Source organism: Promicromonospora iranensis (assembly GCF_028994805.1).
In the GTDB taxonomy this organism is placed as follows: domain Bacteria; phylum Actinomycetota; class Actinomycetes; order Actinomycetales; family Cellulomonadaceae; genus Promicromonospora; species Promicromonospora iranensis.
In genome coordinates this window covers 115,344-164,210 of sequence record NZ_JAJQQP010000016.1, presented here as the reverse complement: position 1 = coordinate 164,210, position 48,867 = coordinate 115,344, and the positions used below count along the sequence as shown (strand labels likewise).

50 protein-coding genes (1 of these 50 cut by a window edge) are annotated in these 48,867 nt (G+C 67.7%); 19 read left to right on the top strand and 31 right to left on the bottom strand.

All coding sequences use genetic code 11. From position 1 onward, the window contains the following. Positions 1 to 118 precede the first annotated feature (118 nt). The 16 genes from LUM46_RS23960 to LUM46_RS23885 form a co-directional block, all read right to left on the bottom strand. Positions 119 to 655: an AAA family ATPase gene (locus LUM46_RS23960; protein WP_274997585.1), complete on the bottom strand. Its 537-nt coding sequence runs from the start codon at positions 653 to 655 to the stop codon at positions 119 to 121. Positions 656 to 786: 131 nt separating this feature from the next. Next, positions 787 to 1,467 carry a phosphotransferase gene (locus LUM46_RS23955; protein ID WP_274997584.1) on the bottom strand — a complete coding sequence of 227 codons (681 nt, stop codon included), beginning with the start codon at positions 1,465 to 1,467 and terminating at the stop codon, positions 787 to 789. Then, the gene (locus LUM46_RS23950; RefSeq protein ID WP_274997583.1) at positions 1,464 to 2,288 is read right to left on the bottom strand and encodes a class I SAM-dependent methyltransferase; all 825 of its coding nucleotides are present in this window, start codon (positions 2,286 to 2,288) and stop codon (positions 1,464 to 1,466) included. Before LUM46_RS23950 ends, LUM46_RS23955 begins: the two co-directional genes overlap by 4 nt. A gap of 66 nt (positions 2,289 to 2,354) precedes the next feature. Beyond that, positions 2,355 to 3,374, bottom strand: a complete 1,020-nt coding sequence (locus LUM46_RS23945; RefSeq protein WP_274997582.1) for a CgeB family protein — start codon at positions 3,372 to 3,374, stop codon at positions 2,355 to 2,357. After that, a complete protein-coding gene (locus tag LUM46_RS23940; protein ID WP_274997581.1) occupies positions 3,371 to 5,086 on the bottom strand; it encodes a carbamoyltransferase family protein in 1,716 nt (571 codons plus the stop codon). The genes LUM46_RS23945 and LUM46_RS23940 overlap by 4 nt, the downstream gene beginning before the upstream one ends. After that, positions 5,083 to 6,051, bottom strand: coding sequence for a thymidylate synthase (locus LUM46_RS23935; protein WP_274997580.1), 969 nt, complete (start codon positions 6,049 to 6,051; stop codon positions 5,083 to 5,085). Before LUM46_RS23935 ends, LUM46_RS23940 begins: the two co-directional genes overlap by 4 nt. Continuing rightward, positions 6,048 to 7,094 carry an NAD-dependent epimerase/dehydratase family protein gene (locus LUM46_RS23930; RefSeq protein ID WP_274997579.1) on the bottom strand — a complete coding sequence of 349 codons (1,047 nt, stop codon included), beginning with the start codon at positions 7,092 to 7,094 and terminating at the stop codon, positions 6,048 to 6,050. The genes LUM46_RS23935 and LUM46_RS23930 overlap by 4 nt, the downstream gene beginning before the upstream one ends. A 39-nt stretch (positions 7,095 to 7,133) precedes the next feature. Then, complete coding sequence (locus tag LUM46_RS23925) at positions 7,134 to 8,024, bottom strand: hypothetical protein (RefSeq protein ID WP_274997578.1); 891 nt, start codon at positions 8,022 to 8,024, stop codon at positions 7,134 to 7,136. 239 nt (positions 8,025 to 8,263) lie between these two features. After that, positions 8,264 to 9,637, bottom strand: a complete 1,374-nt coding sequence (locus tag LUM46_RS23920; RefSeq protein WP_274997577.1) for a glycoside hydrolase family protein — start codon at positions 9,635 to 9,637, stop codon at positions 8,264 to 8,266. A gap of 64 nt (positions 9,638 to 9,701) precedes the next feature. Continuing rightward, positions 9,702 to 10,097: a hypothetical protein gene (locus LUM46_RS23915; protein ID WP_274997576.1), complete on the bottom strand. Its 396-nt coding sequence runs from the start codon at positions 10,095 to 10,097 to the stop codon at positions 9,702 to 9,704. Beyond that, the gene (locus LUM46_RS23910; protein ID WP_274997575.1) at positions 10,094 to 11,368 is read right to left on the bottom strand and encodes a cytochrome P450 family protein; all 1,275 of its coding nucleotides are present in this window, start codon (positions 11,366 to 11,368) and stop codon (positions 10,094 to 10,096) included. Before LUM46_RS23910 ends, LUM46_RS23915 begins: the two co-directional genes overlap by 4 nt. Positions 11,369 to 11,498: 130 nt before the next feature. Then, positions 11,499 to 12,752 carry a cytochrome P450 gene (locus tag LUM46_RS23905; RefSeq protein WP_274997574.1) on the bottom strand — a complete coding sequence of 418 codons (1,254 nt, stop codon included), beginning with the start codon at positions 12,750 to 12,752 and terminating at the stop codon, positions 11,499 to 11,501. A gap of 55 nt (positions 12,753 to 12,807) precedes the next feature. Beyond that, positions 12,808 to 13,638, bottom strand: coding sequence for an HAD family hydrolase (locus tag LUM46_RS23900; protein ID WP_274997573.1), 831 nt, complete (start codon positions 13,636 to 13,638; stop codon positions 12,808 to 12,810). 26 nt (positions 13,639 to 13,664) lie between these two features. Beyond that, complete coding sequence (locus LUM46_RS23895) at positions 13,665 to 14,003, bottom strand: hypothetical protein (RefSeq protein WP_274997572.1); 339 nt, start codon at positions 14,001 to 14,003, stop codon at positions 13,665 to 13,667. Between the two features lie 29 nt (positions 14,004 to 14,032). Further along, complete coding sequence (locus LUM46_RS23890) at positions 14,033 to 14,371, bottom strand: hypothetical protein (protein ID WP_274997571.1); 339 nt, start codon at positions 14,369 to 14,371, stop codon at positions 14,033 to 14,035. Next, entirely contained in the window at positions 14,368 to 14,670 is a 303-nt protein-coding gene (locus LUM46_RS23885; protein ID WP_274997570.1) for a hypothetical protein, read from the bottom strand. Before LUM46_RS23885 ends, LUM46_RS23890 begins: the two co-directional genes overlap by 4 nt. Positions 14,671 to 14,917: 247 nt before the next feature. Between LUM46_RS23885 and LUM46_RS23880 the strand changes: the two genes are divergently transcribed. From LUM46_RS23880 to LUM46_RS23860, 5 genes are read left to right on the top strand one after another with little or no spacing between them, the layout of a single operon-like run. Further along, positions 14,918 to 15,166 (top strand): hypothetical protein, encoded by a 249-nt coding sequence (locus LUM46_RS23880; RefSeq protein WP_274997569.1) that lies wholly within the window; start codon positions 14,918 to 14,920, stop codon positions 15,164 to 15,166. Beyond that, positions 15,163 to 15,546 carry a type II toxin-antitoxin system PemK/MazF family toxin gene (locus LUM46_RS23875; protein ID WP_274997568.1) on the top strand — a complete coding sequence of 128 codons (384 nt, stop codon included), beginning with the start codon at positions 15,163 to 15,165 and terminating at the stop codon, positions 15,544 to 15,546. Before LUM46_RS23880 ends, LUM46_RS23875 begins: the two co-directional genes overlap by 4 nt. Next, positions 15,546 to 17,111: an NsdA family TPR-like regulatory protein gene (locus tag LUM46_RS23870; protein WP_274997567.1), complete on the top strand. Its 1,566-nt coding sequence runs from the start codon at positions 15,546 to 15,548 to the stop codon at positions 17,109 to 17,111. Before LUM46_RS23875 ends, LUM46_RS23870 begins: the two co-directional genes overlap by 1 nt. Continuing rightward, positions 17,108 to 18,007 carry a phosphotransferase family protein gene (locus LUM46_RS23865; protein ID WP_274997566.1) on the top strand — a complete coding sequence of 300 codons (900 nt, stop codon included), beginning with the start codon at positions 17,108 to 17,110 and terminating at the stop codon, positions 18,005 to 18,007. The genes LUM46_RS23870 and LUM46_RS23865 overlap by 4 nt, the downstream gene beginning before the upstream one ends. A 9-nt stretch (positions 18,008 to 18,016) precedes the next feature. Then, the gene (locus LUM46_RS23860) at positions 18,017 to 19,327 is read left to right on the top strand and encodes an NsdA family TPR-like regulatory protein (protein WP_274997565.1); all 1,311 of its coding nucleotides are present in this window, start codon (positions 18,017 to 18,019) and stop codon (positions 19,325 to 19,327) included. Here LUM46_RS23860 and LUM46_RS23855 read toward each other — a convergent pair. Continuing rightward, positions 19,311 to 20,132, bottom strand: coding sequence for an alpha/beta hydrolase (locus LUM46_RS23855; RefSeq protein WP_274997564.1), 822 nt, complete (start codon positions 20,130 to 20,132; stop codon positions 19,311 to 19,313). The two genes, LUM46_RS23860 and LUM46_RS23855, sit on opposite strands and share 17 nt — an antisense overlap. Positions 20,133 to 20,375: 243 nt before the next feature. Then, positions 20,376 to 20,684, bottom strand: a complete 309-nt coding sequence (locus LUM46_RS23850) for a hypothetical protein (protein ID WP_274997563.1) — start codon at positions 20,682 to 20,684, stop codon at positions 20,376 to 20,378. 90 nt (positions 20,685 to 20,774) lie between these two features. Between LUM46_RS23850 and LUM46_RS23845 the strand changes: the two genes are divergently transcribed. Next, positions 20,775 to 21,170, top strand: coding sequence for a hypothetical protein (locus tag LUM46_RS23845; protein WP_274997562.1), 396 nt, complete (start codon positions 20,775 to 20,777; stop codon positions 21,168 to 21,170). Between the two features lie 443 nt (positions 21,171 to 21,613). After that, positions 21,614 to 21,937, top strand: coding sequence for a hypothetical protein (locus LUM46_RS23840; protein ID WP_274997561.1), 324 nt, complete (start codon positions 21,614 to 21,616; stop codon positions 21,935 to 21,937). Positions 21,938 to 21,950: 13 nt separating this feature from the next. Here the strand turns inward: LUM46_RS23840 and LUM46_RS23835 are convergent, their stop codons facing one another. Beyond that, on the bottom strand, positions 21,951 to 22,142 hold the full coding sequence (locus LUM46_RS23835; protein WP_274997560.1) for a hypothetical protein: 192 nt from the start codon (positions 22,140 to 22,142) through the stop codon (positions 21,951 to 21,953). 158 nt (positions 22,143 to 22,300) lie between these two features. On the opposite strand from LUM46_RS23835, the gene LUM46_RS23830 reads away from it, so the two are divergent. Together LUM46_RS23830 and LUM46_RS23825 are read left to right on the top strand one after the other, a co-directional pair. After that, entirely contained in the window at positions 22,301 to 23,053 is a 753-nt protein-coding gene (locus LUM46_RS23830) for a DNA-methyltransferase (protein ID WP_310242939.1), read from the top strand. Between the two features lie 721 nt (positions 23,054 to 23,774). Further along, positions 23,775 to 23,948 (top strand): hypothetical protein, encoded by a 174-nt coding sequence (locus tag LUM46_RS23825; protein WP_274997559.1) that lies wholly within the window; start codon positions 23,775 to 23,777, stop codon positions 23,946 to 23,948. An 80-nt stretch (positions 23,949 to 24,028) separates the two neighbouring features. Here LUM46_RS23825 and LUM46_RS23820 read toward each other — a convergent pair whose 3' ends face one another. The 3 genes from LUM46_RS23820 to LUM46_RS23810 form a co-directional block, all read right to left on the bottom strand. Next, positions 24,029 to 24,670, bottom strand: coding sequence for a hypothetical protein (locus LUM46_RS23820; RefSeq protein WP_274997558.1), 642 nt, complete (start codon positions 24,668 to 24,670; stop codon positions 24,029 to 24,031). Between the two features lie 281 nt (positions 24,671 to 24,951). After that, on the bottom strand, positions 24,952 to 27,474 hold the full coding sequence (locus tag LUM46_RS23815; protein ID WP_274997557.1) for a tyrosine-type recombinase/integrase: 2,523 nt from the start codon (positions 27,472 to 27,474) through the stop codon (positions 24,952 to 24,954). After that, positions 27,471 to 28,643 carry a tyrosine-type recombinase/integrase gene (locus LUM46_RS23810; protein ID WP_274997556.1) on the bottom strand — a complete coding sequence of 391 codons (1,173 nt, stop codon included), beginning with the start codon at positions 28,641 to 28,643 and terminating at the stop codon, positions 27,471 to 27,473. The genes LUM46_RS23815 and LUM46_RS23810 overlap by 4 nt, the downstream gene beginning before the upstream one ends. A 79-nt stretch (positions 28,644 to 28,722) precedes the next feature. Here LUM46_RS23810 and LUM46_RS23805 point away from each other — a divergent pair, with 79 nt between their 5' ends. Beyond that, on the top strand, positions 28,723 to 29,607 hold the full coding sequence (locus LUM46_RS23805; RefSeq protein WP_274997555.1) for an ATP-dependent DNA ligase: 885 nt from the start codon (positions 28,723 to 28,725) through the stop codon (positions 29,605 to 29,607). A gap of 31 nt (positions 29,608 to 29,638) precedes the next feature. On the opposite strand, the gene LUM46_RS23800 is transcribed toward LUM46_RS23805, so the two are convergent. The 4 genes from LUM46_RS23800 to LUM46_RS23785 all read right to left on the bottom strand — a co-directional run bounded on the left by LUM46_RS23800 (position 29,639) and on the right by LUM46_RS23785 (position 33,106). Then, positions 29,639 to 30,349, bottom strand: a complete 711-nt coding sequence (locus LUM46_RS23800) for an SOS response-associated peptidase (RefSeq protein ID WP_274997554.1) — start codon at positions 30,347 to 30,349, stop codon at positions 29,639 to 29,641. A gap of 149 nt (positions 30,350 to 30,498) precedes the next feature. Further along, positions 30,499 to 31,377 carry a DUF5710 domain-containing protein gene (locus LUM46_RS23795; RefSeq protein ID WP_274997553.1) on the bottom strand — a complete coding sequence of 293 codons (879 nt, stop codon included), beginning with the start codon at positions 31,375 to 31,377 and terminating at the stop codon, positions 30,499 to 30,501. Positions 31,378 to 31,609: 232 nt separating this feature from the next. Further along, positions 31,610 to 31,972, bottom strand: coding sequence for a hypothetical protein (locus LUM46_RS23790; RefSeq protein ID WP_274997552.1), 363 nt, complete (start codon positions 31,970 to 31,972; stop codon positions 31,610 to 31,612). 879 nt (positions 31,973 to 32,851) lie between these two features. Next, complete coding sequence (locus LUM46_RS23785) at positions 32,852 to 33,106, bottom strand: hypothetical protein (RefSeq protein WP_274997551.1); 255 nt, start codon at positions 33,104 to 33,106, stop codon at positions 32,852 to 32,854. A gap of 435 nt (positions 33,107 to 33,541) precedes the next feature. Here LUM46_RS23785 and LUM46_RS23780 point away from each other — a divergent pair, with 435 nt between their 5' ends. Next, positions 33,542 to 33,781, top strand: coding sequence for a hypothetical protein (locus LUM46_RS23780; RefSeq protein ID WP_274997550.1), 240 nt, complete (start codon positions 33,542 to 33,544; stop codon positions 33,779 to 33,781). Between the two features lie 37 nt (positions 33,782 to 33,818). Here LUM46_RS23780 and LUM46_RS23775 read toward each other — a convergent pair whose 3' ends face one another. Continuing rightward, the gene (locus LUM46_RS23775; RefSeq protein WP_274997549.1) at positions 33,819 to 35,192 is read right to left on the bottom strand and encodes an IS4 family transposase; all 1,374 of its coding nucleotides are present in this window, start codon (positions 35,190 to 35,192) and stop codon (positions 33,819 to 33,821) included. Between the two features lie 235 nt (positions 35,193 to 35,427). Here LUM46_RS23775 and LUM46_RS23770 point away from each other — a divergent pair, with 235 nt between their 5' ends. After that, positions 35,428 to 36,357: a hypothetical protein gene (locus tag LUM46_RS23770; RefSeq protein ID WP_274997548.1), complete on the top strand. Its 930-nt coding sequence runs from the start codon at positions 35,428 to 35,430 to the stop codon at positions 36,355 to 36,357. Positions 36,358 to 37,353: 996 nt separating this feature from the next. Here LUM46_RS23770 and LUM46_RS23765 read toward each other — a convergent pair. Next, on the bottom strand, positions 37,354 to 37,761 hold the full coding sequence (locus LUM46_RS23765; RefSeq protein ID WP_274997547.1) for a hypothetical protein: 408 nt from the start codon (positions 37,759 to 37,761) through the stop codon (positions 37,354 to 37,356). A 366-nt stretch (positions 37,762 to 38,127) separates the two neighbouring features. Between LUM46_RS23765 and LUM46_RS23760 the strand changes: the two genes are divergently transcribed. After that, entirely contained in the window at positions 38,128 to 40,476 is a 2,349-nt protein-coding gene (locus LUM46_RS23760) for an MSCRAMM family protein (RefSeq protein WP_274997546.1), read from the top strand. Between the two features lie 186 nt (positions 40,477 to 40,662). Here the strand turns inward: LUM46_RS23760 and LUM46_RS23755 are convergent, their stop codons facing one another. After that, positions 40,663 to 40,965, bottom strand: a complete 303-nt coding sequence (locus LUM46_RS23755; RefSeq protein WP_274997545.1) for a thioredoxin family protein — start codon at positions 40,963 to 40,965, stop codon at positions 40,663 to 40,665. A gap of 528 nt (positions 40,966 to 41,493) precedes the next feature. Here LUM46_RS23755 and LUM46_RS23750 point away from each other — a divergent pair. Beyond that, positions 41,494 to 42,195: a hypothetical protein gene (locus tag LUM46_RS23750; RefSeq protein ID WP_274997544.1), complete on the top strand. Its 702-nt coding sequence runs from the start codon at positions 41,494 to 41,496 to the stop codon at positions 42,193 to 42,195. A 537-nt stretch (positions 42,196 to 42,732) separates the two neighbouring features. Beyond that, positions 42,733 to 43,026 (top strand): tudor domain-containing protein, encoded by a 294-nt coding sequence (locus LUM46_RS23745; RefSeq protein ID WP_274997543.1) that lies wholly within the window; start codon positions 42,733 to 42,735, stop codon positions 43,024 to 43,026. 41 nt (positions 43,027 to 43,067) lie between these two features. On the opposite strand, the gene LUM46_RS23740 is transcribed toward LUM46_RS23745, so the two are convergent. After that, the gene (locus tag LUM46_RS23740) at positions 43,068 to 43,925 is read right to left on the bottom strand and encodes an HAD family hydrolase (protein WP_274997542.1); all 858 of its coding nucleotides are present in this window, start codon (positions 43,923 to 43,925) and stop codon (positions 43,068 to 43,070) included. A 600-nt stretch (positions 43,926 to 44,525) separates the two neighbouring features. Between LUM46_RS23740 and LUM46_RS23735 the strand changes: the two genes are divergently transcribed. The 3 genes from LUM46_RS23735 to LUM46_RS23725 all read left to right on the top strand — a co-directional run bounded on the left by LUM46_RS23735 (position 44,526) and on the right by LUM46_RS23725 (position 46,740). Further along, positions 44,526 to 44,984, top strand: coding sequence for a methylglyoxal synthase (locus tag LUM46_RS23735; RefSeq protein WP_274997541.1), 459 nt, complete (start codon positions 44,526 to 44,528; stop codon positions 44,982 to 44,984). Positions 44,985 to 45,729: 745 nt separating this feature from the next. Continuing rightward, positions 45,730 to 46,227, top strand: a complete 498-nt coding sequence (locus LUM46_RS23730; protein WP_274997540.1) for a hypothetical protein — start codon at positions 45,730 to 45,732, stop codon at positions 46,225 to 46,227. A gap of 249 nt (positions 46,228 to 46,476) precedes the next feature. Continuing rightward, positions 46,477 to 46,740 (top strand): hypothetical protein, encoded by a 264-nt coding sequence (locus LUM46_RS23725; protein WP_274997539.1) that lies wholly within the window; start codon positions 46,477 to 46,479, stop codon positions 46,738 to 46,740. Positions 46,741 to 46,894: 154 nt separating this feature from the next. Here LUM46_RS23725 and LUM46_RS23720 read toward each other — a convergent pair whose 3' ends face one another. Continuing rightward, positions 46,895 to 47,788 carry an ATP-grasp domain-containing protein gene (locus LUM46_RS23720; RefSeq protein ID WP_274997538.1) on the bottom strand — a complete coding sequence of 298 codons (894 nt, stop codon included), beginning with the start codon at positions 47,786 to 47,788 and terminating at the stop codon, positions 46,895 to 46,897. Between the two features lie 921 nt (positions 47,789 to 48,709). Here LUM46_RS23720 and LUM46_RS23715 point away from each other — a divergent pair. Next, positions 48,710 to 48,867 carry the 5' portion of a hypothetical protein gene (locus LUM46_RS23715; protein ID WP_274997537.1) on the top strand. The gene runs 226 nt beyond the window's last position, so the window shows 158 of its 384 coding nt (coding positions 1–158); its start codon is at positions 48,710 to 48,712; its stop codon lies off the right edge, out of view.

Here is a 48,867-nt window from a genome sequence, read left to right as displayed (position 1 = left end):
GGACGTTTGACCCCGATCGAGTACGAAGCCACCATGACCACTCAGGTCGCACTCGCCGCCTGAGAAACCCTGTCACCTATCCGTGCAGCAGTCCCCTACGGCCTGCGGCATGTAGTGCTCACCCCTTCGAGGTCGTTGTGTCGAGCGTGCTTTCCAGGCTTGTGAGAAGTCGGTCGACCGTCTTTTGGGCGGTGGTCTGCGGACCGACGACGATCTCTCCATTGAGGCCGAGGTAGTCATCCTGCGCCCACCACTCGGCCATGAGTTCTGGCGTGAAGTCCGCCGCTTGGGGGCGGCCGGCGTGCCGGCGGAGCGTCTCGTCGAAGGGCACGTCTAGGTACGCGACCACACTGGTTCCCTCGTGGTCAGCGACGAGGGCCCGCAGCATGTCGCCGTACCGAACCTCGTGCATGATGCCCTCCACGACGGCGCTGTAACCAGAGTCGAGAGCGTGTCGGGTAACGGTGTCGATCATCGAAATGTTGAGGGCGCCTAAGGTGTCCTTCTCCCAGAGCAGCTTTCGGCGCACGTAGTCCTGCTCGATGAGTGCTGTGCCGCGGCCCATCCTCTCGCGCAGGTCGCGCGCGATGGTGGTCTTTCCTGATCCTGATGGGCCGCGCACGATGACGAGGCGCGTTGAGTCATTGCCAGTCACGAGTTCGGCTCCGTTCGGAGGACGCACTGATTCGGAGTAGTGTCCGGTCGATACCAGCCCGGAGGTCGTGTCATGGTCGTCCTTCCTGTGCCCTGCCGGCGCAGCCGACAGGTGCGGGTTCTGGTGGACAGCTACAGCCAGGGCTGGGCTTCTGGCCAGCTGTAGCGGTATCCGTTTCGGTGGATGTAGCGGGCGGTGAGGTGGTCATGGATGGCTGTGTACTGGCGAAATGCTCCTTCCGTACACCCTCCCGGGTTGGCAGCGGTTGTGCCCGCGTTGTAAGCCGCGAGTGTCTCCTCGACGAGCGTCGCGGAGAACGGTCCGTGCGTCATGGCGGCGCTGACGACGAGCTTGGCCAGGTCGTAGCCGTAGGGCGCGAGGGTCAGGTCGTCGAAGTCGACGATCCCGGGGCCTTCGTTGGTGAGGATGACGTTGCGGATGTTCGCGTCTTTGTACAGGGCGACGTTCTCATCAGGGATTACTGGGAAGAGGATTAGAACGTCCTTCCGAGGGCTGTGGAAGTCGGTGATCGTCAGGTCGGCAGTGACTGTGGCTGGCTGCTCGAGGCGCGCCTGATGCAGGTGTCGGGACGCGGCGGTGTGCAGGCGTCCGAGCGATTGGGCGACCTGTGGCATGTCGGCTGGTGCGGGGTGGGGGCCGGTGAGGTGCTCGAACACGAGGGCGTCTGACGTCACGTCCAGCACGGCCGGGAGGCGCACGCCGCTGTCGAGCTGGCTCAGCCAGGTGTGGTGGCGGAGTGCGGCCTCACGTACCTGCGGGTTTTGGTAGGTCTTGATGAACGTGGCCGTCATGCTGTACGCCGGGCGGTCACGTAGGTCACGGTGGAGGTCGCGGTCACCGGTCCATCTATTCCGCGTCGGGCCAACTCTTCGGCCAGGCTTCGCGGGTCGTCGACGAGGTGCTCGGGCAGGACGTACTTGGGTGTCGTGCTGAGGTACGCCGCCAGGTGGGCGGAGTCGTCAAATCGGAATACGTGCTGCTCGTTCGCGATGTCCACGACCTGCAGGCCTGCTGCGGCCGTCACGGCGGCAGCGTTGGTGGTGTTGAAAGAGCTGTAGAGGCTGGGGCGCTCGCTGGCGGCCGGGTCGAGCCCGGTCCGGGCGAGGAGCTCATCAAGCTCGTGGTAACTGTCGGCCGATTTGGTGGCAAAGACGGTGTGGCCACCGGCGGCGAGGCAACGGGCGATCTCGGCGGCCACCGTCTGGGGGTGGTCGGAGTGGTAGAGGCAGAATGCCGCGGTTGCGACGTCGAGTTCTCCGTCGGGCAGGGGCAGCGCGTGGAAGTCGGCCTGGAGAGTCTGGATCGTTGCGCCGGCGCTGGCGGCTCGGGTCCGGACGGTGTTGAGCAGGGCGTTGGACTGGTCGATTGCGATCGTCCGGGCGGGGCTCAGGTGGGCGGCGATGCTCAGCGCGAGGCTGCCGCGCCCGCACCCGATGTCCGCGACGACGGGACTGGGGGCCGCTACCGATGCGACGAGCTGGGTGAGGGCGGTGGTGGCGTTGGCCCCGGAGATTTTCGCCGCGAGAAGGGCCGTCGTGCGGTGTTCGATCCGGACCGCGGTGCCGTACAGCGGCGTCATCTGCGCCGGGTCGGTGAAGGGGTTGGTGGGCAACGGGGCCTCCGGTTTCAGATGTGCGGTGTCGATGGGGTGATGGCAGGTCGTGAGGTGGTCTCGGGCTCAGGCTGGATTGAGGATTTGTTCCAGCGTGTCGAGTTGGCGAGAGACGCGGAACCGGTCGAGCTTGCGCAGGCACTGTGCGATGAGCTCAGCGTGCTCCGGGGTGCCGGCGATGGCTGCCAGGTGCTGGAGACGTCGAGATGCCTCGTTCCCGGCGCGTACGTGCAGCGCTGCGGGCGTGAACAGCTCGGCCGACCGGATCGCGGTGGGGGTCAGCGGCAGGCAGCCGGCGAGGACGGCCTCCGGGAGCCGCTGGGTCATCTGGCCGACCTTGGCGTACCGGTCCGGCAGGAGGAGGACGGTTGCCAGGGCGCGACGGTGCAGCTGTTCGACCTGGCTGAATGGCACACGGTCCGCAAACGTGACGTGGGGCCAGGCCTGTGTGCTGGTCCACTTGCCGGCGACGAGGTGCTGATGATGCTTGGCGGGTACCGCGAAGAACTCGTCGAAGAGGTGGTCCCTGTCGTACTGGTTTCCGATGTACACCAGCGGCAGGTCACGGCGGCTCGCGGCGAGGCCCCGTGGGTCAGCCTGGTCCAGGACAGCGTCGTCGACGGGGAACAGCAGCGAGTGTGCGCCCGAGGCGGGGTGGAGGGCTGCCTCGCAGATCGTGACGTTCGCCAACTGGCGCAGGGGGTGGTCGCTGGGCAGCTGCCGGTCCTTGTCCCACAAGATCGTCGGAACCGAGCGGCGGCGAATGTAGTGCTCGACGAGTTCGGCCTGGCGGTGCAGGTCGCAGGTGTGACCTGGCGACCCGCACGGCGCGGTGTTGCGTCCAGGGATGGGCCAGCGCCACTCGAGGAACAGCGCATCGATCTCTGGCAGGTGTTCGTCCCACCGGTAGGTGCCCGTCAGGTCATGCCCTGCCTCGAGCCTGTCCCGGTCAGCCTGAAGGAACACGACGTCGTTGCCGCGGCTGAGGAGCCCGTCGACGAGGACCCGGCGGTGGCTGCGCCCTCCGTCGGGGGTGTCGGTAATCCCAGGGCCGAGGAAGCCCCAGAAGCTGTAGCCGATCCTCACTTGGTGACCCACCGGCCCTCGAGCAGGAGCGCGTCCAGGCCGCTGCCGACCAGACAGTCCAGCGCCATGTCCGGGGTGCCGCAGATTGGCTTTCCCTTGATGTTCAGGGAGGTGTTGATCAGCACCGGGACTCCCGTCAGGGCGGCGAACTCTGCCAGCACCTCGGCGAGGAACGGGTTGCTGTCGTGGTCGAGCGTCTGCACCCGCGCGGTGCCGTTCGCGTGGACGATTGCGGGGATGACAGTCCTCGTCAGGTCGGTGACCCCGGAGGCGATCGACATGAACGGTGCTGGCTGGGGCAGCGTGAAGTAGTCGCCGGCCTTCTCTGCGAGCACGATCGGCGCGAACGGGCGGAACGGCTCGCGGAACTTCACCGTCGCGTTCAGACGGTCCACCACGTCCGGCAGCAGGGGCGAGGCCAGGATCGACCGGTTGCCCAGTGCCCGCGGGCCCGCTTCGAGGCGACCGTGGAAGAGCCCGACGATCTTCCCGTGGGCGAGCTGGCCTGCCAGGAACCGTGCCGGGGCCTCGGGACGGTGCGCACGGGTGCCGGGCCGCGGCTCTGCTGGCAGGTCGAGCCGCTTGTAGGACGGACCGAGGTAGCACCCGCCGACGTCGCCCGGCAGCGTGCCGGCCGCGGCGAGGTGTACGGCGGCGGCCGCGCCGATCGCGGTGCCGGAGTCGCCCGGCGCTGGCGGGACGTGGACCTCGTCGAAGAGCCCGGCCTCGACGATCTTCCCGACCGCGACGCAGTTGGCCGCCACTCCCCCGCCCAGGCACAGCCGCGCCGCACCGGTCAGCGTGCGCGCACGGGCGGCGAGGTGGAGCATCACCTGCTCGGTGCGCTCCTGCAGGGCGGCGGCCAGGTCCTGATGAACCTGCTCGACCGGCTCGTCAGGGTGCCGCGGCCGGCAGGTTGCCGCAGCGAGGCGTTCGCTCACCCTCGGGTACCGGCTCGACAGGACCCGCAGCGGCAGCAGCGCCGGGTCGAGCGTGAACCCAGTCGCGGTGATCCGGACCGCTTGTGCCATGACCTCCCGGAACCGGCCGGGGTCGCCCAGGGCCGCGAGCGCCATGACGGTGCCTTCTTCGTCGCCGCGGCGCCAGCCGAGGTGTTCGGTGATGGCGCCGTAGGCGTAGCCGAGTGCGGCGGGGTCGTCGATGGCGTCCAGGATGCGGTGGTCGTAGGCGCCGTCGGGGGTGCGGGTGGCGTGGGCGATGGTGGTGGTCTGGATTTCGCCGAGGCTGTCGGCGATCAGGACGGCGGCCTCGGGGTATGGGGAGGACGCGAAGGTGTACAGGCCGTGGGCGCGGTGGTGCTGGACGGCGGTGACCGTGGCGTTGGGGAACTGCTGGCTGATGAGCTGGAGGCGGGAACGGGTTCGTGCGGCGACCTTGGTGAAGCTGGCGGCTCGGGCTGCGGCGCGGGCCCTGGTACTGGGGCGGGTGAGGTGGTTGGGCAGTTGGGCGACGGCGGCCAGGTAGCGGTGGGGCTGGAAGTTATACCCGACGCTGGTGATGTCCGCGGGTGTGAGGTCGTTCTCGGTCAGGAGCCAGTCCAGGGAGCGTGCGGGGAAGGCCTTGGTGTGCTTGTCGCCGGTGAGGCGTTCCTCCTCGCAGAACCCGGCGAGCTGTCCGTCGACGAGAAGCGCGGCGGAGGAGTCGTGGGTGTAGGAGCACAGGCCCAGGGCTACGTGGCGGGGCGTCGTCATCGGGTCGCCTCGCTGGTCACCGTGGCAGCGGCCTGGATGGCCAGGCGCTCGTACCAGCGCTCGAGCGCGGCACCCAAGGGGCCGGGTGTGGTGGCCGCGGTGGCCAGGGCGAGGGGCCGGTCACCGGCCGTCCAGAAGTGGTAGCCGGTCATCACCGCGGCGAAAGCGGACCATGTGCCGGTGGGTGCGGTGGTGGGGTCCTGGCCGCTGATGACGTCGTCCAGCAGCGTGGTGAAGTCCGGCCACGGGACGGCGAGGGGCTCCAGCGGTTCTGACGGCGGCGTGGAGCTGGGGTCGATAGTGGCGGCGGTGGTCGTGTGCTGCTGGTACAGGTGCAGGGAGTCGACGAAGTGGTGGTACTCGCCGAGCTCGACGTCGAGCCAGCCGGCCAGGAGCTCCTGCAGGACGGTGGCAGCGAAGACGTCGTAGGGGAACCCGAGCCACAGGTCCTGGCTGCGCATGGTGGTGTGCACGTGGAGTCGGCCGTCGCGGATGAAGAACCGGTATCCGAGGGTGCACGGCACGTCCCGGTGGCCGCGGGTGTCGCGCTCGGGGTCGAAGAGCTGGATGACGGCTTGGCGGGAGTCCGGGTCGCGCGTCAGGAGCTGGCGGACGTTGTCGAGCTGGTCGGGCCCGTCGCGCCAGCGGCGCATGCGGGGGCCGTAGGCGCCCTGCAGGCGCCCGTCGTCGGCGTAGCGGGCGAGGTTGCGGTTGTAGTCGAAGATCCATGGGTCGTCGGAGCCGGACAGGATCCACAGGGTTTCGGCGACGGCGAAGGCGGGGTTGATCACCCGTGCCGGGGGCAGGTCGACGAACCGGTGTCGCGGGCTCGTCAGGCACAGGTGTGCACCCAGGATCTCGGTGGTGGGCATCCCCCGAGGCCGCACGTCGCGGCCGTGGGTGAGGACGGCGTGGCAGGCCTGGGCGTAGAGCTCGTTGGCGGTGGGCGCGGTCAGAGAGATCATCGGACGGTCTCCAGGGTCTCGGCGGGTGGGGTAGCTGTGGTCGGGTGGTTCAAGGTGGCGGTGAGCCACTGGGCGTGACGGGACAGTCCTTCGGGGAGGCTGACCCGGGGCCGGTAGCCGAGCAGCTGCTCAGCCAAAGTCAGGTCGGCGCTCGTGGACAACACGTCGCCGGCTTGGTCCGGCTCGTGCCGGATGGGGACCGGGGATCCGGTGACCGTGGCGATAAGGTCCAGGACGTCGAGCATGGTCACGCTCGTGCCGCCACCGACGTTGATGGCGGCGCTGGGCACCGAAGGGTGGGCGGCCGCGATCGTCGCGCGCACGACATCGTCGACGTAGGTGAACTCGCGCCGCTGCCTGCCGTCTCCGAAGAGGGGTACGGGTTCGTGGGTTAGCGCGGCCGCCAGCATCTGGCCGATGGCCATGCCGGGCCTCTGTCGAGGGCCGTAGACGGTGAAGTACCGCAGCGCGACGGCGGAGAGGCTGGCGCCGCTGCGCGTGGCGTGGGCCAGGCACAGCTGCTCCGCGGCAAGCTTCGTGACCCCGTACGGCGAGATGGGTCTGGTGACGTCGTCCTCGCGGCTGGAGCGAGTTGCCGATCCGTACACGCTTGAAGACGAGGCGTACACCAGCCGACGGACGCCCGTCTGCTCGCAGGCGTCGATCACGCGGTGCGTGGCCGTCAGGTTCGCCGCGACGTACTCGGCGAACCTGACACCCCAAGAACCGCGGACGCCGCCCAGACCGGCGAGGTGGTAGACCGTGTCGGCGCCGTTCAGGATCCCCGCGAGATCAGCGTGCCGGAGGTCGACCGTGTGCAGCCTGAACCGATCGCACGCCGAGGCAGCCTTCAGGTTTCGCGCCGCGAGCATGTCTGCGGTACCTCGCACGTCGATCGCCGTGACCTCGTGGCCGGCTCCAAGGAGCGCGTCGACCAGAGTCGACCCGATAAACCCTGCGGCGCCAGTGACGGCGACATGCAAGGGCAATTGCGGACGGGCATCGGTGTTCACTGGTCTCCTGCCTCGGGCGCTACAGGGCATTGCATGTCGGCGGTTCGGCGCATCGGTGCTCCTCGGGGGTCAGCGCGGTGGTTGGTGCAAGGCGTTGCGCAGGTTGGTCACCGCACGCTCAGCGATCGTGCGCAGGCGGGTGAGGCTGTAGCCGGTGAGGTGGTCCCCGGTCAGCCCGGCCCTGGTCACGTTGCGCTTCAGGGCGGCGACGTCCTTGCGTGACAGGCAGCCGCCCACGTTCCGCAGGACCTCGCGGGCGGCGTGCCCGTCACGCAGCGTGATCGCCTCGGCGGCGAGCTGGCGCGCGACGTCGGCATACGGGTGTCCTGTGGCGTGCGCCAGACGCGCGACCGTCACGCCGTACCGCGCGCGGTAGGCGGCGCGCAGGGGTTCTGGCCGGCTATGCCGAAACGTGCCAAGCATCGCCGCGGCCATGTCTCCGCGGTCGGCAGGCTCGGCTACCAGCACACTGAGGCACGACGCAACCTCCACCTCCCAGAGCTCGGCGGACGCTGCCTCCACCAGATGGTGACGAGCGACCTCCAGCTCGCCGTCGACCACGTGGGCCACGACCAGGACCTGGCGAGTCTCGGTCAACCGGGCGGCGGGTCCACCGTGCCGCGTGACGAGGTCGGCTGCCTCGCCCCAGCGACCCGCCACAGCCAGGACCTTGACGGCGACGGCCAGGATCCGGGACCAGGCCCAGTCCCGCATGAGCCGGAGCTCATCGGGGGTGGCGTCGACGCGGTCCAGGGGCAGCATGTACCTGTCCACGGACGTGCGGCGGCCAGTGCGGACCGCGTGCCTCAGGCGGGTCAACCACGACAATGCCTCGTCGGCGCGACCCGACATGGCCCGCAGGCGTGCAAAATCGGTCGCTGGCCCGAGCATGACGATCGCGGCCGGAACACTCAGCGTCACCTGCTCGGCGTAGGCACCCAGGTGCTGCCGCAGGATCACGGTCGCCTCCTTAGACCGCTGGCAATCCGACGCGAGCCCAGCGGCACGGTCCAGCGTGAGCGCCGCCAGAAGCACATCGACCTCAGGGCTAATCGGCGTACGATCCAGGAGCGCAGACACCTGAGTAAGGCGCTCCTCCAGAGAGAGACACACCGGCCCCGGGCGGGCGATCAACGGAAACCTCCGCGCCAAGCCCTCCACACCAGCTGGACCGACCAGCGGCACCGGCGCTGTCGCCGTCACCACAGCACGTACCCAGGAGCCGACGCACGAGGGCGGCCTGTGATCAGCAGACAGGCGTCCCACTGCGAAGTCGGTGCGGTCCCCCGGCGAAGCGTCTGAGCAGCCAGCCCAAAGCCTGAACGCCCGGTCCAGAACCCGTCCGGCACGTCCAGAACCTGAGCCGATGCATACCGCCGCAGAGCATCTCCCACAGCAGACATCCGGTGCTTCAGCCTGATCTCCATAGGACCCGACGCGTCAACCGCGGCACGAAAACCCGTCTGGTACAGACCAGCCAGGCCACCCCACAAGCTCGGATCGTCCAGCCGACGAATCTGCCGGTCGGTCAGACAGGCAAGGAGCGCCGCCTCCGCAAGGCCCCGCGCCGCCTCGTCGCCGATCACGATCGCACCCATCTGCAGCGCCCTCGCCATACCTCCCATCCGTGACCACGACGGCAGGGCCTCATGGTTGCCGCGCTCCACGACAGACGGGTCCCCGGCACGGATCTCGTCCGGGGTCACCCAGCGGGGCCACCACACGCTGTCCGGCCAGATCTCGGCGCTTGCGGGCTGCTTCCAGCGGACGAACCAGTCGACCAAAGCCTTAATCGGCACCTGCAGGCTGTCGAGGGTGTAGCCAGCGCGTACGCAGGTCACCAAGAACGCCAGCAAGCCGCCAGCGCCACTGGCCATGGTCATGTTCACGTGCCCGCCAGGCGTCGCAGTGTCTGGTCCCGGATCGTGTGCGACGTACCAGCCAGGCACCTGTGTCCCGTTGACCAGAACCGGCCTCGTCAAGCCGACGACGTAGTCGATCACCTGCTGCATGAGTGGCGTGCCCGGAGCACAACGCAAGAGGACCACGCCAAGCCCAAGGATTCCCTCGAGCAGTCCGAACTCGGCCACGGTCGGCGGCTGGCCCGCCTTGTGGCGGGCCGAGGCCGCGGCCAGGCGCTGCCCGACGATCTGTCGCAGGTCATCGTCGAGCGCCAGTTGCCTTTCGCGGAACAGGCGCGGCTCCTTGGCCTGCTGCCGGCGGGATTCCGCGATCAGTTGGGTGTCGCGCAGATCGAGGTACCCGTCGACGCCAGCCGCGTCCATCACCAGGGCACCAGCGGGCACCCCCCGGAACAGACTCGCGAAGCCCGACACATCCGCGCCCCTGGTCAGCTCGTCGATCGCGATCTCGGCCCGCTCCCACGTGCCGTCACCAGTCAGGGCAAGCTCGACGGCTAGGAGCGCGGGTCCAACATCGCTCCCCGGCCCTTCCCCTCGTGTGTTCGCCCCCGCGGCGGGCGTGGTCGGCTCTGGCTCGGGCTTACTCATCTGAGGTCGCCTGGCCTTCCGTCGGGTTCGCTCGCCGATCACCGGCTTGACCTTCTTTCTCATGTACGCGGTCCTATAGCTCGTCGTTCTAGTCAGTGGTGCACGCGCAGCGCGTCCACGCGCCGGTTCAGGTCTTGTCCGCTTCGCGGTGCCGCGATATCGGCGGGCTCTGGGGACGATCGCCGGTGGCACGGACGGCCAGTTCGTACCCGGCTATGACGTCGGGCGCGGACATCACCCGCCGCCACCGGGCGCGGAGACCGAGATCCGCTTTCGGATAGGCCAGGCCCGCCTCGTCGAGCGCCCGTTCGACAAGGCTCATGCGCAGGCCCACCGTGGCTGGCAGCTCACACGCCCGGGCAGGGATCTGCCCTGGCCCGGACGTGACCCAGAGTTCGCCTCCCGTCAGGAAGGAACCTGCTCCGTGTCGCACGCGGATCACCGCAGTCGCGTCCGGCGGCAGATGCTCGAGCGCGGCAGTGATCTGCGCACCGAGCTCGCGCAGCTCTGTCGTGGTGGTCATCGCAGCGACGCTTCTGTCCCGGTCCAGTTCTCGTCGTACCCAGTCACAGGGTCGAAGCTCACCGGCAGACTGGAGACACTCCTGGCCCACAGAGAGAGGCTCGTGCCGAGCTGGTCGGGTGGGACCGTGAGCTTGAGTCCAGGCAGCCGGTGCAGAACGGCTTCGATGGAGGCCTTGACGATGATGCGAGAAATGCGCTGAGCGGGGCAGTGGTGCGGGCCGCTGGCTCCAAACGCGAGGGATGCGCGGGAGGTACCTGTCCAGACCGGGTCGGCGTTGCGGTGAACAGAGGCGGTCGCTTCGGCGGCGGCCGCGACGATCGCTTCGCCTTCGTGCACGATGCGTCCACCGATTTCGATGTTGTGCTCGTTGAAGACGCTGCCGATCTCGATGTCGGCAGTGGCGAACCTCGCCGGGGTGTTCCATACCGGCGAGCTGTTCACCAGGACCGAGTCGAGGGCTTCATCGATGCCGAGGCGGCCGCCCCGCACCCGTCCGTCGAAGTCGGTGTCGCTCAGCAAGTGGACCAGCGTCATGGTGACCCAAGCGACGGACATCTCGTGGCCTGCGGACTGGATCATCTGGGCCGTGTCCAGCAGTTCCTTGTCCGTCAGACCCGTGCCGGTCCGCGGGTCGCGCCAGCGCACCATCGTCGACAGGACGTCGTGGCCCGGGTTGGTCGAACGCTCCCTGATCAGGTCTTCCAGCATGGCGTTCAGGCCGACAAATGCCGGGCCGGCGGCCGCGGTGTTGGAGAAGATGTCCCTGGCGTACTGCCCCATGACGCCGGCGTCATCAGCACCCAGGCCATACATCGCTGCCACCGCCAGGGACGGCACGAACTGGGTGTAGGTGGGGACCAGGTCCGCGGTGGTGGCACCGTCCCTGACGATGTGGGCGAGCATCCGGTCGCACACCCACTGCACGTCCCGGCGCAGCGCAGATTCGTCGACGCGCGCGAACGCGTCGTCGACCACCGCGCGCCGTCGCGTGTGATCGGCGCCGTCGCTGTAGTACGCGTTGTCGCGGTCGGAGAAGAACGCGTGCAGGCCCGTGCCGGGCTTCACCTGCCCGTTCTGGAACGCCCGCCAGTGCCTGACTTCGCGCGTGAAGTTGTTCGGCTCGCGCACGACACGCAAGGCATCCGTCCAGTCCAGGGCGAGCCACGCCGGGACGCCGTCAGACAGTTCCACCGCGGCGACCGAGCCCCATTCGGCGCGTAGCGCGGCGTACGCGCTCTCCGGGTCGAGGGTGGCCGCGTACAGCGGCATCAGGCCCGTCAGGCTGTCGAGGCGGACGTCTCGAGGCCGCCTCACTGTGGTCAACACGTCGTGATCTCTTTCTGCTCGGCGAGTGAAGAGCCGTCCCCCGCACGACGCGGGGAACGGCTGTGACGTGCGTTCAGGCGTTAGGTTCGAGGGTCACCAGCAGACGGGCGTGGCCGTTGGTGATAATTCCGTCGTTCGCCGGGATCTCAGCGGGGTCCTCGACCAACGTGAGGCGGTACCGGCTGAACAGCGCAGGCAGCGCGAACTTCGCCTCTGCGATCGCCATCGCGGCACCGGGGCAGCGGTGAGGCCCGTACCCGAATCCGAGGTGGTCCTTCTTGGTGCGGGTCGGGTCGAATACGTCGGGAGCCTCGTGAACCTTCGGGTCCCGGCCGGCGCCCGCGAAGGACACCAGGATCGGTGCGCCCGCGGGGATCTCGAACCCGGCGATCACTATGTTCTTGATGGCGAACCGCATCGGCACGACGTTCGCAGGAGACGAGTGGCGCAGGGCCTCGTCGATGATCGCTTCCCAGGCCTTCTCCGCGGCGTCCGAGCCAGGTTGCTCTGCGAGGGCTGCGGCGAGGTACTGCGGGTGGGTGAGGAGGAGGAAGACGCACTGGTCCAGCAGATTGACCGTGGTCTCGTACCCGGCGACAATCAGGATCCGTACCACCTCAGCGATCTCCGCAGCCGTGTATGTGTCGCCGTCCTCGTTGGCCTGGATCAGGGCGCTGGTCAGGCTGTCATCGGGACGGGCGCGCTTGCGGGCGATGAGCTCGTCGATCGCGCCGATCAGCCCGATGAACGCGGCCCCGAGCTCCTCGCGGCTGATGCTGGTGTCGAACAGAGCGTCCGCCCCCGCCCGGATGACAGGGAACAGGTCCTGTTCGTCATCGACGTCGACACCGAGCACTGCACCGATCGTCCTGATCGGCACCGGGAAGCAGAATCCAGCGCGCAGGTCCAGGGGCTCGACATGGCGCCTGTCGTGCGGGCCCGACGGCGCGATCTTTTCCAGAGTTCCGGTCACGATCTCGTGGATCATCGGTTCGAGCTTGTCGATCTGGCGCTGGGTGAATGCCGGCGTCATCAGCTTCTTCAGACGCCGGTGCTCCGCGCCATAGGCGCTGAACGGCCCAGCGTTGGTGACCCAGGGCACCACCAGTGAGTCGGCCGGCACGTTTCCTGCCCGCAGGTCGGGCCAGTGCGCCGCGGCGTCCCGGGACACGTCCGGGTGGGTCCCGATCTCCTTGATGGCGGCGTAGTCCGTGACCATGACTGCCCGCAGGCCGTCCGGCATCTCTACCCAGCCGATCGGCTCCACGTTCTCGATGTCGGCGTAGATGTCGTTGGTGAGGAAGTAGGGATCCGTCTCGGTTGTCATATCGCTGCACTCCTAGGGATCGGCGGGAACTCTTCGAGCGGTGCGAGACAGGAAGTCACCGCACCGCGGGGATCGTTTCGGGCAGCAGCGAGCGCAGGACGGCGGCTGCGCCGTCTTCCGCGAGGGTGGCGGTGACGTCGCCGGCTGCGGCGAGGACCTCGGCGGGAGCATGTCCCATGGCGACGCCACGGTTTGCCCAGGTGAGCATCTCGATGTCGTTGACCCCGTCGCCAAGGGCGGTCGTGCGCCGCTCGTGTACGTCGAGGAGGGTCCGTATGTTCTCCAGGGCGGTGGCTTTGGAGAGGTGAGGCGGTGTGACGTCCAGCCAGTTAGGGCCATAGGGGTTCACGGTCACGCCACCGGCTTGGAGCTTGTGGCGCAGCGCCGTGATTCCTGGCGAACGGAGAATCAGTCTCGTCGTGGGCCGGTCGGCGATCTGGTCGGCGTCGACGTGCCGCTGGGCTCCGTTGACCTCGCTCGGGGCGAACATGCGCGTGACGCGGTAGCCGCGGCCTACCTCCTCGGCTGCGATCTGTACGCCTGGGTAAGCGGACCGGGCGCGGCGGACCACCGGTCTGGGGTCAAAGGTCTGCACGTTGTGCAGCTGGTATCCGCCGGAGGCCTGGGGAGCTATGCGGGCGGTCACCGCGCCGTTGGATGCGACGATCCAGCCCTCGGCCAGTTGGAGCAGGCGCGCAACAGGGAGTACTCCGACCAGAGATCGTCCCGTGGCCAGTACCACGTGGTGTCCTGCGGCGAGTACGTCGGCGACGGCGGCACGTACTGCGTCCGAGATCTCCGTGGTGCCGGGATGAGCGATGGTTCCGTCGATGTCCAGCGCGATCAGCGCTGACCGGCGGCGGCTGCGGTCGTGCGTCGTTGTCATGTCCACGTCCTGGAGTCCGGGAATGCTCATGCCGGCACCGCCTGGCGCTGGCGAGGGAAAGGGTCGTTCGCGAGCCGTCCTGCGCGCTGGGGAGTTGCGGGGTGGCTCCGGCCGATCACGACGCACACCGCGCCGTACGGCTCGAGGTCATGCGTCATGCGGGCCTGCGTCTCGGCCATGTGTGCACCGGCGGCGATCAGCACTATCCGTGTGCCGCGGGCCTGCACCGCCGCGACGACCTGGCTGATGGTGAGCGTGTCGCTCGGGTCGGCCAGATCGGGCTCGAGAGCGAGGCCTTCGGCGGCGGCATACGCCCTGAGGACGTTCCGCTGGTCATCGAGTGCCTGCTCGGAAGGGCCGCTCACGTATGCGAGAGCTGTCGGCCGAACGCCGCTCACGAGTTCATTCCGAGTGACGCTGGGTGTGCGTACAGGACACACCGAACACCGCGGCCCGCAGTCCTTGGGGTCTGCTTGGTAATCCAGCCGGACCACATCAAGGTGCCGGGACTGAGCCGGGAAGCGCGCGCGTGATCCGGGTCCAGCTTGTGCTGGGCGGCGAGCTGTCGAGCATCGACGATCGAAGCAGCGATGATCTCCAGCACGAGGTGCTCAGATGTGGCGCTGGCGAGGTCGCCCGGCTCCAGGCTCACATTCATATTGAGCACGCCGGGGTCGCACCCGTAAGAGACGAAGTGCAGAGCCCCTGCGATGTCTGTCAGACGTACGGTCATGAGACAGCAGCTCCGCGGGGCCGCATTCCGCGCACATGGATCTCGCACTGCCCGGCTCCTGCCCAGGTCCCAGACCAGTCAGTCACCGCCGGCACCACAGACGTGTGCTCGATGAACGATGTCAGGCCAAGAGCCCTCGCGATGGCTTCGCCTTGCTCCAGATGCGACGGCTGGATCGCGATGACCGCTCCGCTGGAGAACGTCATCGAACCGATCTGCTCCTCGCCGACGACGTCGAGGATCTGAACCACAGCAGTGAGCACGTTGTTGAGGGATGCCCTCTCGAGTGTCTGCGTCATCTGTGTCTCCCTGTGCTGGCTGTACCCAGGGCCAGGGTCGGCCCGTGTCATACAGAGTCACGCGAGAGGGGGCGCAGAAACCCGGTCGTTGATGCAAAGTTCTGCAGCGGCCTCAAATGCCAACGACCTGGGCAAACACAGCGATTCGCGTCAAAAACTTGCTCCAGGTGCAAATTTCTGCACGACAGCCAAGAGATACCCACCAAGAGGTATACCTCTGTAGCTACCGTTGGGTACCTTGTGCCCTATGCCGCAGACGACTATCAAGGTCTCGCCCACCGTGCACCGTGAGCTCAAGGCCTACGCCGATGCCCACGGCGGGTTAGCTTTGGGACGCGCGGTCGAGACACTGCTCGTCGCTGACCGGGAACGTCAGTTCTGGGCCGGAGTGAATGCGCAGGTGCCGGACGAGGAGTATCGGCAAGAGGTCCACAACGTCGTCGGACTAGTGGACGCCGAGGACCACGTGTCGCAGCTCGAGGCAAGAGAACAATGAGGCACCGGGCGGAGCTGAGCGACATTTACTGGGGCGACCGGTTGTGGGTAAGCAAGGATCCCCTGGGCGAGCTTGAGCAGGCCGGTGATCGGGCGTGGCTGGTGCTATCCCACCCTGAGCAGCATCAGGCCATGGAGCTCGTGATCGCGGTGCCGTTGACCAGCGTCGACCGAGGCTGGAAGACCCATGTCCGGATGAATGCAGACACCGATGGCACGCCGGAAGTAGCGGTGTGCGAACAGGTGCGGGCGATGCCCGTCCAGGTTGTTCGCGGCGTGGATTCGGCGCCCTATTCTGACCGGCTCGTCGAGCGGGTCCATACGGTTCTCAAGACGCTCACGGCCCCGCGCCGGTCAGCAATGCCGGACAGGGGAATCTGATGGCACGGAGCGGGAAGGCCGAGCGCGAACTGGTCCGCCGGCAGCTGCTGGCCGACGGCGTGCCGTTCGCACAGATCGCTGTCGAGATGGGCCGCCGCTTCGGGGTGCGGCCACGCGTGGCATGGCGGTATGCGCTGGGCTGGGAACAGTGGAAGGCCGTCCAGGAGTACCGCTCTGCGGACCCCACCTCCAAGATCGACGACTCCCGCATCTCGAAGTGGGAGTCCTGGCCGTACGGTGGATCCCGCCCTACCCCGGAGAACCTGGTGGTCCTGACGCTCGCTTTCGGTCACGGATGCAAGGTCAACGATCTCGTCGACGAAGATGACCTGCGCAGCTTCTCTCCCACTGTGCGCAAGCTTCTCGGTCTCGTAGAACACAGCCCGTCCCCCGCCGCGAGCGCCGAGCCCCGTGCCGTCGCGTCAGGCGCGCCGTATCCGGGTTCAGACTGGAAGCGGGACCTGCCTGCGACGATGACCACGGTCACGGCGATGTGGGCTGCTGATACGTCGCCGTCGGCTGCCCAGGCGCCCTGGCTTGCTGCGACTGGTGACGCGGCGATGCTCCACTGGCGCTACGACCCGTCGGACGAACCCGCTCCTGGTGGGGGGTCACGATCAGTGCGCCCGTCTGACATCTCTGGCATCCACGTGATGGCTGACGCGTTCGCCCAGACCGACCACAGGCTCGGGGGCGGGTACGCACGGTCGACCCTGCGGCACTACCTGCAGGAATCGGTGAGCCCGTTGCTGCGTGCTCGACGCGACGAGGCCGGCCGGGACGATCTCTTGGCCGCTGTCGCGCGGCTGTGCGACATCGCAGGGTTCATGGCGTTCGACTCAGGGCAGCAGGGTGCCGGCCAGCGTTACTTCGTCCAGGCACTGCGTCTGGCAAAGGCGGCGGGAAACCAGGCCCTTGGGGCTCACATTCTTGGCGACATGACGATCCAGGCCGTACACCTGGGCGAGGTCGGGCATGCCACAGCACTGGCTGACGCAGCTGTCGAGGCTGCCCAGGATCTTGGATCGCCACGAGTCTTGGCACGGTCGCTGGCGCTCTCCGCGCGCGCTTCTGCCAAGGCCGGCGATGCGGCGGGCGCCGACTCGGCGATGTTCGCGGCTGAGGTCGCGCTCGACGGCGAGTCGTCACGGGATGATCCGCCCTGGATCGCCTTCTTCACCGAGACGCAGCTGCAGACCGAGGCGCTCTACGCCGCGGTCGACCTCGGGCGCCTTGACCGCGTCGAAGAACTGGCGGCGACGGTCCTCGTCGACGATGTGGCGATGCAGCGCCGGCATGTCCTGGCAGCAGCAGCGATCGCGGGCGCCTACGTCGCCGGCGCCGGCGACGTTGCGCGTGGTCGAGATCTCGACAGGGCGTTGGCCCTGCTCCACGCCGTCCTGCCGACGGCCGCCGCACTATCCAGCGCTCGCGGAGTTGCCGCGGTAGAGGGCGTTCGTCGGCGGGTGGCGGCCTTCGGCCGCGTTCCCGGACTTCCAGAGTTCGAGGAGCGGATCCGTACGGTCCTCGGTACCACCGTTGCTGCCCCTCTGACGCTGGCATGAAGGACTTCACCGAAGAGAGCCTGCGGGACCAACTTGAGCTGGCGTGCAGTGCCCGGGGCATGTCTGCGGCTGGAGCTCGGCTCGTTCATCACTACAGCAACGCCGTGTTCGTCCTGCCCGCGCTGGATGCAGTGGTCCGGATCAACGTCGGGCAGACCGCGCCCGCAATCGGGATCACCCAGGAGGTGACCCGGTGGCTCGTGAACGAGCATGCCTACCCAGCGACGGCGCCTGTCGAGGACGCACCTCCCGTGCAGCTGGACAGCGGCCTGACCGCGTCGTTCTGGCGGTACTACCCCCAACCGGACGACGGGCCGCCGTTCCGATCGGCCCACCTGGCCGACCTGCTGCGACGACTCCACGACCTGCCGATGCCCCCGATCGAACTTCCGAGATGGGAACCGTTCGGTGCACTTCGGCGCGTGCTCTCACAGAACGTGCCGTTGCCCGGCCTGTCCGACGAAGAAGTCGAGTGGCTTCGAGACCGGGTCGACGCCGTCCAGCACCAGATTGCCGCCGCTCATTGGCCGCTGGGCCATGGAATGGTCCACGGCGACGGCTGGGCCGGAAACCTCCTGTGGGATCGAGATCGGGTCATGCTCGGTGACTGGGACAACGTCAGCCTCGGCCCTCGCGAGATCGACCTCATCCCCACCTGGCACGCCGCGATTCGCTACGGCCGGGAGACCGCCTGGGTGCAGGAGTTCGCCGACACCTACGGCTACGACATGGCACGTCACGAATCGTTCGACCTGCTGCTGCAGATGCGGGACCTAGTCCAGCTCAGCGGGCCGCTGCGCCGCGCGGGTGAGTCCGAACCGCACCTGGCTGCGCTCAGGCAGCGCTTCGAAGGAATCCGTACCGGCAACAGGTCTCAGTCCTGGATCGGGCTATAGAGAGGGCCGATGATGGCACGGAGCGGAAAGGCAGAACGCGAACAGGTGCGGCGTCAGCTGCAGGCCGAGCGCGTTCCGGTCGCGCAGATCGCTGTCGAGATGGAGCGACGCTTCGGTGCCCGACCTCGAACCGCCTGGCGATATGCGCTGGGCTGGGACCAGTGGAAGACCGTCCAGGCGTACCGGACCGCAAACACAGCCACGATCGACGAAACCCGCATCTCCAAGTGGGAATCCTGGCCCCATGGTGGCACCCGGCCCAGCCTGGAAAACCTCGCTGGGCTCGTCTTGGCCTTCGGCCACGGATGTACGGTGGCCGACCTTGTTGACGACGACGACCTGGTGCATTTCTCGCCCGCCGAGAGGAGGCTCGTGGGCACGCTGCGACCTACGCCAGAGCCGACAGCATCGAATGCGGACATCTCGCTGGAGTGGACCGAGCGGGTGCGGCTCGGGTTCTCCGATCCACGACGGTTCGCCGATGCCGGCCTGATCGACGTCTTCAGACTCCAGCTCGAGACGGCCAAGGCGGTCGACGGTCGGTCAGGCGCTGCCGCCGCCCTGCCCACCACTCTCGGTGTCGTTGCGGGGTTACGGTCGGTGCTCCCCGACGTCCCCGACCACACGCAGGGCGCAGCGCTCACGCTCGCCGCGGAAGCGGCCGAACTCGCGGGCTGGCTCTTCCGCGATCTGGCTGAAGGCGCCAAGGCCTCCTACTGGTACGACCAGGCCATGGAGTACGCGCAACTCTGCGAGGACGCGGCGATGCAGGGATACGTCCTAATGCGCAAGTCGCAGATGGCCTACGACGCCGGCGACGGTCACCGCGTCCTCGGGTTCGCGCGTGCTGCGCTGGGCGGACCGTGGCAGCTGACCGCACTGGGAAAGGCTGAAGCGATCCTGCAGCGAGCGAAGGGGCAGCTGATGACCGGTCAGCGCGTCGACGTCGACGATGCGATCGGGCGCGCCCGCGAGACGGCTCCCGATCACCAGGCTGTTCTGCACGTCCGTGAAGCGACGTGCTGGATCGAGGCAGGGGAACCCGAGCGGGCCGTGGAACTCTACGACGGCGCCCTGAGCGCGCCCAGCCTGTCCACCCGCGACAGCGGGTTCTTCCGCGCGCGCAGATCAGTGGCTCTTGCCCGTGCCGGGCTGCCCAACGACGCTGCAACCACCGCACTCAAGGCGCTGGACATTGCCGTGCACACAGGGTCGGGCCGCACACGTCGCGTGGTGAACGATGCAGCGACCGGTCTGCTGCGTTGGCGCTCGAGCCCTGCCGTCGAACAGCTCAGTCAGGCGCTCAGTTCGTCGCCGTGACCCACCTGGTGACGGTCTTGATCACGTCGGCCTGCCAGGCCTGGCTCTGCCGATCGAGGTAGGTGGGATCACCATCAACGGCGAACCCATGCTGGGCTCCCTCGATCTTCTCTAGCCGTGAGGCCGCATTCAGCTGCGACATCGCGGCGAGCGAGGTGTCGATCGGCACGAGGGTGTCCCCAGTCCCGTGAACGATGAGCGTCGGCGCCTCTATCTCACCAAGCACGGTGTGAGGCTGGAGCCAGAAGAGCTCGTTGTAGATGGCTCGCCCATGCCGGAACGTCGGCGAGTGCTCGATGTAACCGTGCTCGCTCAGCTGGCGGCCCTTCTCCTCGCTGATCTGGTCGTTGTGCCAGTACGGGCGTGAGTCGATCGTCCGCTTCTTGTAGTCCAACTGGGGGCAAAGCATCACCAGCCGGTCGACCTCGTCCGGGCGCTTCGCGGCGTAGTACCCGCAGATCCCGCCGCCAAAGCTCTGTCCGACCAGGCTCGTGCGCTCGACACCAGTCCGCTCACGCAAGAAATCCAACGCGCAGCGAATGTCGTTGAGGACGCCGGCGAGCGTGAGCTCTTCCTGCCGTCCGCCGGATTCCCCATGTCCGCGGATGTCGAACCGCAGCGCGGCGACGCCTGAAGCTGCTAGACCAGCCGCCATGCGGTCGAAGAACCCCGCCTCGTGGCGGGTGACCCCGCCGCCATGGACCTGAACGACGCCTATGCTCGGCGTTTCTTCAGGAATAGCCAGATCGCCGACGAGCTCGGTCCCATCGAGGGACCGGAACCGGACAACGGACTCAGAGATCATGCAGGCTCCTCACCTGGAAAGGGTGCTGCCACAGACTCCCAGACCTCTGAGGGCGACGCCAGGTTCTCGCTGGCTACGCTCCCTTCGAGTGCGGCCGGAAAGCCGCAATAGATCGAAGGCCAGCCTCGTGGCGCGCGCACCTACGACCACTACGCGGCCTCACCAGCGGCGACGTCACCTTGCGTCCCAGTCTCTACGACGCGAATCGCTATGTGAAGGTCCGGGCCGCGCGGACAGCGCGCGTCAGGGTCGCGGACCGCCCGGCGATATCTCCCGGATGTGATCGCGGTACAGCCACAGCGTCTTTATGAACCGCCGGTCGTCGACCAGCTCGACCTGCCTGAGATCACCCGCCTTGGCCAGGACCACGGTCTCGATCTCCTCAAGGCCGTCGAGCTCCCACTCCACCTGAGCGATCACCACGTCCGAGCCACGCCATGCCTGCTCCACGACACGCTCGGGGACGAAGCACTCGTTGAGCACGCCCTGCCACAGGTCGCGGTGCTCCGCCCATGCCAGCAGCGAGCGATCGATGGAAGCGCGGCCGTTCATAGCATCAGTATGCACCTCAAAGTCGAACACGTGTTCCTTCGCCGTGGAACGCAGATTGACACAGTCGAACTACCGTTCGATGCTTGACTAGTGGGTCGCACGAGAAAGCCCCAATCCCGAGGCCTGTACGGGCACTACTCTGCCGCCACGCATCGAGGCGATCTGGCTGAGCTGATCGACCTCGTCGCCCACCCCGACACGGGCCTTGAGCTGCTCGCCGTCATCGCACCCTCGATACGAGACAAGGACGCGGACGCACAGCTCATCCACCACGTGCTGGACCACCCCGTCTGCAGCGAGGCCATCGCATCCCGGTACGCGACTCACCACGAGGCGGACGTGAGGCTGCGCGTGGCCACGTTTCCCACCATTGGGTCCGCTGTCCTGGCAATCCTCGCGGTTGACGCCGATGACCGCGTCCGCGAAGCTGCCGCTCGGCGGTTGGATGCCATGGGCGATGCCCTGCGTCCAGACCGCAGCGCCTGACTGCCCCTACCCCCGCGGTCAGGAGCGATCCTCGCCCGCTCGGGTACCCGATGGGAGGCGAGGCCACCGGCCGACGGGCACAGGCCACGCAACAGGGTCGGGCTGCGCACAGCGCTCATGGTGGCGGTGGCGGGCCTGTTGCGCAGCAGCAGTTCCAGCCGGCCGAGATCCACCGCCTGGTGCGAGAAGCCACCTACCGAACTGAACCAGCGAGGCGTACAGCAGCAGGCCATCGGTGTCCGGGGTGTGTGAACTCGTATCGAGGCGGTCCACGCCCTCCTGAGTCTGCTCGTCCGACAGCGTCCGGGCGGCCGCCCTCCGCGAGCCCTGCGCTGCCAGGACCGCGAACCATAATCACGCGCGGACGATGCGCTCGGGCGACCCAGCTCTGACACAATCGCCAGCAGCATCAATCCTGACAAGCCGAAACAAGGAGGAATTTGGTGAACTCCGGGCCGGAAGAACCGACCGCGGTCTCCTGGCAGGCCGCGCGGACACCGCGCTGGTTGACGATCACCAGCGTCCTCCTCCTTGTACCCGTGGCCGCGGGGCTGGTGTATTTCGCTACGACCACCAGCGGGTTGAGCAGCGTCATCTTCTACGCCGCCGCCGTCATGTTCGTCTGGCTAGCCGTCTGGCGCTGGTTGACCGAAACTCGCCCAGGATTCAGGACTTCCCGAGTTGGTGGGCGGATCCTCACCGCGATGAACATCGCTGCGGTCCTGCTGGTCGGCCTGACCGTGTGGAACCTCGTCGCCAACTGGTGATGCCTGACCACCGTCAGGTACCGGCGGCTTCCTCCGGCTCGGGCAGGTCAAGCACCATATTGGTGATGCGCACGGCGGGGTCGTCGGACGCCACTGTCCTCAACACGTCGAGCACAGCCTGGTGCGCCCGGTCGTAGTCCCCGTCGTCCGGGTCATCGGGCAGCGTCACGATCATCTCGATCGGCACCGTGTACCGCAGCTCCATCAGCGCGTCGCCTTCACAGCAGGAGAACGTACCCGCTGATGACGCGGTGCGTCGCCAGGAGGTTGCGGAACACCTTCCACCCATGACCACGCCTTCACACCCCTCACCTCGTGTCCCTCCGAACCGTCGCACCGAACTGCGGGCGGGTGGTGAGTTGGATGGAGCCGTACTTCGCTGACCAGGGCGTGACCCTGTACCTGGGCGACATGGTCGAGGTCCTGCCCCAGCTCGGGACGTTCGACCTCGTGGTGACCGACCCGCCCTACGGGGAGACCAGCCTCGGCTGGGACGTCTACCCCACTGGATGGCCCCAGCTGCTCACCACGCACACCTCGAGCTTGTGGGCGTTCGGGTCGATGCGGATGTTCCTGGACCACTGGAGCGATTTCGCTGGGTGGCGCCTGTCCCAGGATGTCGTGTGGGACAAGGGTCGGGCCACCAGCCCGGCCACCGACCGGTTCCGGAGGGCGCACGAGCACGTCCTGCACTTCTACCGCGGGCCGTGGCGCGACCTGTACCACCAGACACCCCGCACCCAGGTCGACAAGCGCGGCCGCCACTCCCCCGCCACAACGCGGCATGCGGGGCCCACTACGCAGTCCGAGTACGGGCCATCGACCTGGACCGAGACCGGCACCCGCCTGGTCGAGTCCGTGCTGCATGCCCCGAAGGACCGCACCAGGAGCATCAACCCGACCGAGAAACCCGTCAGCGTCCTCGAGCTCCTGATCAGCTACGCCTGCCCACCCGGCGGCACCGTCCTGGACCCCTTCGCCGGTTCGGGGTCCACCGCGGTGGCTGCCCGGCACACCGGACGCTCCGCGGTGCTGATCGAGAAGCGCGAGGTGCAGTGCGAGACCACCGCGCGCCGCCTATCCCAGGGCGTGCTGGACCTCGGCGGCTCCTTGTAACTGTGCGACCCCGGTCCTCGATGCCGGGTTGTCGTCTTGCTCCGTTCGACCAAGCAGCGCTTCTGGGCGTGACCGCGTCGATGTGCGCTTTGGCTGCGGCGGCGGGATTCTGGATGCATGGCGGCGGCGATGCCTTCGGGGCTTGCTGGTCCAGTACAGGTGGCTCTTGCTCGTGCGGTCGGGCAGATTCCCCGAGTCGGCGCGTTGCCTGGAGGGTGCCGGTTCGAGCCGAAGTGGGACGGCTTTCTTCACTGAACCTGTCAACCTGTTTCGCTGCTGCCAGGGATCCCCGTTCGAGAGTCGTGAGAGGCGGCTCGTAGAGGTAGCGGGGGCGTTGACGGTCCGCTGCCCGTCCGGGGCGCTCGACTCGGCCCGGCATCGTGAGGCCCTCGACGCCCCTGGTGGGCATCCACGCTCGTTCGGCCGCGCCCGTGCTGCGCGAGCTACAACGCCTCGCCACGGGGTACACGGATGCCTCCCGCCGTGCGGCTGTCCCTCGGGGTCGATGCGCACTCGCGCGTGCCCAGTCTCGACGGCCCCACGGCTCCACCTGCGCGTCTACGCCAGCCGGACGACGGAGCGCGCACTGATGGGAACGTGCGTCCCCCCTTGACCGCGCGGCCCTGGGCCGCCGGCCTGACCTGCTGTACACCGCTCACCGGTCGTGGATCGAAGGCCAGGCGACGCGCGAGATCGGTGTTGCCTGGGGCCGGTCCCGGGCTTGTCTGAAGTCTGGCACGAGATCAGACGCCCCGACTTCACGCACCTGATCGACCTCACCGAAGACACCACCGCGACAGCCGGCCCAGGCTCGAACGGACTACTGGACCGGATCTACGCCGATGCCGACTCGCTACGGCGGCACGCCGTCCGGCTGCGACGGCGGGCGAGCTGAAGAACGCCCCTCCTGTTGTGGAGGTTCGCAGAGCGCGAGTGCCCGTCCGCCGCGGGGGGATGGGCACTCGCGCTACCAGGTCACGAGATCTCGAAGGAGCTCGCGACGTTGTTCCACCCGGAGGGGTTCAGGTCGTCCTCCTCATGGATCCACGACGTGCCCTCGAATTGAAGGCCGCTACGGGACCACAGTGTGATGTCACAGCCGTTGTAGGTACGGACGGACGAAACCTTGTCGTCGAGGACGGCTGGGAAGTTTGCCCCGCCCTCGAAGTCGCTGGTCCTGGACGTGCAACCCACCGAGTAATTGGGGTTGTAGATCACTCCGACGAGTCCGTCGTTCTGGGTGTTGAACCAGCGGTTTTCATAGACGATCGCAACGACAAGGCCATCGCTCGTGTTGTAGCCGGACTTGCAACCGAACTGGCCGTCGAGGATGGCACAGTAACCATACGTGTTCGCCATGGTCCCGATGCCCCCAGACTTGGCCATGGTCCCCATGCCCCCAGACTCGATGCGTGCGCGGACCTCCTTGACAGTCAGTGAACCGTCGGCGGCCAGGTCGGCGAACGGGTCCGTCGAAGCGGAGAGCGAGGCAGTGACCGCTGGGGAGTCGACTGGTGCGGCAGCCGCGAATGCAGCAGCTGGTCCAGCACTCAACACGAGGGCGGCGATCAGCGCCGCAACGGGGCGTGCCGACGTGCGCGTGAATCTTCCAACCAAGATGGCCTCCTATGAAGCCGGGGCAGGCGAACGTTTCACCTTTGAACCCCGCGGCGGATATTATAACGGATAAATGGGACGTATCGTCTCGCGTATTCCCGTGATCAGCGCGGCAAGGAACCGCCACGGACGCCTGATGGTCTCGCTCGACAGTGTCCAAGCCAGGAACGCCGACCAGCACGCCGCCGCACTGAGGCTGACGAGACGCGAGGTGATCAGCTATTGCGCACTGCGGCAGGGCTCGGACCGAAGCACGCCGAGGACATCTCTTTGGTTCCAGATCAACCGTCTTCGGCCGGCATTGACGCGGTTGCTGTCTTCAGTTGCTGCTCGGCTTCGGTGCGGCGCTTGCGCAGGTGCTTGAGGGAGTCCTCCAACGCTGCGACCTCGCCAAGCCAGACCCGCTCCTTGGCCTCGGCGATCCGCTTGGTCGCATTGGCCGTCATGTCCTCGATGCGCGGCAGCTGAGCGGGATCGACGCGAAGGAACCGGCACTTCACGCAGGCGTGTTCGTGGACACAAGGTGTGCCGTAGGGGCGGTGGCAGTCGCCGAGGGCGACTTTGCGCAGCAGGAAGTGGTTCTCGAAATCTGCCCACTCCTCACCGGTCGCGGTCCGCAGTTCGGCGCTCGTACGGGTGGCGCGGCGGCGTTCGATGAAGTGCTGATGGGCCGCGATGACCTCCTCGGGGAACACTGCGGTGTAGCCGCGGGTGGTGTCCAAGTTCAGGTGCCCGAGAAGGGTCGCGGTGATGTGCAGCGGCAGACCGGTGGAGACCATCTCGGTGGTGAACAGGCGCCTGAAGTCGTGAGGCGTGAAGTGGATCGGCTCGCCGGCGTCGCGCAGCCCGGCCGAGACCGCTACGTCCACGATGAGCCGCCGGGCCACCGACGGCGAGATGACCTCGTTCCGGGTGCCGATCCGGCGGACGAACAGGTGTGGAAACGGTTCGCCGTGCACCTTCTCGTGGGGGTCGTAGCGGATCGACAGCGGGATTCGGCCACTGTTGTCCTTTGCGCGTCGCTGAACCGCGACCAGCACCGCCACCAGCTCCGGCGTCATCGGTATCAACCGCTCCATGTCGTTCTTGCTGGGCACGATGTGCAGCAACGGCACGAGCGTGCCAGTGGAGGCGGCCGTGTGGTGACGCAGCGACAACTGGGTCAGCTCCAGTAACTCCTCGACCCGGATCCCGGTGTGGCGCAGTGTCTCGATGGCCGCCCACGCCCAGAACCCGTCGGATTCGGCCGCGGTGATGTCGACCAGGCCGTGCCGGTTGACCCGGATCAACGGCAAGTCCGGTGCCGCGGTGACGATCCTGGCGCGCAGCAGACTCGGCCGGTCCCGCTCGTAGCGGCGTGGTGGCGGATGATGCAGCTCGAACTCCGAGCCGTCGACGACGAACCGCTGCCCATGGCCGGCCTCCTGCCCGGCGGTCAGCAACCGGGCCGCCCAGTCACGGCGGCGGACCGCTTCGGCGACGAGCGCCGGCAGCAGTGGTGTCAGGGCCCGGGTGCGGTTCTGCATCCGCGACTGCTGACGCCTTTTCGCCTTCGAGGCGTTCCTCGACTCGTGCCGCGACACGGGACACGGCGCGACCCACGGCCCCCATCTCGCCGGTTCATCGTGTGACCACTCCGCCAGATCCCGATACATACCCCGGACTGCGAACAAGATCGAGTGGATCTCGCGGCGCGGTAGCCCATCAGTGGTGACCGCGAGTCGTTCGCGCCACTCAGCCGCGACCTCAGACGCCAGCCGCAGATCAGCCTGGTGGGGGTTGATCTGCAGGACCTCCCACCAGAACAAGCGCACCAGCCGGTAGGCCCAGCCCTCCAGGCTGCCGTAGTCCATTGACGGTTTGAGCTCGCGCAGGTAGTCGACCAGCAGGTCGCGCACTGCGCCCGCCGGCAGGCCGTAGCGGTCGACCAGGGTCTCGACCGAGTGCTGGCGGGTGTTGCCCTTGGCAGACCAAGCGGCCCGTAGCGTGAGCGGTTCTCCCGCGAACGGGCCAAGCGTGACCAGCAACTCCCAGGCCAGGTGCTCGCGCCGGTTCCGCCCCGAGGTGCGGACAACGTCGGCGTAGAAGAGCAGATCGTCGCCTCGGATTTCGTGCAGCCGTTTCCCTGTCCGGATCAGCACCCGCGACAAGCAGGCCTCCGCGTCGTACTGGTGCCGAAATAGCGCCGACCGGTAGGCCGGTAGCGCCCGCAGCCGTTCCAGCTGCTCCGCCTCGTTGACGGTGAGTATGCGCTGAGGCAGGTGTGCGCCGGCCTTGGAAGCCAGTTGCCAGCCGTAAGAGGGACGCAGCACCCGCGCAACCAGCAGCGCGTTCATGCCCTGAGCCACCGACGACTCGGGCGTGCGTGGCGTGACCGACGACCGCCACGTTCGAGGCGCCAGGTCGGCGCCGCTGGCCAGCCACCGCTGCTCCCAGGTGTCGCCGTCGAATCGGTCCAGCCACTGCAGGATCCGCCGCACGCCGGTCGATGTCGGCTTGCGGCTCGGAAACACCTCGAGCACCCGGTCCAGGGTGAAGTAGATCGCGTCGTCCAGGCCGAGGCCCTGGGCCCCTTCACCAGATGCGCCCGACGGTAAGACTGGAGGTGCAGACCCTAGGTCGTAGGCATGCTGCCGCAGAATGCGGCCACGCGGCCCGAACACGGCATCCGGTGCCACCGCGGCCGGTGGTGACAACGGCTTCGTCGTCGGCCCGGACGCCGCCCGCGTCTGTGCCGCCTGGATCCCCGCAGCCGATCGCGAATCGGCCGGAAGCTCAGCGCCCGAGACTGGTACCTCGATCATGCGGGAAGCCCCAGAAGTTCCCGGACCATGGACTCGTCGTAGGTAGGTTCGATCACCGGTCTGGCCGGCCGCGGCCGGGCATGGTGCTCCAGGACCTTGGCGACTAAGTCCTCCAGCCTAGGCTGGGTGTAGATCTGGGTGGTTGAGATGCTCGCGTGGCGCAGGATCGTCTGCACGTCGAACAGCGTGAACGCCGGGTCGGCCAGCAACCGGGCCGCCGCTGTGTGCCTCAGATCGTGCAGAGTCCAGTTCGTGCCCAACGACGCGTTCGCGCGCTGCAGCACCGCCCTCGCGGCGTGGTAGGTCAACGGTCGCGGTGTGCCTTGCCGGGTCCACCACACCGGGCCGCCGTGCTCAACTGGCGGCCCCTCCTGCAGGTATAGCGCAAGCCACACGAACGAATCAACGCTAGCCGGGACCGTCTCCCGCAATCGGCTTCCTTTGCTGACCACCGTGATCGTTTTCGCACCTGCATCCAAATCGCCGCCGTGCCGCAGCCCCAGCAGCTCGCTGGCCCGGACACCACTCGACAGCCAGAACGACACCAGCGCCCGGTCCCGGTGACTGCGCAGTGCCCCGAACAGTGCGTCAGCGGCATCATCAGGTATCGCCCGCCACGTCGGGTGTGGTGTCTTCTGCCGATACCTCGCCCGCTGGTGAATGACGAAATCCTCCATCGGATTGTGGTGCGCAGCGACCCTGCCAGCAGACCGTGTCCGCTGGGCCGGGACAGGGTTGACCAACGGCCCGAGGTCGGCGGCGCACGCCCACTCGTAGAACCCGAACAAGACACTCAACTGGTGGTTGATCGTCCTGGCCGCGTACATCGTTCCCAGCGACGTCTTGCCCGTGAGTGGGTTCACCGAGCCTGGCGCCGGCACGTCCGGACGCCGGCGTACCCGCTGCTGAACGGGCGTCTCGCGCAGCCACTCGACGAACTCCCGCACATCGATTCGCTCGGCCCGGTCCCACGGCGTCCAGCGTCCATGCAGGAAGCGAAACCAGCGCAGCAGATCGTACGCATAGCTGCGCAGCGTTCCTGCAGAGCAATCCGACGCGGCCAAATCCCGCAGGTATCCAGAAGCGGCGACATGCTCAAGTTCGGGAAACAGCACCCGCCAGCGCAACCCCGTCTCGAACTCCACCACACGGCCCACGTCAGTAACCACCGACACACTCTCTCCATGTCCTCACCCGCGCCGCCAATCAGCGCACCGAAGAGTTCAGTCAACTAGCCGCCTGGCCGCCGTGCGCGATCAGGACGGTACGAGGTTGTGGTCTCGTCGCGGCACCGATCTGTCGAGCACGTTTCCCGAGATCGCCTCTGCGTGTACCGAGCAACTTCCACCTGGCGTCGTGCTCGACGGCGAAGCGGTGATCTGGTCTCACGGTCGCTTGGACTTCGGGGCGCTGCAGTCGCGCATGGGCCGCAGCGCTCACCGATCAGCCACCCACGCCGCTGACCATCCGGCCTCGTACGCCGTGTTCGACCTGCTGGCTCACGACAACCGCGACCAGCGCCAGCTGTCCTTCGACGAGCGTCGCGCGCTGCTGGAGCAGCTGGCCGCCGGCTGGCGGCCGCCACTGAACCTCTCAGAGGTCACGGCAGATCGCGAACTCGCGATCGAATGGTTCGAGACCTACCCGGTCGTAGGGATAGAAGGCCTCGTCGTCAAGGGTGCGGCGCAGCCGTACCCGACCGGGCGCCGGGAATGGCTGAAGGTCAAGCACCGCGACACCGTCGACGTGATCTGTGGTGCGGTGATCGGTCGCCGGACCGCCCCGCAGGAAGTCGTGGCAGGCCTTCCGATCGACGGGGACCTGAGGATCGTGGGCCGGACCGCCCCGCTGTCGCCGTCGGGACGCCGAGCCCTGGCCCCGTGGCTGGAACCGCCAGCGGAAGACCATCCATGGCCTGCTCGGGTGCTTCGCACGGCGTTCTCGCGGTTCAACACGGCACGGAGCGACGTCGTCGACCTGACCCTCGTCGAGCCGGTCGTGGTCGAGGTCAGTGCCGACGTGGGATGGGATGGTCAGAGCTTCCGACACCTGTTGCGTTTCGTGCGGGTCCGACCAGACACCGAGGTCAGCAGCGTCAGGCCACCGGAGGTGCACGGCACACCGACTGCGTAACCCACTCCTCGTGGAGGCATCGGGCGCGGCGTCAGTCGATGGGCTCGATCAGGTCCGGGCCGTTGTTGCGCACGTTACCCACGGCCGTGCCGACCTTGACGGGCGTCAGGTGTGGTTCGGGGATCGACGCAATCAGGGCGTCGATCTGGTCACCGTCAGTCAGGTCCGGGTCGAGCCACCGGTCCCAGAGCTCGTCGGGCAGCAGCAAGGGCGAGCGGTCGTGGATCTGGCCGAGCGTGTCGGTCGCGTTCGTGGTGATGACGGTCAGGGACCACAGCCACCGATCGGGATCAGTCTCGGTCTTGGTCGGGTCGCGCCACAGCTCGTACAGGCCGGCCGCGGCCAAGGGCGCGCCGTCGGGGTCGGTCAGGTAGAACGGCTGCTTGCGGCCCTTGCCGCTCTCGGGCGCCTGCCACTCGTAGTACCCGTCCATCGGGACGATCAGCCGCCGGCGCGAGGCGGCCTTGCGGAAGGCCGGCTTGTCGGTGATCGTCTCGACGCGCGCGTTGATCATCCGGGCGCCGATCTTGGTGTCCTTGGCCCACGACGGCACCAGTCCCCAGTGCAGGCTGCGCAGCTGCCGCATCGTGTGCCCGCCCTCGTCGCGCTCCAGCACCGCGCGGACGTCGTTGGTCGGAGCGACGTTCCAGGACGGGTCGGGTTCCTCGCCGATGAGCTCGGCGATGTGGAACCGGTCGGCGATCTCCTGGTCACGACGCGCGTTGGCGAATCTGCCGCACATGCCCACCAGTGTGACCGCGTGCGGGTGCGCTCGCGCGCCGCGCACCTGCAACGCCCAGCTCGGCGCGCAAGCGTGAAGCGGCTGGCGCCGGGCTTCACGTGTCAAGCCTCGCTGACCGAACTTCACCGGGAGGTCGTCGACCACCGCCCTCAGGCTCGACGCAACCGCGCGACCAAACGTCCGAGCAAGGACCTGGGCCGCGTGGCCTCGGTCCCACGCGCAGGGACATCCACCGGGCTGGGCGTCGCCTGCGGCGCCGCGCCCGGCTGCGCGACGGCGCGCAGCCGTATCCCGTCGGCCTTTGCCCGCTCCATGGCGCGGTGACGGATCCCGTCGTCCTGCGCCACGAACGCTTCCTGCACCGCTGCCGGCCGCTGTTTGGCTGATGGTGGACGCTGCACTGTGACCCCGACGTCGGTCAGCATGGACAGGTCCAGCTCCCACGTCCGCTCGGAGCGCACCGACCAGAGCGCGAACGCGTCGCGCACGTGCTGCTGTGCCTGGGCGTGGTCCATGCCGGTGACCGCCATCAGGTGAACGTACGCGGCGTCCTCCAGGCCGCGCACCTGCGCGAACCCGAAGTGGGTGACCGTATGGCAATCGGTGCACAGGCAGATGAGCCGGGCAAGTCGCTGCACGCCCTGGACGGGATCGAACACCCACCGCTCGTGAGCTTCCAACCAGCGGCGGGTCTCCTTGTCCTGGGTCGCGCTGCAGAGCTCGCACCGCATCCCGGCCCGGCGCGTGATCATCCGCCGCAGCCGCTCCCAGTCCTTCGGGGTCACGCACGACCGCACGTTGGTGAACCAGCACGTCGAGGGCACCAGGTCGACGAACAAGCCCGACCCCAACGACCGGTCCTCACCAGGCAGCAGATCGGGAACATCCGGTAGCGCCGCCCAGCGTTCCAGCCGCTTCATCCCCGGGCGAGGGGCGAACCAGCGCTTCGCGTCCGGTGCCCACCGGGCACCGAGCTCCTTGGCCTCGCCCTTCTCCTCGAACGGCACATCGAGCCAGATCCGATCCATCACACCCGCCCCTCGTCACGGCGCCCATCGCCATCAACACGCCGGGCCTGCGATGCGCCGACACGGTGCTGCGTGTCGACGTTACCGATCGATCCCCAGGCACGAGACCCCGGGCCGCGAACTGGTCGAAATCTGTGGATAACTCTGGGACAAACCTGTGGATACTGCCCGCCGGCAGCGCTTAGCGCTTGGGTTCTCAACGACTCAACAGGATGCCGGGCTGTGGAAATTCCTACCAGCCCCAGCCGCCGACCTGCTCGGATGCCCGGCCAGCAGCATCGCGCCGCGCTCGTTCGTCTGCGTCGCGGCCCAGCTGGGCGGCGCGGGCTCGCGCGTCGGCCAGGACCACCGGGACACGCTCCATCGACCGCCGCGGTCCCGGGCGGCCTAGCTGCCGGGCCGTCTCCTGGTTGGTCGTGATGGTTTCCAGGGCTCGTGCGGCGGCAGCCGCCCCTGGACGCTGGCTACCGGGCTTCTGCTCGTCGCCCTGGCGTGCCGAGCAGTACAGCCCGGACGCCGCACGGTGCCCGCCGCGCTCGTTGACCTGCTGGAGCCTCTGCGCATCACGGTGCCCGCGCAGCCTGGGGAAATCCACAGGCTGCTATGGGAGGCCGCCGACATCCTCGCAGCCGGGGCGCGGGAGGAGATGCCGTGCCCCGATTGCGCGCGCCGCATCGAGCAAATCCACGTGCGGCTCCGCGTGCTGATCGTCCCGGCCAGTCCTCCCCTAGGCACGAAGAGGCACTGCCGGGCGGCATCAGCGGCATCAGCACGCCCGTGCTCAAATGCTTGGGACCCGGCCACACTCGTGCCGCGGTATCCGCTTGCCGAGCGGAGCCTGTCGATCGGCACCGTGTACCGCAGCTCCATCAGCGCATCACCAGCGCCCCGGAAAAGTCCCAACGACCGCACCCCCGTGACGGCTGAGAGCCACTGCGCACGACCTGCGTACAACGCGTTCAGCTCCCCACCCACACAAGCCCTGCCCTGTCCGAGACCCGGCGCCTATCAGTTCAGCGCGGCCCACGCCGCCGTAACCCTCGCCGCCGGCCAAGACCGAGCAGCAGATCCTCCAGGAACGCCTCGCCCACGCCAAGACACAACCAGACCTGCTTCGCCGCAAGCTGGACACGCCGGGCTGAGATCCGCTGCGGCGCTCCGCCGAGCGCTGTTGTCCCGGTCGTGCTCGTGTCGATCGCACACCGCACCTACGAAGCTCGTAACCCACCCAACGCGCGACTCGGAGACGATGTCGACCATGTCCAACCACGACCAGACGACCGAGTGGACCATCAGGAGCGAGCCTGCCTGAACACCGTCAGAGGGCCGTCGCCAGGAACATGACCATAATCTGTTCTACCCTCCGAGCCGACCAGGCGGACAACTCATCTCGCCAGGAGTGGTGTTAGACCACAGCGAGATTAACTGGCCGCCTGGGCTCGGAGGAACCCCAGTCCTGTGCGACCTGGGTTTACTACCAGTCGTAGCCAAGCGAAGTGCTGATGCCGGTACTGATGGAGCCGATGTTCGTGTAGGTGCTGGTGGAGGCGGAGGTCCCATAGGCCCCGGCGTTGAGGCACGTGCTGCTGTTGAGGTAGCTGTAGTACGAAGTTGTGGCCTGCACATCGCAGTCGGCAGCGGCTGCCGGGGCGGCAGCGGCGACCCCGAGGCTGGAAAGGGCGAGCAGGACGGCGGCTGCTAGACGCCCAGCCTTGTATCGACGGGTCATGACGGCTCCTTCGTCGTGAGCGGCACTGCGGGGACCCGACGGGCCCCGTTCCACAGTGCGCCGCTCACTGCCACGGTGCCACCCGACCGACTTAACTTCACCCCCTGAGGGAGCACATCACCCACACGGACGGGACGGCCGCCGAGCGAGGCCGGCGTGCTCGCCTGAGACGCAGTAGAGGGAAGGGGCGTCGCGTAGCGCTCACCGCCAGGTGAGTAGGTGGCGCTTGCACCGTAGGACACACCTGCAGTGCCCTTCCTGGCACGGAGGACCGGCCGCGACGGGCTCGCCACCCCCGCTGTTGTTTTGGGCGGCCTGGGTCAGCGCGGGTCGTGCGCCGTCAGGGCACGGTCCCTTCGAGGTATACGTTGCGGGCCGGCGCACGTGGCCGAGGTAATCGTCGCGTTCGGGTGTGCCAGCACCCGCAGTCCCTGTGTGCCGACCTGGTTCACCGACCTGCTCGAGGACCTGGCCAGCAGGGACAACACGTTCTTCGTGATCTACCCCGACGACACAGCCCTGGACTGGTCCCTCTCGGCCTACACCCGCACCAATGGTCTGGGCGGCTACGAGATCGAGCGGCGCGACCCGGCGACCGGGCAACACGACACGACCGCCGCGGCCGACCACGTCACGATCGTCACCGAAGTCCTGACCTGGATCCCAGACCGCTAACCAGTCCGAAACAGGCCCTAGATGCAATGCCGGGAAGTTAGGGCGTTGAGGTTGGTGTCAAGGTCGCGCGTTCGATCATGAGGGTTACCCGTATCGGGTAGGTCTTGTGGTCGATCGCGGGGCCTCTGGCGTTGTACTTGCTGATCGCTCGTTTACGGATCCGTTGACGGGTCCGTGGCCGTGGGGCAGGGAGCAGGTCGGCCAGGACCGCGGCGCCGATGAGCCCGATCAGATCGGGCTCGTTCAGGCAGTGGCGAGCGGTGACGATCTGGTCGCGGGCGGCCAGGAGCGCGATCGTGAACGATGCGCGGTCTGGGGCCAGGTCCTGGTTGGTGTTGGTCGCGTCGGTCATCGCGGTGCGCAGGAGTTGATAGCAGGTCAGCAGGGCGTAGATTTCCTGGGTGACGCCGGCCGGGGTCTTCGCGCGCAGGACGCGTCCGCCCAGGATGGTCGACTTCAGCTCGCAGTACGCGGTCTCGATCTGCCAGCGTTGGTGGTAGAGCCGCACGAGGGCCGCCGCGGGCGCCTGGGCGGGGTCCAGGAGCGTGGTGATCAGCCGGTAGGACTCGGTCCTTGTGGTCCCGTCGGGCAGAGTGACGGTGATGCTCGCGTCGAGGACTCGCACCAGGGTCGGTCCGTGCCAAGCCAGCCAGGTCCCGTCCGCGTAGTCCAGCACGCGCCGCAGGCGCGCCGCGGTGGCCGCGGTCTTGGACCGGAACAGCAGCTGGGCGCCAGTGGCTGCGAGAGCGGCGACCACGTTGCGTGCGCAGAAGTTCCGGTCGCCCAGGACCAGCATCCCGGGTCGTAGCGAGCGGGCCAGCCCCGGGGCCATCGCGACCTCTCCGGTCGTGGTCGGTCCGAAGAGGGCATCGATCAGGCTCCGGGTCCCGCAGGCGATCAGGGCCACGATCCGCACCGCGGGATACCCGCCCCCACCACCCAGGAGGGTGGGTTGACGAGAGAACACCGTCTCGTTGGCCGCCCCGGCCGGGACCGAGACCTGGGTGCCGTCGATCGCACACACCAGCAGCCCGCGCCAGGACACGTTCGCGGTCGTCGCCGCGGGACCGCGCAGCAGATCGAACAAAGCAGCCAGCGGGGCGATCCCGACCCGCCGCAGCGCTTGACTGATCGCTGGGCTGGACGGCGCGGCGACCTGCCCGGGGAGCGCCTGCACGAGTCGGGCCCAGACCTGCCGCCATCCCATGTCCTCGAACAACGCCCCGGCCAGCAGCAGGTAGACCACCACCCGCCCCGGGAGCAGACGGGCGCGCTGCTCGACCCGGCCGGTCTCGGCCAGGACCGTATCGACGACCTCGGGCGGGACCTGCACGGTGAGCTCTCCCAGATGCCCGGGAGCGAACACACCCGGGGCTGACAGGGCACGGACGTTGATGACAGGATCGGACACGGCGAAGCTCCTGTGGTGAAAGCTGTCTTGGCGGACTGCTCTCAACTACAGGAGCTTCGCTGCTGCTACCAGCACAAACATGGTCTTGACACCGACCTCAACGCCCTAACTTCCCGGCATTGGCCCTAGATGGCACCATCAGACGATGGAACGTGCAGCGTCCGGCCCGGGACTCAGCCCCGCCGCCCGAAACGCCTTCCAGATGCTCGCTGCAGCCCGGGAGAAGAGTCATCGCATGCCGCCACGGCCAGGCATCCAGGACGCCGGACGGTCCCTGAACGGGCTCGCGGAGGTGTTCACGCTCGCGATCTGGGAGAAACGTGGGCTCGACCCCAGGTCGGGGAGCGTCCTGCGGCCGCTGCCCGGCACCCCTGGTGACGTGCGTTGCCTGTCCGAGCTCAACCCAGACAACGTATTCGTCATCGAGACGGTGAACTGGATGGTCCATGCCACGCGCGACCATCTCGAAGGGCTCGCGGTCCTGTGCGCGACGCACGCCCCGCTACGGACCGTTCTCGCCGTCGCACGCGTGCTGCTGGAACCCGCGATGCACGTCTCCTACGTCCTGGACGAGCAGATCTCCGACACATTGCGCACCGTCAGGGCGTTCAACCTCCGACAGGAAGCACTTCGCCAGGAGTGGCAGGACGCCGTCCAGGACCCGGCCGATGACGGCGAGGCCGAGGCGCGGGCCCGGGCGGAGCGTGACGGCCTGAGTGCGGCAGCACGCGCCGACGGGCTGGCCTTCGTGGCGAAGAAGGACGGCACACTCGAGGGCTACGTCCTCGAACCTCGCAACGAGGCCGCACAAATGCGCACGATCGCGCTCGGTCCGCTCGGCATGGACGCCTGGCGCACCCTGTCTTCCGCGACCCACTCCCAGGAGCGCAGCCATCTGCGGGTCGCCCTCGGCGACCTCGGTGTGCCACAGGGACATGCAACCGACTGGATGGCGCTCTTCTGGGTGTACCTCGCCGTGGAGGCCGCGATCCACGCGATCGAAGCGACCGTGCGGTACCTAGGCGGTGCGGTGATCCCTGACACGGTGCTCGGCCCGATCAGGTACATGCTCCGCGACGCCGCCTACATGGTCCCTGACAACGAGCGACTGGCCGTCGCTTCACGACTGGGATGGACACCGCCGGATAGCGCCGAGGCGCCCTGAACAGCCCCCGTCATGGCCCTCAGGAGTCTCGGAGCAGCGCCCGGCGGGGAACGAGACCGGTACGTCGCCCTTACCGCCAGTGACATACCGGATCGTCGTGGCCACGGTCACTTCCGCAGAGTCCGTCGTCCAGACAAGCTGGCCCCGTCGGGAGTGACGGGCGCGCGTTCGTCGGGTGAACCGTGCGCACGGGAGGACGAGTCAAGGAGGGCGAAGCCATTCCCGCGGAGCCCTACGAGGCAAGCCTTGCAGACCTCCGCTCGGTGAATCGGGCCACAACCCTTCCGGATCGGCTGCGCGCAGCATTCGGCCGGCCATGTGCCGCGTAGCGTAGCGCGCGACACGGCTGTTGGTGAAGCAGTGAGGCGCCTTCCCCGACAAGCGGGAAGGCGCCCCACCGGAACCCTTTCCACCAGCCCACCATGCGCGAACACTTGGTGGAAAGGGCGCTGGCGCCGGCCGCTCGCGGCGTCCGGCAAGCTGTGAAGTTCTGACCGTCAGAAGTAGGGCCTCATCGGACGCACCGACGAGCGAGCCGAGAAGTTGCCGAGCGCCGACTGGCCGGGATGGCCAAGGTAGCGGCAGCACGACTCATTGCATGGAATCCTCGGAGCAAGGCGTTTCCCCTTAATAGCTCCGCCGGAAACAGCGGTGGACCACACCTATGCTTACCACGAATGAGACTTAAACGCGCTGCCGTCTCTGGCAATCGGAGTGCACAGAGCGAGCCGGGAATGAAATAGGACATTCCCGAATCGAACTCTGTGGCAAAGCGCCAGAATCCCGGCAACCGGGGCATGAGACCTTGCCTGGACCGGCGGGCCAGCACGGACAAGTTCACCTCCCAGGAGCCGACAATCCACGCTCGTGCAGCCAGACTTGTGCCGTCCAGCATCACCCAGGCCCGGGCGGGCGACCGGTACAACCACGCCGTCCCCTCGCGCCAGCACGTGCCCCTTCGCGTGTCCTGGATGCCGTGCAGATCGTGAACGGCGTTCAGCACCCGAGGTTGTCTGCCAAGGCATTGCGAGCCTGTTGGACTTCCACAGCATCGTCTCGGAGCGAGCGGGCCACATCCGGGGTGATCGCGCTCTCGCTGATGCGGTCGACCGACACGTCGAAGCGGTTCCATGCTTCGTCCAGGGCACGGGTGCGCTCCTGAGCCATGTCGCCTGCCGCCGTGTTCAGGTATCGCCACGCCTGGCCGGCTCCGTCGCGTGCCGCGGCGACGTCGTCCACCGTGGCCTGTGGTGTGAGCGTCGTGTCGAAGATGTCCAAGGCGACCGTGAGCTGCTCGGCCGCACCGCAGACGCGTTCGTTGCTCTCCTGCGGCGGCGCTTCCCTGGAGCACGCGCCTGTCACGAGAACGACCAGGCCTACCGTGAAACTTCTTGCCCGCCTCATGTTCACGCCCTTTGACATCGATACCCGGGTGGCCTGAAAGGCATGCCTGCACCTCTAGGAAGTCACACCACCGCCTAGGACCTCCGCTCAGTATTATCCGCGGCGGATGACTTGTCGCCGGCGGGCTCGCCCCCGAGAGCGCATCCGCTTTTGAGCCCCATGCAATAGGAGCGGCCGGGCGCAGGGCACTGAAGGTGCGGCTCCTACCATGCCGTCCTCGGCCATGCCCTGGAGACTTTCTGCGCAGAGGTGGCGTCGCCGTTGGGGGACACGCTCATCGATGAATACGGTCCGCTTTACCCGGTTTGGTTTCCTTTCTCAGGCATCTTTCGCCGTTATCTGCTAGTTCTCCTATGGTGGTTTCTCGTGACCCACCTCACCAGAGCGCTGAGCGCGCTCGCGACTGCCTCACTCGTCATCCTCACCGCCCTGGTACCCACCACATCAGCCTCCGCCGCCACCAGCGCAGGCTGGGCCGACTGGGAACCGTTGACCGGATCGGCCGGCAACTGGTCCACAACCATGCAACTGCCAGCCGGAGGCTTCCCTGCGGCCAGCGCCACCTCCAACTCCCGGGGCGGTGTCGGGGTCATCTCCGGTGCTACGTCGTGGCTGGGTGAGGCTTCTCCGCCCGGTGCGGTGTACGGGTCCAGCCGCAACCAGCAGTACCTGAACCTGCGCCCGCAGGCCGACACCCCGGCGGCGCCGTCGACCACGACCTACACGTTCGAACGGCCCACGCCCGCCAGCGGATGGGCGTTCGTGCTCGGTGACATCGACGCGGACCGGGCGGTCATCAGCGCTATCGGCCCTGACGGTCAGTCGCTGACGGCCGAAGAGCTCGGTTGGCAGGGCGGTTTCAACTACTGCCCGGGCGCAGGCTCGCCGTCCTGTAACGGTGACGACACCCCGACCTGGGATCCGGCCACCGGTGAGCTGATCGGCAACGACGCCGCGGCGGACACCAACGGTGCCAGCGGCTGGTTCCGGCCCACCGTGCCGGTTACAAGCCTGACGGTCGAGTTCTTCCAGCGTTCCGGCTTCCCGGTCTACCAGACCTGGTTCGCCTCTCTTGCCCGGGACATCACCGGGACCGTTACCCTCGTCGACGACACGGGCGCACCCCAAGGCCCCCTGACGGAAGCCACGCTGACGCTGTTCGGACCCGACGGCACCCAGCTGGCCACGACAACCTCCGCCGAGGACGGCACGTACGCGTTCGAGGGATACACCGCCGCCCCGGGCTACCGGGTCGAGATGACGACACTGCCCCCGGTCTCCGACGAGCACCCGTTCGGTCTCGTCGCCCAGGGCCCAAGCCTCGTCGACTCGGTCGACCTGACCGACGCTGATGCGACCGGTGTCGACTTCGCGGCACGTGACATCAAGCCGGTCGCCGTGAGCGGCACCGTGCTGGACGACGACGGCAACCCGGTGGCAGGAGCGACCGTCACGCTCACGCCTGCCGGCGGCGACCCGTTCACCACGGCCACCAACGCCCAGGGCCAGTACGTCATTGACGGCGTCGCCTGGGACATCGACGGCAACCAGCCCCAGGAGTACGCGTTCAGCCTGAGCAACCTGCCCGAGGGCTACAGCCCCGTCTCAGTGCCCGGCAACATCACCGTCGAGGTGGGTCAGGAGGACGCCAGCACGGGCAACGACTTCGTCGTCCAAGCCCCCTCCGCCGTCTCCGGCACGGTGACCGCGGGCGGTGAGCCGGTCGCGGGGATCGTCGTGACCCTCGATGGCCCCGACGGGCCGGTCACCACCACCACAGCCGCAGACGGGACCTACACGTTCGACGGAGTGCTGCCCGGGGACCACACCGTCAGCATCGAGGTCCCTGACGGGCACGTCACGGACGGGCCCGTCACGCAGGACGTCACGGTCGGCGGCGACGACATCACCGGCATCGACTTCGCCCTGGCCCGCCTGGGCCGGATCGCCGGCACCGTGACCGACGACGCCGGCGACCCCGTACCCGGCGCCACGGTCACCGTGGAAGGCCCGGACGGTCCGGTCGAGCTGACGGCCGATGAAGAGGGCGCGTACTTCGCGGGCGACCTGCCCGCCGGCGAGTACACCATCACCCTGACCGTCCCGGACGGGTACTCCGCCGAGACGACCGAACGAGCCGTCACCATCACGAGCGCCGGTGAGAGCTTCCTGGAGGAGAACTTCGCCGTCATCGGGCTGCCGGTCGATCCCCAGCTGCACCAGGCAGGCGGCACCGTCGCCGACGCCGACGGCGGCCCCGTGCCCGGCACGGACATCACCGTGACCGACGCCGACGGCCAGACCGTCGTGACCGTCACCACCGGCGAGGACGGCACCTGGGTCACCGACCTCTTTCCCGGTCAGTACACGGCCACCATCACCCCACCGGACGGTTACGTCGTCGACGGTGACGCCACCCTGGCCTTCGAGGTCGTGGACCAGGACGTTACCGGGCTCGACTTCCTCCTGGCGGAGGAGTCAGCGGTACCCAGTCCCAGCCCGTCCGGCGACCCGACCGTGCCGGGCCCGGGTGACGGTACGGGTGGGCCGGGCGGTACCGACCCTGATGCTTCCGTCCCTGGCGCAGGCGGTCTGGCCGCCACCGGCGCGACAGTCGGCGCAACGGCGCTCGGCGCCGTGCTCCTGCTGAGCCTCGGCGGCCTGCTCGTCTGGACGTCCCGACGAGCCCGTGCGGGTGCGCGCACCGACGTCTGATGAGGTCCCAGGCGTGGGCGAGACCGCCCACGCCTAGGGTCGGACCCCCGGTTCACACACGACAACGCTGAAGGCCGAACTGATGCGCTGGGCCGCAAATAACTAGGACAGGCTCACAGAGCGCCAGCGTTACGGACCTACGCCGAACTCTGGAACGAGCTCAACCCCTCCTGGGGCAGGGCCCGTTCAGGAATGAGCGCCGATCGCCTCGTGTAGTTGTCCGAGCGTCGGGGATCCCGCCGGTCCGTCCGGTGTCCGGTAGATGCGGCATGCCAGCCCGGCGCCGGCCACCGAGTCAGCGAACGGGTCAGTTCCGTCGATGCGGATGCTCGGTGATCCCTGGAAGCCGACGCGCTCAGCCTCATCGGGCGTCTCGACGAGTTGTCGGGTCACGGCGATATCTGGTCGTTCCGCCGCGATGACGTCGAGTTGCTCCTGGGTAATCTCCCAGTTCGGACAACCGTCGAAGTACTGAAGCACGATCTCCATCTCCCCACGCTAACCCTTGCACTCCGGCACTCCAGGTGAGGCCTTCGACCACGCCCGACGGTTGCCCACGGGCGTGCCAGACCGGGCCACAGCTCCCCCACCACCCTCGTCTGAACCAGACTCATCACTCGAGCGGAGCTCGCCCGGCGGAAGGCCGGAGGGCGACCTGGCTGGTACAGATGATGAAGGCGGTGGCCACCGGGCGGCGGCCACGCAGACAGCCACAGCAGAGCAGAGCAGAGCCCAGGAAACGAACCCGACCAGAGCCGGGCGACAACCTCCAGAGCCCGGACTACCGAGATCAGCTGACGAGCTGGACCGCGGCCTCGACCTCGCGGGAACGTCCGGCAGGTGATGCCCCGTACTTTCGTCGAGCGTCGTCGCGGAGGAACGCCTACCAGCTGCTGCATTTCAGTTCCCGGCCGTTGGACTCCTTGGGCCAGGGCGCCGCAGCGGCGTCGCCGGACAAGGCAAGGCACCGCGCGTCATGCGCACCCAGCCCCAGGACCCCTGCGTACCGTCGTGGTCATGGTGACGGACCTGGACCGAGCGCGACGGCGGCGTCGGCTGAAGCGCGCACTCGACTCGATCACTTTCAACCTCACGATCACCTGGACGCCTCGGTCGCCGGACGAACTCGCGACACCCTGGACCGTGACGGCATACCTCGACGACTTCGAAGCGCTCGACGAGGGCACCTCAGCCTACGAGCCCGACCCGATCTTCTGGATGAACGGATGGCTCTTCCCGGTCCTGCCTCACGGCATAACGATGGCCTACGCCCTCGATGCAGTCGATGCAGACACGGAGGTATTCGTCCCGCTCACCGATAGCGCCGGTGAACTCGCCGGGGAGTACCAGAACGGCACCGGCTCCCACCTCGTCGCCGTCGACAAGGTCCGTCTCGAGCGACAGTGGCGCGGCATGGGGGGCCTGGGCATCTACTTGGCCGGTTCCGCCTTCCTCCTCCTGTCGGACTACGCGATTTGCATCGCGCTCCATCCCAAACCGTTCGAGCTCCTGGAGGGCCGCGAAGAACGAGACCTGTCCCAGGAGGAATACGCGCGCGCCACCAAGAAGCTGACCCGGCTGTGGTCCACACTCAGTGCCGAGCCTGCACCAGGTAAAAACCTCGTGATCGGCCCCAGCTTGATCGGCCTGTGCAACGCCGTTGATGGACTCCACGCGCGACTGTCAGGATCAAAGCAACCGTTGGAACGGAGCCGTTAACGTCCTGCTCGCGCAGCAGGGTTCGACCCACTCTCACAAGGCTGTGTTGAGAGCGCTGTGCTGGTCCTCCTGCCTCCTGCCTCCAGCCGGGCGAGGAGGGCGATGAGCCGCGCGTCGGCGAGGGTGCGGCACGCGCGGCGCTTGCGTTGAACCACTGCCACGCGATGTGCTCGTCCGGACACCGGTTCCGTACCGACCCGGTCCATGTCGTGACCCGGTACAGGCCCAGGACCATCCGCGATCCTGTCCATAAGCGGCCGAAAGCGGGGCAGCGCTTTTCATCCGCAGATCACCCGGCCGATCAGGGTCTCGATGGCGTTCTTGATGAAAGCGTGACGCCATGGCCAGTTCACGTTATCTGCTGCGGCGGGCAGCGCCCGCTCACCTGTGCGTGACCGCAGTACCCGGACGTCGATCGGCTTTGTCGACCGGGCAGCCGCGTCCTCGGCCTACCTTCGAGTCCCGGGTCAGCGACCGACCCGGCTGGCCGCGCGGATGAGCTTGGAACCCGAGCCCGTGGATCCTGAACGCTGCGGAATGGAGTACGTCGCCGTCCTTGCCCAGACCTGGGCCGCCGTCGAGCCGCGGCAGCAGTGGATCGACCATGGCTACGCCAGGGCGCGGACCATCGACGAGCTCGTCAACGACTTCCTGCTGGCCAACGATCCCTTCCCCGTCGGCACCGCGGTGTTCGCAGCCCGATGGCAGCCGGGGCGGTGGGGGCTGGCCCAGGTCGTCAGCCGAGACGATATGGACGAGTGGGCCGTGGTGTTCATCGACGGCAGCGGGAAAGTCGTGCGCGACCACGTCGAGCTCTGCCCCGCACTCTGACCGACCGTCGAGCAACGGTCATGTCCTCGGCGACTCCTATGTCAGCGCCGGGTGTCGGCCGATCGGCCGACACCTGGTGTGATCGATCTGAGCACGTCCACCACGCCGTGCTCCTGGATGGTGCCAGTGACCTCGCTGGCGACGGCCAGCAGATCGGCAGGCGCGTGCCCCATGGCGACGGAGCGCGCAGCCCAGCGCAGCATCTCGATGTCGTTGTAGTTGTCCCCGACGGCGATCGTGTTGCCTCGTGGGACACCGAGGCGTTCTCGTACCGTCTCGAGCGCCGTGGCCTTGCTCAGCCCGTACGGAGTGACGTCGACCGAGTCCGGCCCGGAACGTGTCGCGGTCAGACCCAGAGCGCGTACTGCCCCGACCAGCTCCGTCGCACCCAGACCGCGCAAGATCACCCGCGTCGTCGGCCGGCTCCAGACCTCCTCGAGCGCGACCACGCGCTGGGGCCCACTCAGCAAGCCGTCCGGTAGCCGGGCATCGGTGCGATATCCCCAGCCGAGCTCCTCCACGGCGAGCATGAGGTCAGGTGCACTCGCACGGACAAGGCGCACCAGCGGCTCCACGTCGAAGGTGTGCGCGTCCTCGACGACATAGCCCGCACGCACGCCGAGGTCCAGGCGAAGAATCACCGATCCGCTGGAGGCCACCGCCCAGCCCGGGAAGATGTCCAACGCACGCGCGACGGGAAGCATGCCCACGATCGAGCGTCCGGTGGCCAGGACCACGTGATGGCCGGCGGCCCCTGCAGCGGCGACGGCATGCCCCGTCACGGGTGGAATCGCTCGGTCCTGCCCCACCAGCGTGCCGTCGATGTCCAACGCAACGAGCAGTGGAACACCGGCATGCCGCACACGCCTGCGGCCATCCGCGATCCGCGTCGTTCTCATGCGGATCCCGATGCCGGCCAGACGTCGGCCCGCGAGACCACACGGGATCGAGTCGCGACTCTTGAAGGCAACACGGTCATCAGCACTCAGGAGACGGATCGTGCTCTCGCCGGCGCCGGCCCCAACCGATAGATCGTCATCACCATTCGCTCCCCCAGATGACTCCAGTGCCCCCGCCTGGTCGTCGCCCGGCGCACCTGAATCCGGCGCCAAGCGCCCGCCTTATCCCGTGGACGTTACGCGGCTCAAATCGTCACTTCCGCTGGTTGTCTCCTCCTGCTCGCGACCTAGCCCGAGACTCAGTGAGTGGCCGAGCGACGCCGCCACCCACGTCGTACGAACACCCCTTGAAGCCGTACGTGCCAGGACACATCACATTGAACGCTATCTTTCTGCGCGTATGGCGCCATTCGTGGTCGCGCTTCTGATCGAGCGAGGCCATCACGCTCTGCGTCGCATCGCCTTCGATCTTGAGAGCTACTTCGACTCGTGATCGCGGCCGGACCATGACATCCCGAGCGTGTTGACCTGATACTTCGAGTACGACGCTTGCGACGGAGCGGGTGACGACCCCTGGCCCACGTCAACGGAGGCTGTCCGATGAACACTGCCGTCAAGCAACGCCATATCGCGCTCGTCGCCCACGACAACATGAAGGTCGAGCTGCTGCGCTGGGCCGAGTACAACCGCGACACCCTCGCGGAGCACCAGCTCTACGCCACCGGCACCACCGGCACCATGCTCGAGTTCGAGCTCGGCCTACCCGTGCACCGGTTCTTGTCCGGGCCGGTCGGCGGCGACCAGCAGATCGGTGCCCGGATCGCCGAAGGCAGCCTCGACATGCTGATCTTCTTCTGGGACCCGCTCGAAGCCCAGCCGCACGACCCGGACGTCAAGGCACTGCTGCGCATCGGCGCCGTCTGGAACGTCCCGATGGCTTGCAACGTCGCCACAGCGGACATGGTCATCTCGTCCCCGCTGCTGTCCAGCGACTACGAGCACCGCCGACCCGACCTCACACCGCGCGACTGGGACCGCACCGCAGAGATCAACGCCTGAACCACGAGCACCGCTCGGCAAATGAGAGGTTCGTACGGGGTTCAGGCGGCGCACGAACAGTGCGCCCCGGTCACCGAGGCTGCCGTACATCGAATCCTTGGGTCCGCCGGCACCTCGCGCACCTGGTTAGGACGAGACGCCGTACCCTCGTCAGCTTCACCTCGAAAGGCGTCACGTTCGGCGGTTATGACCACAGGGCATCCGATGCCATGGGCGGCGTCACTGCGCGCACGAGTGCGATCACCTTGACGATTCTGCTCTAGCCAGGCGCCACTCCGGCGCCGCCACGCCCCAGCCTTGGGCGGCGGTGGTCTCTACCCCCGCGGTGAGCGGAACAACACCATCAACTGCATCGGGTGAGCGAGACCGTAGCGCCCACCTCGTGAGGGTGCGCGCTCCCGTGGCCGGTGTTAGTTTCGATGCGCTCCGACTGCCCTGGTCCAGTTGCCCTGCATCGTTGCCGGCACAGACCTTTCTCCGCGGTTCTCCCGACGGATCGAACCGGACTCAGGCCCGAATTCCGTTCTGACCGATATCTCGAAGCGTCGGTCAATCATGAGCCAGCACGCGCGCCGTCACCCGGCGAGCAGGCCCGGCATTCGACACCAACCATCCGAGTCTGCTACGGCGTGCACCGGTGCGCTGCGTTACTGGCCGTACCACTTTGACTGCTGAACGTGGAGGAACAGAGATCGTGAGAAATAAGCTCATCGCACTTGCTGCCACCGTTGGACTAGCCCTCAGTATGACGCCCGCCGCAGCACAGCCGGCGTCCGCAGCGCCCAGCGAGCAAGCGGACGTCGCGTTGGTCACCTGCCTGCCCACCAGCACCTACGACGTCTCCTACAACCCCCCGCTCCGGTTGAGGCCCGTGGACACCGTCCGGACCACGGAGCGCAGCTACACCGGGTGCGTCTCGACCGTGCCCGGGCTCACTGGGGGCTCCGGGACCGACAGCCAGCCACGCACCCTCTCGTGCGTCGACCTGCTCGCCTCAGGGTCGTCCGTCTACACCATCACCTGGAACACCGGACAGACCTCCACCCTCGATGTCGAGAACGCCATCAACATCGTCGGCGGCACGATCACCGTGACCCAGACCGGCACGGTCGCCTCAGGCCTCTTCGCAGGCGCCACGGTCACCCAGCAGATCGTCGGCGTCTCTTTGGCCCTCATCCCCTGCACCCTCGGGCTCGGTTCGTTCTCCGGATTCACCGGGACGACGACACTCCTGATCGTCTGACCATTCCACGGCCCTTCACGGCCGTGCCCACCGTCTGCAGCACGAGGTTCTCCGTATGGGGTTGCGGGGGCTGCTCCAGTGGAGCAGCCCCCGCAACGGTGATGACCGGACGTCGGGTTCGAAGCCCTACCGACGGGCTCGGCCGCGGAGGAACTCATGGCGGCTGAGTGGCGCTCTGGCGGTGGGGCGTGCACTGTGGAATGGGCCCCGTCGGGGTCACGTAGTGCCACTCTCGATGGAGGAGTTGCCATGAACCGACGACACACCGGCCGCCTGACGGCCGTGGCTGTTCTGCTTTCCGCGCCCATCCTCGGCATCGCAGCTGCCGCTCCCGCAGCGGCAGCGGCAGCGGCAGCGGACGAAGGACTCCCGAGCGTCAACCTCAGCTTCGGCAACATCGTCGAGGCCAGTGTGGACATCGGTGTCCCCAATGTCCCGGTCGTGGGCGACATCCTGGGAGGAGGTCTCTTGGGAGGTCTTCTCGGTCTCGGTGGGGACGGGCAGCTGCCGTAGCGCTGCAAGCAGCAGCCCCGGGCTTCTGAGCCCGGGGCTGCTGCACTGCTCGCCTCCGGGCGCTGACCGAACCAGCCCGCTCACCCAGCAGGTCCTGAGTGCGCCACGACTTCGCCGAGCACCAGCACTGGGCCTCGTCTGCCGGGTACGGGCGTCAGTTCAGCCTGGCGTGCAGCGCTGCGGCGAGCCGATCGGCGGCGTCCTCGGCGTAGTCGAGGAAGAGGAACGGTTCGGTCACCTCGAGTTCCGCCACCCGCATCCGGCCCTCGCCGTCACGCAGCAGATCGACCCGCGCGTAGGCCAACGGCGCTACTGCCGGCATCGACGCGAGGACCTGCTCTGCGATCGCCTGGCACTCCCGATCCGCAGGCGAGGCAGTGACCTGCCAGCCGGCGTCGTTCGACTCGGGAACCAGGAGCCCGTCGCGGAAGGTCTCCTCGGACAAGTAAGGGCCACGGCGTACCGCGTGGCTGAACTCGCCGTCCAGGTACACCAGCGACAGCTCGCCCTCGGTGTCCACCGAGTCCAGGTAAGGCTGCACCAGCATGGGACCACCGCTGACGGCGTACTCGATCGCCCTGTGCCGGTCCCGGGTCCGCATCGCACCGCTGCCGCCCGCTCCCACCGCGGGCTTGACCACCAGATCGCTCCAGTCCGACGGAATGGCCTGGGCCAGGGCCTCGCTGCTGTCACCGGTGCTCGGGTCCACCCACAGCGTCGGGACCACGTCGCAGCCGGCCTGCGCCAGGTCACGCAGATACGTCTTGTGCGAGTTCCACTCCAGGATGCCGAGCGGATTGATCAGCTCGCAGCCAGCGGCCGCGCCTTGCATCGAGGCGAGGAACTCGTCACGACACTGCGCGTAGTCCCACGTGCTGCGCACGATCGCGGCCCGGAACGAGCCCCAGTCCACATCCGGGTCCTTCCATCGCACCGGCTGCCAGGACAGCCCGGCCTGCTCCAGTGAGCGCGTGGCTGTGGCCAGATCCGGGTCAGTCCCGTCGAAGGTGACATAGGCGATGTCAGCTGCACCGTGTTCGGAAGGCATCACAAACAGTCCCCTGTTCCATGAGTGATGGTTCTCTGAGTGATGGCAGGGGCCGACAGGTCCGCGACCTCGGCCCCGGTAATGGTGATGGTGAACGTGGGAAGCAGACCCGAAGGCTGGTCACGTCTCCCGGAGTGCCGCACTTCGTGTGCATCAGGAGACCACGAGTGCGTGGTCGCGGTGGCCTCAACGCCTTCGATGACGCGATACCCCGAGGCTGCGGTATCGCGAGGTCGGGCCGCGTTGGCCCCGACGGACCGGTCCGGCGGACGCCGCACCGTGCACACGCTCCAGCGTCAGCCCCTGTGTGACAGGTCGCAACCGCCACCCACCCGGTGCGGATGGTCGGCGGCCGAGCCGCACCGGGCGCGCCGCACCGCGCTACTGCCGTGATCGTCAATGATCTCGGTGGGTACATCGCCGAGTTCAACGCTGCCGGCGAGCACCCTCCTTGCTTCGCCATAAGAAATATCCCGGGTTGCCGGGGCTTTACCCGGGGCGATTGACGCCCGTCTACTTGCTGAGTCGGGTTCACCACCGTGTGAACCGCTCCGGGCGGGAGCGTCGACGATCGTCCCGTCCTTCGTTGCGAGTCGCCACGTTGTTGGTCACGAACGATCCAGGGGGGAACGATGGCCGTTCTGTGTCCTCCGGCGGTAGCGGTACCTGAGCACACGATCACGACGGAGCAGACGCCCGACCGCGCGGCTTGGCCTTGCTCTGCGGCTCATCCGCGATACAGGTGTCCAGGAACCTCACATCGTGCAACCCAGCGGGCCGACTCTTGCGCAACCGCAACCGCAACCGCAACCGCAACCTCTGCCGCGAAGCAACCGGGTCCGAACCGGTTGAACCTTCTCGGCCCTGCCGGACATCTACGAACTGTCATGCAGTACTCGCTCGTCCAAGAGGAGTCACATCATGAAGGACACCACCCAGCCCCGCCGGCGACGCACGATCGCCGCCGTTGCCTCCGCAGCTCTGCTCGTCGCAGGAGGTCTCGGCGTCGGCATCGCGACAGCAATTAGCGCCAGCGCCGCGCCCAACACGTCCACCTGCCTCACCGGCACGATGGTCTT

What these genes read in the sequence shown, in the direction of transcription:
- LUM46_RS23750 (WP_274997544.1), top strand. Translation starts at nt 41,494, where the DNA reads ATGGTGACGGACCTGGACCGAGCGCGACGGCGGCGTCGGCTGAAGCGC.
- LUM46_RS23755 (WP_274997545.1), bottom strand. Translation starts at nt 40,965, where the DNA reads ATGGAGATCGTGCTTCAGTACTTCGACGGTTGTCCGAACTGGGAGATT.
- LUM46_RS23860 (WP_274997565.1), top strand. Translation starts at nt 18,017, where the DNA reads ATGATGGCACGGAGCGGAAAGGCAGAACGCGAACAGGTGCGGCGTCAG.
- LUM46_RS23765 (WP_274997547.1), bottom strand. Translation starts at nt 37,761, where the DNA reads ATGAGGCGGGCAAGAAGTTTCACGGTAGGCCTGGTCGTTCTCGTGACA.
- LUM46_RS23905 (WP_274997574.1), bottom strand. Translation starts at nt 12,752, where the DNA reads ATGACAACCGAGACGGATCCCTACTTCCTCACCAACGACATCTACGCC.
- LUM46_RS23815 (WP_274997557.1), bottom strand. Translation starts at nt 27,474, where the DNA reads ATGATCGAGGTACCAGTCTCGGGCGCTGAGCTTCCGGCCGATTCGCGA.
- LUM46_RS23870 (WP_274997567.1), top strand. Translation starts at nt 15,546, where the DNA reads ATGGCACGGAGCGGGAAGGCCGAGCGCGAACTGGTCCGCCGGCAGCTG.
- LUM46_RS23720 (WP_274997538.1), bottom strand. Translation starts at nt 47,788, where the DNA reads ATGCCTTCCGAACACGGTGCAGCTGACATCGCCTATGTCACCTTCGAC.
- LUM46_RS23835 (WP_274997560.1), bottom strand. Translation starts at nt 22,142, where the DNA reads ATGGAGCTGCGGTACACGGTGCCGATCGAGATGATCGTGACGCTGCCC.
- LUM46_RS23910 (WP_274997575.1), bottom strand. Translation starts at nt 11,368, where the DNA reads ATGCCGCTGTACGCGGCCACCCTCGACCCGGAGAGCGCGTACGCCGCG.
- LUM46_RS23740 (WP_274997542.1), bottom strand. Translation starts at nt 43,925, where the DNA reads ATGAGAACGACGCGGATCGCGGATGGCCGCAGGCGTGTGCGGCATGCC.
- LUM46_RS23955 (WP_274997584.1), bottom strand. Translation starts at nt 1,467, where the DNA reads ATGACGGCCACGTTCATCAAGACCTACCAAAACCCGCAGGTACGTGAG.
- LUM46_RS23940 (WP_274997581.1), bottom strand. Translation starts at nt 5,086, where the DNA reads ATGACGACGCCCCGCCACGTAGCCCTGGGCCTGTGCTCCTACACCCAC.
- LUM46_RS23875 (WP_274997568.1), top strand. Translation starts at nt 15,163, where the DNA reads ATGAGGCACCGGGCGGAGCTGAGCGACATTTACTGGGGCGACCGGTTG.
- LUM46_RS23900 (WP_274997573.1), bottom strand. Translation starts at nt 13,638, where the DNA reads ATGACAACGACGCACGACCGCAGCCGCCGCCGGTCAGCGCTGATCGCG.
- LUM46_RS23745 (WP_274997543.1), top strand. Translation starts at nt 42,733, where the DNA reads ATGGAGTACGTCGCCGTCCTTGCCCAGACCTGGGCCGCCGTCGAGCCG.
- LUM46_RS23730 (WP_274997540.1), top strand. Translation starts at nt 45,730, where the DNA reads ATGACGCCCGCCGCAGCACAGCCGGCGTCCGCAGCGCCCAGCGAGCAA.
- LUM46_RS23855 (WP_274997564.1), bottom strand. Translation starts at nt 20,132, where the DNA reads ATGATCTCTGAGTCCGTTGTCCGGTTCCGGTCCCTCGATGGGACCGAG.
- LUM46_RS23785 (WP_274997551.1), bottom strand. Translation starts at nt 33,106, where the DNA reads ATGACCCGTCGATACAAGGCTGGGCGTCTAGCAGCCGCCGTCCTGCTC.
- LUM46_RS23735 (WP_274997541.1), top strand. Translation starts at nt 44,526, where the DNA reads ATGAACACTGCCGTCAAGCAACGCCATATCGCGCTCGTCGCCCACGAC.
- LUM46_RS23890 (WP_274997571.1), bottom strand. Translation starts at nt 14,371, where the DNA reads ATGACCGTACGTCTGACAGACATCGCAGGGGCTCTGCACTTCGTCTCT.
- LUM46_RS23880 (WP_274997569.1), top strand. Translation starts at nt 14,918, where the DNA reads ATGCCGCAGACGACTATCAAGGTCTCGCCCACCGTGCACCGTGAGCTC.
- LUM46_RS23725 (WP_274997539.1), top strand. Translation starts at nt 46,477, where the DNA reads ATGAACCGACGACACACCGGCCGCCTGACGGCCGTGGCTGTTCTGCTT.
- LUM46_RS23920 (WP_274997577.1), bottom strand. Translation starts at nt 9,637, where the DNA reads ATGAGAAAGAAGGTCAAGCCGGTGATCGGCGAGCGAACCCGACGGAAG.
- LUM46_RS23795 (WP_274997553.1), bottom strand. Translation starts at nt 31,377, where the DNA reads ATGGATCGGATCTGGCTCGATGTGCCGTTCGAGGAGAAGGGCGAGGCC.
- LUM46_RS23865 (WP_274997566.1), top strand. Translation starts at nt 17,108, where the DNA reads ATGAAGGACTTCACCGAAGAGAGCCTGCGGGACCAACTTGAGCTGGCG.
- LUM46_RS23935 (WP_274997580.1), bottom strand. Translation starts at nt 6,051, where the DNA reads ATGATCTCTCTGACCGCGCCCACCGCCAACGAGCTCTACGCCCAGGCC.
- LUM46_RS23770 (WP_274997548.1), top strand. Translation starts at nt 35,428, where the DNA reads ATGCCGCCACGGCCAGGCATCCAGGACGCCGGACGGTCCCTGAACGGG.
- LUM46_RS23930 (WP_274997579.1), bottom strand. Translation starts at nt 7,094, where the DNA reads ATGCCCTGTAGCGCCCGAGGCAGGAGACCAGTGAACACCGATGCCCGT.
- LUM46_RS23830 (WP_310242939.1), top strand. Translation starts at nt 22,301, where the DNA reads ATGGAGCCGTACTTCGCTGACCAGGGCGTGACCCTGTACCTGGGCGAC.
- LUM46_RS23850 (WP_274997563.1), bottom strand. Translation starts at nt 20,684, where the DNA reads ATGAACGGCCGCGCTTCCATCGATCGCTCGCTGCTGGCATGGGCGGAG.
- LUM46_RS23885 (WP_274997570.1), bottom strand. Translation starts at nt 14,670, where the DNA reads ATGACGCAGACACTCGAGAGGGCATCCCTCAACAACGTGCTCACTGCT.
- LUM46_RS23915 (WP_274997576.1), bottom strand. Translation starts at nt 10,097, where the DNA reads ATGACCACCACGACAGAGCTGCGCGAGCTCGGTGCGCAGATCACTGCC.
- LUM46_RS23800 (WP_274997554.1), bottom strand. Translation starts at nt 30,349, where the DNA reads ATGTGCGGCAGATTCGCCAACGCGCGTCGTGACCAGGAGATCGCCGAC.